The organism is Paenibacillus sp. 2TAF8 (assembly GCF_052114825.1).
Taxonomy (GTDB): Bacteria; Bacillota; Bacilli; order Paenibacillales; family Paenibacillaceae; genus Paenibacillus.
This window is the reverse complement of record NZ_JBFRFN010000006.1, coordinates 115,344-173,014: the sequence shown is the minus strand read 5'-3', so window position 1 is coordinate 173,014 and position 57,671 is coordinate 115,344. Positions and strand designations below refer to the sequence as shown.

Genomic DNA, 57,671 nt, shown 5'->3' with positions numbered 1-57,671 from the left:
GATACAGGACGGCCAGGCTATATCCTGAACGAATTAACATCGGCTTGCGCCCATATTTATCTGCCAGCGATCCCCAGAAGGGTGATACAAGAGCGCTTGCAAGAAAGGTAATGCCAAAAGAAAGTCCTGACCAGAATTCCAGATGATTGTGCACGCCCAGATCGCTGCTTAGAAATAAGGGCAAAAATGGAATTGAAATTGAATATGCCGTACTGCAAAAAAAGACACCGGTCCACAATATGATCAGATTACGCTTCCAAGAGAAGTTCATATCCCCGCACGTCCTTTCCGTAAATGACGCCGGGACTGCCGTGTTTGGAGCGGACGGAACAGACCCGTACGTCCCCCTGATGCGGAAGCATTTTCCTTATTTTACACCTATGCTCTCTTGAAGACCATCCCCAGTTCACCAGATTAACACGGCTTGCATTGCCATTCTGCACCCGGAAACGGTATGATAGTTGAAGAAATAACCAAACTATATTTCATGAAATTCGTTATAACAGCGAACCAAGGAGGAACATAATTCATGTTTTCACGATGGAAAAAAACAACCGCAGTCTCGCTTGTCTTTGCGATGCTGTTAATCGTTGTGAGCGGGTGCGTACGACCTGCAAGCAATGCTGCACAACCCTCGGTTCCGGCTCCGCCGGAGGGGCCAAACCCAGTAGCAACAATTGAGATGCAGGACGGGCAGAAGATCGTTATTGAACTGTATCCAGAGATTGCCCCCAATACAGTGTATAATTTCATCTCACTGGCGAACAAAGGCTTTTATGACGGCCTGATCTTCCATCGGGTTATTCCGGGCTTTATGATTCAAGGCGGTGATCCGAACGGCAATGGTTCAGGCGGACCAGGCTATGCGATCAAAGGCGAATTCACCTCTAACGGTCATAAAAACCATCTGAAGCATACTCGTGGGATACTCTCCATGGCACGCAAATCCGACAATCTCGATTCTGCCGGTTCTCAATTTTTCATCATGCTGGCTGACGCTGATTATTTGGATAACTCTTATGCGACTTTTGGTAAAGTTACCGAAGGAATGGACGTGGTTGACGGAATTGCAGCACAACAAATCGGCGAAGGAGACAAGCCGGTTACGGACCAAGTCATGAAAAAAGTAACCGTTGATACACACGGACTGGAATATCCAGAACCTGTGAAGATTACGGAGGAGAAGAAGTAATCTCTCTTATAAGAATAAACAAAAGCTCTGTTCTGTGCATCTGGCGCAGAGCAGAGCTTATTTAATGATAACGTTTACATGAATAACTGAATCAAACCTCTTTTTCGGCCACGGACAACACCTCAATGCATCCATCCCAATAAATGTAGCCACCCGATAACCGCAATCCATAGTGGGAAACTAAAGGCCATCCCCCATGCAAGCCCTTTCAACAAACTACGGTTTGCCTCCATGAACAACGACTCCTTTCTCCAGGGAATAGTCGTAGTATCGGTACCATTATATGGTTTTATACTTGTCTTCATTCGCCGTGATATGCCCTTTTTCCTGCATCTGCCCTTCAACTTCATGGAATGCGCACGATGAACCTGATATACTATGACTACTATAATGATGTGGACTATGATTTATGTTGTGAAAGGAGATTTTCCAAGTGGCTAAATCCAAAAGACATACTCCAGCTCCCAAGGCCCAGAATCAGGACAAACCGACCACACTCAAAGATCTGCTCAGCAGCGATGTGCTCGAAAAACTGAAGGCGCAGGCCGATGAAGCCAAAGCTGCTGAAGCGCAGCGCAAGGAACAGGAGCGTTTACAGGCAGAGGAAGCTCGCAAAGCTGAGCAGAAGCGCCGGGACAATGATTTTGAATACCTGCTGAATAACAGCTCAATGGACTGGAAGAAACATAAGTAATAAACCGAACAGGGCCTTGTGGGGCCCTGTTTTTTAATATAAACACATATGATTCACCTCCCCCATGTCGGGTATTTAGAAGTAGAGTGTTCAAGAATAATTCTACACATGGAGGGATTAATCATGGCTGAACAACGCTTGAAAGGCAAAGTAGCCATCGTGACCGGAGGCGGCTCAGGTATCGGTAAAGCTTCTGCAATTCGATTCGCCGAGCAAGGAGCCAAAGTATATATGCTGGATCGTACACCCGAGAACGCTGAGGAAACGAAACAGATCATCGAACAAGCTGGCGGCGAAGCATATGTGATTGAATGTGATATTTCAAAACCGGATCATGTACAGAAAGCGATAAATAAGGCGGCAGACGAAGCAGGCAAGCTAGATATCGTTTTTGCTAATGCAGGAATTAATGGCGCCATGGCTCCAATTGAAACGATGAAAATCGAAGATTGGGATCAAACGATGGAGATTAACATGCGTGGCACGTTTGCAACCGTGAAATATGCCATCCCTCATCTGAAAGAGCGCGGCGGCAGCATTATTATCACCAGCTCGATTAACGGCAACCGGGTATTCTCCGGGATCGGATTTTCTGCATACGCTTCCAGTAAAGCCGGTCAAACCGCTTTTACCAAAATGGCCGCACTGGAGCTGGCTCGTTACAAAATTCGTGTTAACGCCGTATGTCCGGGAGCGATTGATACGAACATTGACGACAATACGTATCCATCGGATGATCTGAAAGATGTTCAGATTCCCGTGGAGTTCCCCGAAGGACATGAGCATCCACTCAAGGGTGAACCAGGAACATCGGAACAAGTCGCCAGTCTGGTTCTGTTCCTTGCTTCAGATGAAGCCTCTCATGTGACGGGCACACGAATCTACGTGGATGGCGCGGAATCCCTTCTGCGTGGATGAACTTATTTACACCTCCACTCCGATGACAGAATAACCTTCTAATCGCTGTTATCCCCATACTTTTTTGATTCCCTTTTCCAAAGGGGAAAATCCGGTGATAAAGGCGAACGCTTCGCTTTCTCTGGTTTTTTCTGTCCTCTCCGTTCAAGTGTAAATGAATCTTTCATCTGTATTTTAGTATAAAAATATAACAAACCCGCAAATTTTCTGGATGATCAGAATGTTTTGCGGGTTATCTTAATTAAAACTCAGATTCAGGAAAGTTAGTTTTTGGAATACATCTGCGGCTGCTTTTCCTTTTTGCCACTGATACGTTTCAGCCACTCCGGAATAGCAAAGAGCAGCAGGTATAACAAGGAAAACAACAACAGAGCCAGAACCTCTTCTCCAAGAATGTAGATCGGGTAAGGTCCAAGCATATCTAACACAGAAGGTGTGTTCGGTTTATGTCTCAGGAACATATAATTAGCCCCAAGAAGCACATCAACAACATACACCACAAGCGCAGCAATATTCACGAATATCATGGAGCCTGCAACAGATCGCCATCCCGGACGAAGTTGTTCCACCCATGTCATATAAAGAAGAGCAATAACAATCATCGCATGTGCAACAAAGAATTGAATGAAGCGGAAATGAGCAAAAGCATAACCGAGATTTGGCGTAACAATCGCCATCAGAGCACCAGCAATACCTGAGAAAAGTAAAGCAGAATATAACCATCTTTTACGTATCAGTAATAACAGAGCCGATAATAATAACGACAGACTGCACAGCTCCAGCGGTAGCGATGTCTGCAGACTCCAAATTCCTCCATACACATACCAGAATTGTAGTACAATCTCACAACCGATCATGAATCCTGCCAGCCCGATGCGCACTCGCCGGCTTGAACGTTCAGACATTAAACGAAGCCTATGCCGAAAAAGAAATAAGAGGATAACAAGTACAACAATGATGATCATCGATACGATATGTGAAGTCGAGAATGCCGAAAAAGGCTCTGCATCATACGGGTCAAGCCAAGGCGGGTAGGCCATACCTTTCTTCTCTCCTTTTGTTCAGGTTAACAGTGGTGAATTTATACAACGCGAATGGTAACTTTTTTCATTTTGCCACCGAAACCAGTAACTGTCCAGCTTCATTCAGATAAGTATTGTATTTTAAATATCTTTATGTTAAGATAAAACCAAGAACAAAACGAACAAAAAGTTAGTAACTTTAATTATCGCATTTCATATGTGATTATGATTGATCTGAGTTTATTCTTATTAACCTTTGCGTTCTCATACATTCAGGAAAATTTCATAAAACTTCAACTTTACCTTTAGGAGGAATACATTATGCTAATCAAAGGACTCCACCACGTATCCGCACTTACCGCACATGCCGATCAGAACTACCGGTTCTATACAGACATCATGGGCCTGCGTTTGATCAAAAAAACAGTCAATCAGGATGACGTCTCAGTCTATCACCTGTTCTATGGAGATGAGAAAGGAAATCCCGGTACAGAGCTTACCTTCTTCGAAATTCCGATGGCTGGACGTACACGTGAAGGGGTGAACAGCATCTCCGCTACTTCACTTCGTGTACCAAGTGATGCTGCTCTTGCCTATTGGGCTCAGCGATTCGACGAATATGAAGTCCCTCACGGAGAGATTATGCAACGTGGAGGCCGTGCCACACTGGCATTCACAGACTTCGAAGGCATGCGGCTGATTCTCGTATCCGATGAACATAACTTTGGTGTTGCCGGGGGTAAACCTTGGGATCGAAGCCCTGTCCCAGCCGAGTATGGGATCATTGGACTCGGCCCAATTCATCTGACTGTGCAGGATGCCTCACTCACCACCCCTGTTCTCACAGAGCTGCTTGGATTTAGAGCAAAAGGAAGCTATCCTGCGTTTACTCCAGGTCAGCCTGATGTGCTTGTGTTCGAATCTGGCGAAGGTGGCAGCGGTTCGGAAGTTCACTTGGAGGAGCGTAATGACTTGGAGCTGGAACGTCCTGGACGCGGCAGTGTTCACCATGTGGCATTTCGTGTAGACAATGAGGAAGAATTGCGACAATGGGTTGACCGTGTGCATCAGTTCCAATTCCCAAGCTCCGGTTTTGTAGACCGTTTCTACTTCCGTTCCCTGTACTTCCGTGAAGCTAACGGTATTTTGTTTGAGCTTGCTACAGACGGCCCAGGATTTGATACAGATGAGGACTTTGCAACTCTCGGAGAATCGCTCGCACTGCCACCGTTCCTGGAAGGGCGCCGTGCTCAGATTGAAGCAAACCTGAAACCACTGGATACTATAATCCGCTGATGTCCATAGCAGCCAGGTAAGCCAATTTTCAATAAATCAAAAATAAAACGATGATCACCGCGCAGCTCTAATTCAGAGAATGCCTGGTGAATCATCGTTTTTTATTAGCCAGCATACTTAGTCTGTCTTACTTAGTCAGATACGATGTAGTAAGTGGTACAAACAAGGCTGAACCTGGATCTTCGGATACAATCTCGACATACACAGCATCTGTACCTTTCACATCCACATCAAGACTCATCATACCGCTTTCCGGAGTGATGTTGAACTTTTTGAGTGTCGCGAGATCCTGATCGTAGATATGAATCTCCTGATTTCCCTTCAGCGCGGCAAGTTCCAAGTGCAGAGAAGAATATTTTTTTCCCGTGTTGATCTGAATATCTTTTCCCTGCTTCGTAGGGTCATTATGAAGATACACATCTTTGTAATCTTTGCCTTTGTACGTGGTATCCTTAGGGTCTTTGGTGTGCCAAGCGGTAGATCCCAGTACGGACGTTCCAAGTACACTCAGCGTTACTTTGGTGTTTGTTACTGGCGCGGACCCATTTGATCCTCCACCGATGAGGACGGATGAAGTTGCACCGTCATAATTGATCTCTGTTCCAAGCAAAGTACCTACCGCTCGAACCGGCAGATATGTGGTTCCGTTATATGTGATCGGCAATACCGTCTTGCCATTCGCATCCTTGGCTGTCACTGTCTCACCATTTAATTTCAGGGTGATTTTGCTGTTGAGATACGCTTTGATTTGCTCCAAACCTGTCGCTGCGAGTGCACCTGTACCAATACCGAGTGTCAATGTGCCTACCATCAAACCAAGTACGACTTTTTTCTTCATCAAATTCCCTCCCAGACGTTTAAATGAGTTGTCCTTTATACATTTAAACGACTAAAGCGTGAATGTCAATTGTTTTCAGCATTTTTCCTTAACTTTTTTTATTTCCAGACAGCACAAAATAAGGCTGTAGTCACTCCTTTTTTTTCAGCCCCATTCGATGGTCACGCTTGCCATAGCATATCCGATATTTTATTAGGTATTTACATCTAAGACCTCGTGCTGCAGCACAAGGACACCCTTTTGCTCAATCAAATGATTCGTAGTACTCTTCTTCGTATACTTCCGTATTATATTTCAAGTCGTTCGCTCTCCACTCTCCATTCTCATACACATAGGAAAACGTCAAATCACCGGCATACACCCCTTCGCCATATGCCCCAGATGTAGAAACAACAAGCTTTCCATTCTCCACGCTATGATAAGTCACACGGCCAAATTGTAACTTATCATTGTAGAGGCTATCACCGGCCCCCTTCTCCACATGGGAGGACTCGGCTGGAACCCCATCCACGGTAATATCTATGTTGATCTGGTCAGAGCCTATAGTCACTCTGGACTCCACATGTTCATTCACAATCTCATCCAAAGCCTGCATCTTCATTACTTCCAGTGAAACCGGATCAAGAATATGTGCCTGACCCAGATAAATTCCGGTACCGTGTCCCTCTGAATACAACACCACAATCTCTTTTTTACCGTCGCCGTTCAAATCCAGTTCATGCACTTCAGGTTTGTACGATCCACCCTCTGCTCTCCAATCACTAAATTCACGTTTCTTGCCGTTCGCCTCAACCACAAGGCCATTATATATATATCCAGAGCCTTCGATGCTCACTGGATATACTCGAACATCTTTATTCTCCGGTGCCACCGAAACATCATCTGCTTGAAATTGCGTCATTTCTTTGTTGCTGCTCACTGCATCATTCATTCGATCGATATGGGAAGCCTCGGCCGCTACGGCCTGGCTGGATGATTCATCTATATTAAGCTGTTGTTGCGACTCATTTGTCGTTTTGGCAGTTGAAGTTACTGAAAGTGTAGCCACCGCCAAAATAATCATCAGCAGGATACCTGTCCAAGTTTTCAATATACTGGGCTCCTTCTTCTGTTGTGATAATCCTATTATATCTTCATTTATCGCCTGCGCGTTGCAATTTTGTTAATCTTTCTTAAAAAATCTTTACAAATCTTCAACCACACGAAAAAACGTTCGTCTTTTACCATAATAAGCTAGGATGTGTCTAAAAACATTGAAGAAAGCAGATTTTGCCGAACTTGCGTTCCAGATGCACTTCAGTAGGTTTCAAGACACGCCCTAATTTCCCGGAAAATAAAAAAACACTCCGGAGACAGCTCAAGGCTGCATCCGAAATGCTTTGGTTTTGTCCAGTAATCGATCCGTCAATTGTCTTAATTCTTCTGCCGAAGATGATATTTCTTCCATAATGGCTGTTTCTTCGTGCGCAGCATCCATAATGCGTTTGGCTTCATCCGAGAAGGAACCGGCTTTACCTTGGATCTTCTTCACATGACCATGCGTTTGCTCCACACGACCTGTCTGTTCAGCTATTTTGGCACCGATATCATGAGCACCTTTCATAAACACTTCAACCGTTCCTGTCAGTTCATGCAACGTATGATCTACAGAAATCGTCCGCTCCGACTCGTTCACAACCAGCCCATGTTGTTCATGACTGAGCTGTACCGTCTCTCCGATTCGTTGTTGCACACGGCTGATCAATTCATTAATGCGATGTACAGAATCCTTGCTCTCGTCTGCAAGCTTGCGGATCTGTTGGGCTACAACTGCAAATCCTGCACCCTCTTCTCCCGCACGAGCTGCTTCGATAGATGCATTCAAGGCGAGCAACCCTGTTTCTTCAGCAATATCTTTAACCGACTGTGTAATTACCTCAATATCAGAAGCTTCCTTCTCCAAGAGCAGCATAATATCACGGGAACGATTGTGAGACTCAGCCAGCTCGTCCATACCTTTCATCAACGATGAGAAGGTTTCTTTAGTATGACCAACTGATTTTTCCATCTGGCCGGACAGCTCTGTCATGCCCAAAGACTGATTTTGCATTTTCTGAAAATCATTCAACATCTCATCTGCAGTAATCAGAGAATGATGGGAAGTTACTTTCTGATCCTCTACACCAACTGCGATATGATCTACTGCTTCCGACATCATCTCAATCTGTTCGGCAGCTTGGGTGATCGCTTCACTAAGCGACTGTGCATTCTGAGAAGTTGTGCGTGTACTGTCCGCAATATCGTTCACAATACTTCTCAGATTAGAAACCATTACGTTAAAAGCATCATATAATACCGTAAGCTCATCTTGTGTACGACGCTTCGGAATCTCCGTGGTCAAATCGCCGGAAGATACCTGTTGTGCTGCACGAGACAGCTGAACAATTGGACGAGTCAGATAGCGGGAAGCTATCCAGCCGAGAATCCCGTTCCAGCACACTCCCATAAGCAGAATGATAGATATGTATAGCCAGTTTGGCATATTAAGTGAAACCCAGTCTTTAACAAAAAAAATAAAAAAGCCGCTAGTTCCGTACGTAATAATTGAAATCAGTATCAGACTTGCTACAGCTTTTGCCCCCAAAGTCCATTTCATGTTCGCACCCCGTAGTCCTTTTTTCCTATTTTACCAATCTTGTACCAAATATCATGTGACATATATCACTGAAAACGCTCTATTTACCTTTTGTATACAGCTCATGCATGACTTTCATACCATAAAGCTCATAATGAATAAGACAAGCTTAGGTACCCCTCCCTTGTTGCTATAATCATGATATGAAATTTTAAATTCTCCAATTTAAATTATTATCGGTTCCAAGGAAAGAATCATTTAGCTTGGCATCTATTTTGCTTAAATGATATACTGAGTGCGCTTCAGCAACGCTGGAGCAGAACTATTTTTATGATGCCACTGGAGGCGAACGAGATGTCTACTATGTCCACACGGACGGAGAAAGATTTTATCGGCGAAAAAGAAATCCCGGCTTATGCGTACTATGGAATTCAGACGGTTCGGGCTGTAGAGAACTTCCCGATTACCGGCGTTCCGGTTCAACGCGAACTGATCACAGCACTCGCAGCTGTCAAAAAAGCTGCAGCTATGGCGAACATGGAACTGAAAATGCTTCCGAACAAGATTGGTGAAGTCATCATCATGGCAGCAGATGAAATGATGAAAGGCCATCATCTCGATCACTTTATTGTAGACTCCATTCAGGGCGGTGCAGGCACCTCCATGAATATGAATATCAACGAAATTTTGGCCAACCGCGGACTTGAACTATTAACGAAAAACAAGGGGGACTACTTCCACTGTAACCCCAACAATCATGTGAACATGTCTCAGTCTACCAATGACGTTGTGCCAACAGCCCTGCGCATTGCGGCTTATCAGCTATCCGAGACCCTGTTAGGTACGATGAAAAAACTGCAGGAAGCTTTCCACAAAAAAGAAGTCGAGTTCAACGATGTTGTCAAAGTAGGACGTACCCACCTTCAGGATGCCGTGCCTATTCGCCTTGGACAAGAGTTCGGTGCTTATGCGCGCGTGATTGGACGGGACATCGAACGGCTTCAATACGCAAATAAACGCCTGCTCTCGATCAACATGGGGGCAACGGCTGTAGGCACAGGACTCAATGCCAAACCCGAATATATCATCAAAGTTACCGAGTATCTGTCAGAGGTGACTGGCCTGCCGTTGCAGACGGCAGATGATTTGGTTGACGCGACACAGAATACAGACGCGTATCTGGAACTCTCTGCTGCTCTAAAAGTATGCGCAGTTAGCCTGTCCAAAATCTGTAATGACATTCGTATGATGGCTTCAGGCCCACGTGCCGGATTTAATGAATTACTTCTGCCACCACGGCAACCGGGATCTTCCATTATGCCTGGTAAAGTCAATCCGGTCATGGCAGAGGTAATCAACCAGGTTTCCTTCCAGGTCATGGGGAATGACCATACGATTTGTATGGCTTGCGAAGCTGGACAATTCGAACTGAATGTGATGGGCCCAGTCATTGCATTCAACCTATTACAATCACTGAAGATCATGAATAACGGCATTGATGTCTTCACACGGTACGCTGTGGAAGAACTGGAAGCCAACCGTGAACGCTGCGAGTTAATTATGAAACAAAGCTTCAGTGTCGTAACTGCCCTTAACCCGCATCTTGGGTACAACGTAGCGGCTTCAATCGTAAAAGAAGCATTGAAAACCGGGATGACCCTGCAAGAAATTATTCTGGAGAGAGGTTTGCTGACACCGGAAGAATTAGAAGAAATCTTGCATCCAGAGCAGATGACCACGCCGGGGATTGCCGGAGAACATTTCTTGCGTAATATGGAGCGCATGTAAACACCATGAACTTATGAATCCCCCATGGGAACTGCTAGAAAAGAAGCCATGTTATCCGTTCTTTAACGGTTAACATGGCTTTTTGAGGTTTGACTTTGAAGAATAGACTTTAAATGTCTAGCCATTGTCCAGGCCTAACCTGATTTGACATACATGCGTTACATGTCAGGCCCAGCGTTTCCGTTCCAGAGACGGCAGAATTCGCAGCTCATCCCTGTATTTTGCAACCGTTCTTCGGGAAATAACAATTCCCTCTTCGGCAAGGATCGCAGCAAGTCGGCTGTCCGAGTATGGTCTGCTCATCTGCTCGGTGCGGATAACTTCCTTCAGCCGCCGTTTAACAGCCGATGCAGACGTCTGCTCTCCAGATACCATCGTAATGCCGGAGTCGAAAAAAACCTTAACCTCATACACCCCATATGGAGTTTGTATATATTTTCCGTTTACTGCCCGGCTAACTGTTGATTCATGCATTTGTATCTTCTCAGCAACAACAGCCATATTAAGCGGCATCAAGGCAGCGGGGCCTTCACTCAAAAATCGCTTCTGCTCATCCATAACAGCCATCAGCACACGAAGCAACGTCCTGCGTCGCTGCTGCAGGCTGCGCATAATAGCTCTCGCCTCTGCTGCCCGGTTCATCCAGACCTCCCCGGGGGATGATTCCCTGATCCAATTGTCGCAAGCATCATTCACGGATACGCGTGGATTGCCTGCAGCAAGCAGCTTGAGCACCATTTCCCCATGAACCAATTCCACAACTGCATCGGGAATAATATAATGTCGGCTTTCATTACACCCTATCGATCGGCAAGGTTTCGGATCGAGCCGAGTAATGTAATCATAGGCCGATTGTGCATCGCACGAAGTCATACCAAGCCTGCTTGCTGTCCGTCCAGGATGAAAAGGAACTAAGGCCTCGAGCCCTGCCTGCACGATCCGCTCCGCATGAGGAACCGCTGCTGGATCACGCTGGATCTGTAATAACAAGCATTCTTGTAAACTCCGTGCCCCGACACCTGGAGGTTCCAACGACTGCAGCAATTCAAGCCCTGCGTTCAGTTCGCTCACGGACACTCCGAGTTCAGCCTGTACTTCGGATAGTTCAACCCTTAAGTACCCTTCATCATTAACACATCCAGCTAAATAGACTGCCACCTTCTCGAGTCCATGCTGAACATTCATCAGGCGAATTTGCGAAGCAAGGATATGTTCCAGCGTAGGTGCTGACTCTTTGGCATGAAGCAAAGGATCATAGAACGATTGCGCTTGCTGGTTGTTTCTTCTTACAGGTTTGTAAGGATAAACGGGTTGCTCTTCCAGTTCAAGTAGCGGATTATCCGCTGCGGCATCCTGCAAATAACGAATCAGTTCCTGACCGGGCATGGTCAGCAAATGAAAAGACTGCTTCATCTCCGGCGTGATGGACAGCCGGAACCGTTGTTCCTGCACCAACTGAACACCTAACATCCGATGTCCTCCTTATGTCCTGATAGACACAATTGATTACTAAAACTATATCCATTGAACAGTGAGTGGTTTACACGAAACACATCCATGACAGAACAATTTGGAGAATAGACACCCCCAGATTTTTTCCTTCTTTTTCCAAAGGTGTTTGCAGGCATAATACCATATCGTTCAGCTCTTGTCAGCATGTCTATACAGAGATGCTGCCTCTTGCATCATTTAATATTTTTCAGATACCAGCTTCGCTTGTGTAAACAACAACAGATAATCCCTTCCACCTGCTTTGGAATCCGTACCCGACATATTAAATCCGCCAAACGGATGCGTACCTACCAACGCTCCCGTGCACTTACGGTTAAAATACAAATTACCCGCAAAATATTCACGTCTTGCCTGCTCCAGATGTGCTCTATTACGGGAGATCACGGCACCCGTCAGACCATAGTCTGTGTTATTGGCAATCTCCAACGCATCCTGGAATGAATCAGCTTTGATAAAAGCCAGCACCGGGCCAAAAATCTCCTCTTGCGAGATCCGGGCACGGGGTTCCACATCTGCAATAATAGTCGGTTCGATGAAATATCCCGCCGGGTCTCCGGTGCCCCCTCCATGAACCAAACGTCCTTCCCCTTTACCAATCTCGATATATTCGGTGATCTTTGCGTATGCCTTATCGTCAATGACAGGACCCATGTAGTTTCCCACTTCAAGCGGACTACCCATCGTTAGTTTTTGCGTCCGTTCAATCACCTTTTGTAATACTACATCATATACATCCTTATGAATAATGGCACGGGAGCACGCCGAACATTTTTGTCCCGAGAAACCAAAAGCCGAAGCCGTGATCGACTCGGCTGCCAGTTCCAGATCACTGTCACTGTCAACCACAATGGAATCCTTGCCGCCCATCTCGGCGATCACACGTTTGATCCACTTCTGTCCCGGAGCGATTCGCGCAGCACGTTCGTTAATCCGCAGTCCAACATCTCGGGAACCGGTAAAGCTGATAAAACGTGTCAGTGCATGATCGACAAGATAGTCGCCCACCTCACTGCCTGGCCCTGGCAAGAAGTTTACTACGCCGTCCGGCAGACCCACTTCTTCCAGCAACTCCACGAACTTGGCAGCAATGACTGGTGTCGTGCTGGCAGGTTTCAGCACCACCGTATTGCCCGAAACCAAAGCAGCTGAGGTCATGCCTGCCATAATCGCGAGCGGGAAATTCCACGGTGGAATCACCACCCCAACACCAAGCGGAATATACGTCAGTTCATTATCCTCACCAGCAATCCGTACAAGCGGCTGTGGCTCACTGAGACGCTGCATTTCCCTTGCATAAAACTCCATAAAATCTATTGCTTCCGCGGTATCGGCATCTGCTTCAGGCCAGGTTTTGCCCGCCTCATAGACCATCCATGCGGAGAATTCATGTTTGCGGCGACGCATGATCGCAGCCGCTTTGTAGAGATAACGGGCCCGCTCATTCGGGTCTGTATGTTTCCAAGTGTGGAACGTCTCCGCCGCCGTTTGGATAGCCTTCTCGGCCAGTTCCTGGTCGGCTTGATGGATCGTCCCAATCACCTGATCCTTCGCAGCCGGGTTGACAGAGGTTAACGTATGGCCACTGGTTATTTTTCTCCCGCCAATAATCATTGAATATTCCTGCCCCAATTCGGACTCAACCTTCCGAAGCGCTCTCTCAAAGGCTTCCCGATTCGCTTGCACCGAAAAAGCTGTAAATGGTTCGTTAACAAAAGGGATATTCATCAATGATTCCTCCTTCAGGATGTGGGTTCTACTCACTTTATAAGTCTCACAAAGATAATTTACACGAGCACTCCGATGACAGAATAACCTTCCATTCGCTGTTATCCCCAGATTTTTTGGATTCCCTTCTCCAAAGGGAAAAATCCGGTGATAAGCGTATGCTTCCGATGCAGCTTTCTTGCAGAAAGCTTTTAGGCGACCGCTTCGCTTTTCCAGGTTTTTTCTGTCCTCTCCGTTACTTGTGTAAAAAATTGTTCAACTTATATAGATCGCTGCTCCGACTCGTGCAGCACTTACGCCTCATTCAAATATATGAAGCAAGAAGCGTGCCAACTCCGGTTGAGGAATAATCTTTTTTTTTGAAAAATGAATCGTTCAAAGGATATATAAAAAAACAAAAAAATAATTAAGGCATTAACCGTTTGTAAAAGCTGGTTCTGGCACGGTTTTTGCTAAATATATGGATATACAATCACGAAAGATGAGGGAGGAATCACGATGAGTGTCGGAACGGAACTATACCGCAAAACGTTGTTAACCGTGGCTGGCAATAAAGCTGTAGAGAACCTGTCTCTCAAATACGGCAAAAAGCTGGCTGGCAAGTTCATAGCTGGCAATACGCTGGAAGAGACGCTGGAGGAAATTCGCGTTTTAAATAGCAAGGGCATTATGGCAACACTAGATCATCTGGGAGAGGGAATCACCCATCTGCGCGAGGCGGCACTGTACAGAGATGAATACGTGAGGCTGGTTGAAGGAATAGCACATAGCGGTGTGAACTCCAATGTTTCACTCAAGCCAACCCAAATGGGGCTGGCGCTTGACCCCGAAGAAGGTTATCAAAATATTCGTGCGGTAGCATCCCGGGCAAAGGAACATGAACTGTTCGTGCGCATCGATATGGAGGACAGTCCGTTTACACAGGCAACTCTGGATATCGTGCGAAGATTACACGCGGAAGGGCTGAATAATTCGGGTACTGTACTGCAGGCTTATCTGCATCGAACCGAAGAGGATACACGCGATATGATTCGGGAAGGCATTCGGCTGCGTCTTGTCAAAGGAGCTTACAAAGAACCTGCAACGGTCGCATATCAAAGTACAGCCGAGGTCATTCATCAATTCAAAACGATGATTCGTCATCATCTGGATCAAGGCGTTTATACGGCTGTGGCCTCCCATGATGATCATATCATTAACTGGACGAAACAATACGCCAAGGATCGGGATATCTCTCCGGAGGCTTTTGAATTCCAGATGTTATATGGTCTGCACATGAGTGAGCAAGAACGTCTTGCCCAAGAAGGTTATCGCATTCGCTGCTACGTGCCCTATGGCACAATGTGGTACCCCTACTATACTCGTCGCCTGGCAGAGAAACCCGCGAATCTCTGGATGGTTGTGAAAAATATGTTCCGCTAGAGCTAGAATACATGTAAAAAAGCTCTGGCCATGCCATGCATTAAGCCATTCATCCATGCAACCCAACCCTACCAAGCCATGCAACCCAGTCTATCTGGAGAGCATGGCTCTTTCCTTTTTTTGAGTCATATAAAAACCACAACCCTCACACCGTACTCCCATACAGAATGTATGTCTAAAAAATAAGAATCTACAAAATGTAATGTCAAAATTTTTAGACAAGATAACTTTAAATGTTCTCACACTTTGCTCCTGTTTCGTTACCTCACTCCTCTCTCACAGTTAGTTACACTTCAATTTATAAGTTGATCAATGTTATATAATTTAACACAGTACCCAAATGAAACTCCTATTAAAAGCTAAAATTTGCAGTAATATCAACAGTTTGTATCTAAATCATCCAATGAAATCGTATACATAAAAAATAAAAAAAATAATAAACCGCTTTCAAATATCATCCGAACAAAGCATGTCAAAAAATATATACACAACAACACGAGAGCGATATAATAGTACTAAATTCCAATCACTTTAATCTGTATGACGTAATCGAGGTGATCCTGTTGAGACATTTACTTCCCGCTCTGAAAGAACTAACACGAACAGATATGCAAATTTACGATGAATCCACTGTCCTGGAACATATCCTACCTTGTCCGCATCCGGATTCCGATGACACGGAAGCTCGTCCAGTATTTGTACGCTCTGCTACGGGAGACGCTTATCTCTATTGTTCGTCAATTGATCAACCAAACACGCTTGCTGAGCAAGGTCTGCCTTTCACATCTTCATCTTCATCGTCTTCTACATCAACAGAATCCAGCTCATGTACAGTTAATCGACCATTCTCTATCCCTGTCCCTATGATCTCGCCTTCCATGCAACTTGCACAGACCCTTCCGTTGTTCGCCAAGAGCCCTCTTCTCATAGTCAAAAACAATCGTGACGAATGGGCCGGTTATCTCTCGGCGGCTGATGTTATAAACGCCCTGTTACAAGCTCATCGGCTGATGGAAGCTTATTTGGAAACCACGCTGGAGACAGCGGGCTCTGCCTTGTCATTAATTAATGAGGAAGCGAAGGTGGCATACTGGACAACCGGTGCGGAGCATATTTTTTCTATCCGCAAAACCGATATCATCGGCCAGCCTGCCGCTAACTTTTTTCTGCCCGAACGACTTCAATCGCTCAAAACGTTATATACCGGTGAGACCGTCTACCGCAAACAGCATCAGCCCCGACCCGATCTGTTCGCTTTGATCAATGCCCGTCCTGTCAGGCTGGACGGCCGTATTGTCGGCGCTGTCGCTGCTGAGGTGGATATCTCTACCGAGATTCGTCTGCATCAGGAACTGCTGCATATGTCCTCCAAAATTCAGCATTTGGAAAAAGCTGTTGCCCGGCTTCGTCCCGAAAGCGATCCTTTTGCCCGCATCAAAGGCAGCAGTCTTATTATGAGGCAATGTCTGGAGACCATCCGCAAGATCAGCACAACCCCAGCTACGGTGCTCATTATGGGGGAAAGCGGCACGGGCAAAGAATTGTTCGCCAAAGCCATCCATGATCTGCGTGAACCGGAGACTGCTCCTTTTATTGCGATAAACTGCGGGGCTATTCCGGCTTCATTGTTCGAAAGTGAATTGTTTGGCTACGAGAAAGGGGCGTTCTCCGGGGCTGATCCCAAGGGAAAAAAAGGGAAAATTGAACTTGCAGAGGGAGGCACTCTTTTTCTGGATGAGATCGGCGAGATGCCTTCTGAGCTGCAAGTGAAATTACTTCGTGTTTTGCAGGAGCGGAGTTATTTCCAGGTCGGGGGCACCCGTACCAAACAAGCCAACTGTCGAATCATTGCCGCGACTAATCAGGATCTTCCAGCCATGATTAACCGCAATCAATTCCGGGAGGATCTCTATTATCGACTGAATGTCATCAATCTCATTATCCCGCCACTCCGACTGCGCAAAGAAGATATTTATGAGCTTACCCAGACCTTCCTGCAAGAGTTTTCATTGCTCTACAATCGTCATATTGAAATAATCCCGCCAGAGATATTCAAACGGTTATTCGAGTACGATTGGCCGGGTAATGTCCGCGAGTTGCGTAATGTGATTGAACGCCTGACCATTTTAACGATGGATGGTGAGGTTAAACTGGAATACTTGCCTGATTCGCTTACAACAGCGAAATTAAATGAACCATCTGAACCGGAGCATACAGCAAATAGCCTCACGTTTGCAGTTAAAGCCGGAGCAGATGATCCGAATGTGATGGAGACGCAGCAAGAAAGCCACACGCCTCCCCCTTTTGCAGCCGCTACGGAAGAAGTGACTGGCCAGAACGATATAAGTCACGAACAAAGTTCCGGCGCCTCTTATCAGCAACAGATGGATGCGTATGAAGCTCGGCTTTTACTTCAATATTTGAAGGCTGCAGGTGGGAACAAACGAACATTAGCAAAACAACTCGGCATCTCCAGAGCTACACTTTATAACCGCATGAAGCGGCTCGGTTTATAATAAACACCCCCGCGTTGATTACAGCTTTCTTGTAAAGTTGAGTCTCATGCAAATTGATGATCATGCAAAGCTAGAAAAAGCTAGAAGAAGAAGTTTAATCTCCCCATTGCCGTTGCGTAGCGAAAGGACACAGCGAATTGGAGGGAAATTAGGAGAAAACGCATCGAGGGCAGAATCATCATCAATCCAGCTCTTTGGCAACTCTAACGATCACCACAGACCTTATTTGTCCATTTTGACGAGGGTTAAAAATCTAACGATCATCAGCGACGCTATTTAGCTGGATTCCAGATAAAAAAGGGATAAACTGGACAAATGAAGCAAAATAGCGTCGCTACGGATCGTTAGAATCTCAACATGCCCATTTGGGGCGAAATAAGGTTTCTCCTGATCGTTAGGATTTTTTTTTGGGGGGCATCACCCTTGAATCAGTCGCACTAGAAAAACCCGCAGTTACGGTTATTTGCCATGTAACTGGGGGTTTGTTTTTGAACCTATAGATATACTGCTCTATTCGCTTTTACTGTTCTATTATATTTTGCTGCTCTATTCGATTTTGCTGTTCTATTAGATCTGATCAGCTTCCATACGATCACTTTCACACTTCACAATATTCTCGATAAGCGAATCAGTGCAGTTCTAATATGGCGATAAAAGGTGGCTCTGCTCATCGAACAGACCTGCGCAGCGGCAGTTGGATTGCCAGCGTGGGTCCAATAAGCCGCATGTAACAACTTCTGATCCTGGGGAGACACCCCATGTATTCTTCCTTCCAGCAGATCCAATACATATAATTGCAACTGAATGCCATCTTTGACCCCTGTAATCCTGCCAGCATACTCCTGTAACTCGCCTGGAGAGCGAAGGTGCCCAAGCATTTTGCGCACGTCCTGTTCAGACCAAATCTTGTTACCCGCTCCTGTTATCCCGGGTTGTATTGGATTAACTGAAAGGTCTGGATGCAGAAGCGACATTACCCATGCACCAAATTGTCCGCTGCGCAGATCCAGTTCCAGCACATCCGCCCGATCCTCATACCGATCACAAGCACGCGTGCACGTTCTCCGAATCTGAAAACCAATACTCCGCAGAAATAATTTCAGATGCGGGTTGGTTGCAACAAGAATCGCTCTCGCTCCATCTCCCAGTAGCGACAACCGATCCAGAACCATATCCCCGACAAGCTCCTCCCGTGTATATTCGGGTACATCATCTCTTGCCGCTGCCAGTAAAGCGAAGTGTGTATCACTTTCATCCGGGTCTTTCTGCAATTCTTCCGGTGCAAAACATTCTTTCATTTCATTCGGAAAATATTTCAGGAGCAAATCACTTGTCTCCCGGTGTACCAGCACTGTAATGAACATAGCAATCGTCTCGCCCTGTTTGTCCCGCTTCAAAACGATACCCTCAGGATATCGATGAGCCAGCTCATCCAAAAAGGGAGCATAGTTTGCAGCCTGCCAAGGCTCAACACTGTATTCACACCATTGCTCCAGTAGCTTGTGCAAGGACGGCAGATCTGCCAAATTCATCGGTTCAAGCGGCGAGAACAAAGAATCACGTGATACATCGGCATATTTGCGAAACTGGAGCATGGACTCCTGACAGAGTAGCAGCATTTTCCGAGCTATCTGCTGCCGCTCATGTGTACAGGCTTGTTCATGCAGCAGTTTCAGCAGTTCGGCAATCCGAATACGCATGGACTGCAATCGATTCGGCTCACGCTGCCGAAAATCCCTCATCAAATGCACTCGGGCCATATCGTGCAGAGCCAGGCCGTCCGGTGCAGAACGGATGAAGGACATCCGCCTCAGCGTATGGTATTCTTCCGTTTTAACGGTAATATCCAGCGCAGCGGACAACAGTTCCTGATTTGCTGTCTCCACCAAGGTTAAAACCTCTACCATTGGATGCAAACGGGGTGACGTAAGCTCAAGGAGTAGTCTGGCACTGATCATATGTGATAGCTCAGCCCATTCGGCATGAAGAAGATTGCGCCCCTGATCAGCCGCTTCCACGGCAAGGGCAAGTCCAAGCGGATGTCCATCCGTCATTCTCGTGATGATACCAGCCACATTCGGCTTCAGTGATCCAGCAGTTGCAATATACGTAGTAACCTCATCTACAGTAAAATGCTGCAACTGCAGCTGCACCAGATGCTTGTACAACCTGGGGTGCGTTCGCCATGCTGCTGAAAGCTCTGGACAAGAAGCAAGTATAATCAGTATCCCACTTAGATGAAGTTTCGCAATAAAAACTTCCATAAACCAGCTCTCAAGCAATACAAGTTCCTCGTAGTTATCTACTGCAATAACGAGCCGTTTCTCCCTGGGCATGCTTTTTAAAACCGAAAGCAGATGAGCACCGTGACTGTTTAACAGTCCAAGTTCCAACCCAAGTGTTGAAATAAAATAATCCATAAATACGGAAGGTGTTGTGCCACACGCCCGTCCGTCCATCCATATAGCCGTTGCTTCCCTCTCCCGAGCGATGGACAGCATTTCTGAAAGTAATGAAGACTTTCCGATGCCACCCATACCCGTAACTGAAAATATAGTCATAGGCGCTTCTTCATTTTCAAACCACTGCTCTAGTGTCATTAGTTCTCTAGCTCGACCAACGAAACGCTTTCCGTCCCTGACAACCTTCTGCTTTTGAGATCCACTACCGTTCCCCATATATATCCTCCGTACTAGATACTGGTACTTCTACTGTAGCTTACTTTTTTTATAAAAATGAGACTATATTGAGACGCGCAATCGCTTCCGAGATGTTAAAATCTTGATAAAAGCCAATTTATAGAAAAAGACAAACTGTGGACTCTTCTACATCTATCGAACCATACCGCTTATGGATATCACAAAACGAAACACTCCGCCAATCACTCTGAGCAAGCCTGTACACGATTTCCCAACTTAGCTTCATGCTTTCCTTTCGTACCCTACTTCAGCCCGATAATTCAGGAAAGGCGGATTTGTGTGAAAAAACATCTCGACATTTCTCATTTGAGCGGACAACTTGGCATCCATTCCAGTGAGCTTCAGGCATGGTTAAACTTTACCGGCTTAACTGTTGCTGATCCACAAAACAGACAGGATCGAAGGTCTGAGCGTATTACATTCCCATATCGCCTTTCAGTAACCACCTCACTATCTCAGGCTCCCTCTTCCCTTGCATCCGAACGTAATCGTGGCCGTTTCTTCAATACAGGATCTCGTCGCCGGTCTCGTGCCTTACGAGGTATAAGACGTATCAACAAGATGTAAGCGAGCAAGAAACACCTACTATTCAAGCACAGCCCCTATCTCAAAAACGTTACTGTCATGACGATTGTCCATCCCCGCCTTCAATCATGGCGTTAGCAAGCAATGCCATCTCCAGACACACCCGTTTTCCCTGTTGCATGTAATCTGGCCCCAGCAGTTCTTCCAGTTTCTCCAGTCGGTTATATAAGGTCTGCCGATGAACGAACAGCTGGGCAGCCGCATCTCTTTTGCACCCGAAATTCGCAAGATACGCCGCCAGCGTCTCTACCAATCGCAACTGATGGTTTCGATCATGCTCCATAAGCACCCCCAGATGATCCATCGCAAAAGATTGCAGGAAAGAAGGTGGCATCGCTTTTAACATTTGATATATACCCATACGATCGTAAAAGTGAACATGTTTCATCGATTTTACAGACCGTGCTACTTCAATCACCTGATATGCTTCTTGAAGGCTGTCCTTCAAGCGAGTTAGTTGATTTCGAAGTTTGCCGAATCCGGCATGAATTTCGACTTGTTTTAGATTCGAACTGGCAAATCGCTTGATATCCTGAGTGATGCTCTCTAACATTTGCATTAGTTGCTGCTGTGACGAAGCTCGTGTCTCTTCCTTTGCACAGCAGAGATAGATTTGATTATTTTTGAGCATGATGAGACTGGTCAGATGATTTTTCTTCAGAAGTGAACGGAGCAGAACCAGGATATCCTGATGATTCGCCTCCATTCGTTCCCGGCCCGTTCCTTTCATTCGATGCTCAATCTCCAATAGACCTCCCGCGAACCAGTATTGTCCCTTCACCAACAAACGAAGCCCCATACGTGTTCGCGCTTGCTCCTCCTGCTCAATGAGACCACTCATCAGATCCTGAATCAATTCATTCTGATTACGCACCATTTTCTCTTCAAGAAATTGGGAACGAAGGGTAAGCGCAGCCGCAGCTTTGGCTGTGTAATCGAGCAGCAGTTTAAGGTACTCCACAGTCGCTGACGGATGCACAATCATACCTATGGCTGAGAATACTTGGCCAAAACAGACCACCGGATAACAGAGCAGCGCAGTCTCCTCATCCATATGAAACCACAGCTCGGTATCGGAATCATTCAGATTTAGCTGTTCGACCTCCCGGCTGTACCAGCTGTAGATCGCCTGCTCCATTTCCGGAGCTAGCTCAGGTACAAAACTGCCCGCCTCCATAGACGAAATGTACACCACCGGTTTTGCCGAATAGGCGTATAGCAGTTCCAGCACCGCAGACATATCCGTACTCTGCAACGTCCGCAGCTGAAGCTCACGTGAATAGGTCTCCAAGCTCTTTAACAACTGGTGCTGGTGGTTAATAAGTAGAGAGTGGATATCTTGCGTGATCTCAACAAATCGCACGGGTTGCTCAAATACGATAAGTGGAAACTGATGCTGGTTCGCCAGTTCAATTAACGACTCGGGAATCGCATGAATGCTAGTTCCAAACTCGACACATAATCCAGCGGCCTCACGATTGATCAACTGCATCAGATACGCTTCACGTCCTTCTTCTGACTGAAGCCATAGACCCGTGGATAAAATAAGATCATTCGGGCTCACAAAAGGAGAAACATTGGTAATTTCCAGCACATGAACCCAGCCCACCTGACGATCCAACCCCTCTTGCCCTGCCGCAAGCCGCGCTTGGCTAAATACCGGACGTTGCAGAATATCTCTGACAGTAAACACACGGTCATTTCGCAAAGTTAATCCCTCTTAGTGTTATTTTTTCTTACATTATAATCCAAAGACATGTGTCCTGAACAGTCAATTTCGACGAATTGTTGAGTCTCGTTTCTGAAAAATAGACATCGTGTAAGGTGCAAAACGACTTATGGAGTCATAAACTTGTAGTATAAGCTAACAACCAATAAATGGACGAGGTGCATGGTGATGAGAATCGGAATTCCTAAAGAAATCAAAAACAATGAAAACCGTGTAGCGATAACTCCTGCCGGGGCGGCTGATTTCGTGACAGCCGGGCATCAAGTCTTTATCGAGCAAGGTGCCGGACTTGGCAGTGGATTTATGGATCAGGAATACGTTCAAGCTGGTGCCTTAATTGTTGAGGAGGCCGCACAGGTATGGCAGGATGCCGAGCTTATTCTTAAAGTAAAGGAACCTCTTGCCAGTGAATATCATTATTTTCGCCCTGGACTGATTTTGTTCACTTACCTGCACCTCGCCGCAGAGCCAGCTCTTGCTAAAGCACTGGTTGAAAAACGGGTGACCGCTATCGCATATGAAACATTGGAAGTCGGCGGCTCTCTCCCGTTGCTCACACCCATGAGTGAGGTGGCCGGGCGGATGGCTGCGCAGATCGGTGCGCAGCTTTTGGAGAAAACAGAAGGTGGCAAAGGCATTCTGTTATCCGGTGTGCCTGGCGTAAGCCGCGGCAAGGTTGTCATTATTGGCGGCGGTACGGTAGGTACAAATGCTGCCAAAATTGCACTTGGTTTGGGGGCCGATGTCACAATTCTGGATCTGAATCTGAATCGGCTGCGCCAGCTGGACGATATTTTTGGCAACCAGATCCAGACGCTGGTATCCAGCCCCTCCAATATTACGTCCGCTGTCGCTGCGGCGGACCTGTTGATCTGTGCGGTGCTGATCCCGGGCGCTAAGGCGCCAACGCTTGTCAGCGAGCAGGTCGTGAAGACCATGGCACCCGGGTCGGTCATTGTGGATGTGGCGATTGATCAGGGCGGGATCGTCGAGACCATTGATCATATCACCACTCACGATGAACCCACGTATGTGAAACATGGTGTCGTGCACTACGCGGTGGCGAACATGCCTGGCGCCGTTCCGCGCACGTCCACGGTGGCGCTGACCAATGCCACCATGCCTTATGCGCTGCAGCTGGCGAACCACGGAGCAGCTGCAGCGATTCGCGGCAGTTCGTCCATTCGTAGCGCAGTGAATGCGCTGAATGGACACATCACGTATGAGGCGGTTGCCCGTGATCTCGGGCACGCCTATGTTCCCGCAGGACAGGCGCTTGAAGATGCCGCCGCCGTCCAATAGATCTTCTGGCCGTTCCACCCGGGACCAACTGTGTCCATCCCGTGGAACGCATAGAAGCGCAGTGCACCAAGAAGGGTTTCTAGGGGCACTGCGCTTCTTTTTTTAAATTGCGAATCTGCTTGGCTCAAATGGGAACTAATGGCGCTAACCAGTCTATTTTATTTTCTGATTACAGCTACCGAATCGTTATGCATCAGTCTATTGTTTATGCTAAACCACTCGTTCACTGCATACCTCACGAAAGTTGCAATCCCGGCATGCCCGGTGCGAAGGCATCGGGGTGAAGTAGGACATGTCCTTGGGACGGTTGTAATACTCATCGGCCACGCAGGAACGCATCTCCTCGATGTAACGCCCTACGTTTTCCTCCACTTTGCGAATGTCCTCTTCGGTTGCAGTAAACTCTTTGTGTTTGCCAGTCAACAGATACTCCACTCGAATTTCAATCTGTTCCAGCGGAACCCGGTAGTGCTCTCTTACATAGGAAGCGTACAGAATTAACTGATCGGAAAAATCATCTTCTTTGCCCGTCTTCCAATCCACAATGACAATATTTCCGTTGCTGCGTCTGTATAATAAGTCCATTTTCACATACACCCGTGTATCATGCAGCAGCATCGTATCCCATTTCTCAATCTCCAGAATCGTTGTACTTGCACGGGACAAATCTTCCCACGTCAGCGTCTGATACAAGTTGCCTACGCAGACTCCTGCGCGTTCTTTGATGGTTGCGACCCGGTCGTTCAGTGTATCATCGCCATAATAAATTTCCGACAGCATCGTATGATTTTTCGGATTAAGTTGCCATTGCTCCGGATTCATCGACTCTTTGTATGCCTGGTTCAGCAGATCACGTATCGTCTTCTCCAAAAAAACTTCACGGGGCTTGGGCTTGCCTTCCTCCCTGCTCCTTACAGCCGACTCACACATTCGGTGTGCCAGATCCCCAAATACAAGATACAGATTGCTCAGCTGTTTCAGACGATACAGACGTACCTGCATCTCATCCGCCGATTCTGTTTTCCAGCCGTTGTGGGCACCATAATAATGATAATAATATTTGCGCAGGCACTCATCGAACATACTTGCCCGCGACTGCGAATAAGACCACTGCGGGTATTGTGCCATAAGATAATCTGCCTTTCTGTATACCAGATTCATTCATGCCAATGCTTCATTCCGAACTGTAGGGTGAGTTTGTAGGGACATATTGTAAGACTAGTCTTTAGAATATAACATCCGAACGTTGCTCTACATACCCGCCCTTGCATAATACTTAGCTGAGAGATCCTTTTATTGCTCACAGTATAAAGCCCTGACCGTCATGCCGCAACCCGGCTTCCGTTATTTTCTTGTGCGCGCAACCGTTTGAGGAACGATACGTATCGTTTATATAGTTACATCAGGATGAAGGGAAGTATCTCTCGTCTTTTATAAAAGGAGCGCATCCCAACCATTGCTAGGCGTTAGAATGCAGAGGTTATCTCGTGCGGAGGCAAGTGGTTATGACGCATACGCGGTAGAATGTTGAGGTGAGACTTTTCAGCAAACTTCTCTCTGGCGACGCTAACGATCACCACAGACCTTATTTGCCCATTTTGATGGAGTTTCAAAATGTAACGATCACCAGAGACGCTATTTAGCTGGATTTCAGTAGAAAAAGGGATAAAACGGACGAATGACGCAAAATAACCTCCCTGCGGATCGTTAGAATTTCAACATGGCTATTTTGGGCGAAATAAGGTTTCTCCTGATCGTTAGAATGTGCGGGTGTTGAAATGTATGGAGTATAGGGATAGTTAATGGAGTAACTTAAGATTAAGTAACTTGCTATCGTGGAGCGCACGGGCCTGCTGCATATTTTCTACTCAACGTCAATTCTTCCCTATCCATTCACCCAAAAGTTGAATTTGATCACGAACGGTATTAATCTATTACGTAAATTAAGCTTTCCTGTGATCCGCTAACAATTACAACCCAACTGCAATGCATATTTGCAGTACAATTTACAACCACGAATAGATAGAGCATGACAAAGCACCCTCAAAAGAACACTATCTTTTCAACTACAGAAAATATGTACAGGCATATCCAAAAGGAGGCGCCACCCATGAATCAGCCAGATTGGTTCCAAGCGGAAGCAGCATTGCAACAGATTCAAGTCATCGGAAGCGATCGGAATGAGCTGGTGAATATCATCGGCGAGACAGCAGGAGTAAACTGCATTGGAATTGGTACGGATGCAGCTGTATTTAGGTATGATCTGCTTCCGCAGTATGCCTTCAAAATGTACTCGGATCATGCTTTAGATAAACTAAATAATGAAAAACAGGTCTACGCCCAGCTTAAGGGTCTACCCTACTTCCCGACGTATTACGGCAGCGGCCGAAATATACTGGTCATCAGTTACGAACCCGGAGACACTTTACTCGAATGTTTGGAAAAGGGAATCCCCGTCCCCGAGCAGGTTATGCTCGATGTAGACGCAGCGCGAGAAGCGGTCCGTCGACTTGGACTGAATCCACGCGACATTCATCTAAAAAATGTACTCCTCCAGAATGGACGTGGTAAAGTTCTCGACGTATCGGAGTATATTCAGGAAGGAGACGATCATCGCTGGGAGCATCTCGTATGGGCCTACCACAATATCTATCCAAGCATTGAAGGCACGCCCATATCTCCCCGAATGCTGCAAACAATCAAATGGACGTATAATCAGTTCGACCAAGCCAACCTTAAAATGGAGAACCTCTCCAGGAAGGCCAATCGACTACTCTCCAAATTTTTGAAATAAATGTGCTAATGCAATTCTATTAATCCACGTGTGGTAAATGAATTCACTGTTTGCGGTTACACCAGGGCTTCTCCCTTCCTCAAACCACTTGAGTTTAGTCGATAATGGGCTAGATTAGAGTGGTTTTTGTACTTCCACATTGTTTACTTCACACTCCTTCTTTCACGTTTCTTCCTTCCTCTCCCCCTTTTCATCCTTCTGCCCACCTTCCAGCCATCTCTTTCCCTTCTCACCCTTCCTTCATTCCCCGTGCCTGCGAAGGCGTCATACCCTTATACTGCTTGAATAGTTTTGTGAAATAGTTCGCATTGTCGCAACCGACCTGGGCGGCAATTTCTGTAACTGTGAGGCTGCTGCCCTGAAGCAGGTGCTCCGCTTCACTCATCCTGCATCCGTTTACGTATTCTACAAGCGTGCGTCCGGTCAGCTTTTTGAACATTTTGCAGAAATGATATACATTCAGGCCTACTTGGCTTGCCGCTTCACCAACAGACAATTTCTCCTGCGGATCAGCCTCGATCCGAGCAATCAACTGCTTAAACCGCTCACGGTTAGGAAAATACCCGGCACCCGATCGATCCCGCAACTGATGCGGCATAAACGTCCGAGCCATCAGCGTAAACAACGCATGCAGTTTGGACTTCACTACAAGCTGATACGCCGGTAGCTGCATTGCCATCTCTTCCACAGCTTCATTTAATAAGGAATAATACCCGGCACAGGCTGCATTCTCTGCAGCAGGTTTGACCGGAAACCGCACACTGCCTTCCAGGTAGGGCGCGACATACTGCTCATGCACTGGATCGCTCGTAAAATCCTGAAACAAAGCGCGATTGACCACAACCGAGTCATAATGCACATCTCCCTCATCCAATGCGTATCCAACATGCAGGGCACCACCCGGAATGATAATGACCTCTCCAGCCTCAATTTCATAAGGTCTGCTATCAATGTGAAATACCGCTCTCCCCTTACGCATAATGATCCATTCAAAATGCTCATGCCAGTGCAGATATAAAATGCATTCCTCCGTTTTTTTCGCAGAACAGCGATTTTGGAACAACTGAAACGGATGGGATTTATGATCAATTCGCGTATCTTCGTGAAGCGCTTTCAAGTCTAGCATGGTTTTCTTCCCCCTCACCACAAAATCCGACTAATAAAGCACAAAATTGTTTAGAGCCTTCCCTTACATCCAAGGCTATAATGAGTGTGTCACGAAGTACTATAAGCCAATATTGGAGTGAATTACAACCATGAATCCATCCATTCGTATCGGAACCCTTGTAGGCGGCCATGATGCCGTTCGGGTCATTCCGCAAATTATGCAACACGGCTTCGAATCTTTTAACCTGACGTTCTGGCAAAGCACAGGCAACCTTGATTTGGCAGAAACCGCCAAACGTGTCCGCGACATCGTTGACGAACATGGCATCACCATTTCGGCTGTAAGTGTGTTTGGTAATCCACTCACCGGCACAGGGGATAACGCTGACACCTTGGCAAGCTGGGAGCGCGTCATTGACCACGCACAACTTTTTGGAGCAGATATCGTCTCCGGCTTTACCGGACGTTTGACCAATCAACCGATTGACGAATCGATTCCACGGTTCAAGGAAGTGTTCGGTGAACTGGCGCGACGGGCGGCAGACCGAGGTGTACGCATTGCTTTTGAAAATTGTGATATGGGTGGGACGTGGCAGACCGGCGACTGGAATATCGCTCACAACCCGACTGCCTGGGAAATGATGTTTAATGCCGTTCCTGATGAAAATGTCGGTCTGGAATGGGAACCTTGCCACCAGATGGTCAGCTTGATTGACCCGATTCCACAGCTTCGCAAATGGGCTTCCAAAGTGTTCCACGTTCATGGCAAAGACGCAACCATCGCCTGGGATATTGTTAAGGAACATGGCGTACACGGCCCACATGAATTTGTATGGCATCGCACCCCCGGCTTTGGGGACAGCAATTGGGCAGATATCATCACCATTTTGCGTCAGAACGGCTACCAGGGTACCATCGACATTGAAGGCTGGCATGATCCGGTGTATCGCGATGAACTTGAAATGACCGGGCAGGTCCATGCATTGAATTATTTAAAACATTGCCGCGGCGGCAGCTTTGTGCCCAATCCGATCTAAAGATGTCACGGCATGAAGACTGGGCTGGGTTACTCATGTGCCCAGAAACTCAAAAAGCACGTCACAATCACATGTACTACTAGCATGGAATACTAACTTATAACATGGATCAATAACATCTATGCATCTATATGAGGGAGTTGAGCACATGACCTACCCTTACCGGGTTATCATCGCAGGTTGCGGGGCAATGGCAAACACTTGGGCGGACTATGCCAAAGAGAGACCAGATACCGAAATCGTGGGACTCGTTGATCTCTACGAAGAAGCGGTGTCATCATTTGCCAAGCGCCACAATTTATCATGTCCAACCTTTACGAATATTCACGATGCCCTTGAAGCTGTCGATGCCAACATCGTATTTGATGTGACCATCCCTTCCAGCCATTATCATATTGCGATGACCGCGCTACAGGCAGGTTGTCACGTCTTTGGCGAGAAACCGCTCGCGGAATCATTCTCGGACTGCACGGATATTGTGCAAACCACCCGTAGTACAGGACGTATTCAGGCGGTGATGCAGAACCGCAGGTTCGACCCGCGTATCCGTGCCTATCGGCAGCTCATTTCCAGCGGAACGATTGGGCAGCCGGGATATGCAGGAGCAGACTTCTTTATCGGGGCGCACTTTGGTGGTTTCCGTGACCTCATGGACAGCCCGCTTTTGCTGGATATGGCGATACATACCTTTGATCAGGCGCGTTATATCCTTGGTGCAGATCCGGTGTCGGTGTACTGTCACGAATTCAATCCTCCAGGTTCCTGGTATAAGGGCAATGCAATGGCAATATGTATTTTCGAAATGTCCGATGGGTCTGTGTTCGATTACCGTGGGTCTTGGTGTACCGAGGGTGTACCTACATCCTGGGAAGCAAGCTGGCGTGTGACTGGGGAAAAAGGAACCGCCATCTGGAATGGTCATGACGACATCTATGCTGAAGTGGTAAACACACTCGCACTGGAATCCGATGGCAAGCCATCTTTCCTTCAGCGCGCTGAACGAATCGAAGCCGAACTGCCTGTAATGACCAAAACCGGACATCACGGCTGTCTTGAAGAGATGTTTGCAGCACTTGAGGAAGGACGATTGCCCGAAACGGATTGCAGTGACAACCAGTACAGCATGGCTATGGTGCTCGCCTCTCTTGAAAGCGCACGAACCGGACAGAAAGTACTGATTGCAGATTTATTGAAAACAACAGGGCCGTCATCTTGAGCAGGAGGATTAGGGTTAATTTTGTTAAAATAAAAATTTGTGATCGCTATAAAAGGAAGTGAGTCTTATTGGATAGTGAAAGTGAAATTATTATTTCTCCATTACATGCGGACTTAATAGTGGATATCCATACGACAAACGATTACTTTACGTTATTCGGTAAAATCATCCCCAGTTTACAATCTGGACAATGGACCTATGAAGAAGTCCTTTTTGATGAACCGAGAGAAATTCGATTCCCTGATGAACAACTGGATTGGAACGAATATATCAACCAGGAAGATAAAATGTTGTTTTTAGCGTATATAAATCAGGTATGTATAGGACAGATTAGAATCGTTAAGGATTGGAATCGCTTCTGTTATATTGAAAACATTGCGACGAAAAAAGAGTATAGAGGCAGTGGGGTCGGAAAGCTGCTCTTAAATAAAGCAGAAGCATGGGCAAAACAAAAAAATCTTATAGGCATGTCTCTCGAAGCACAAGATGATAATCTGGGTGCATGCCGATTCTATGTGAAACAAGGCTTCACACTAGGTGGAGCTGACACACTCAAGCAGTCCTATACTCCTAATATTGATACTACCTTATATTGGTATAAGTTATTCAATTAACAATGCCAGTAGCAGAATATGGAATACAGCCGTTCCAACATAGGAACGGCTGTTTTTATACCTACAAAATCCGCTTTTTCATCGCCTTGTACACCAGTTGCGCAAACAAACTGTTGGACCATGCAAACCATGGACGCGTATACGTGTCGGGATCATCAGCATGAAAGCCTTCGTGCATGTACCCCGTGCCCGCGTCGGTGTTCTCCAGCAAATCAATCATGGCCAGCATCTCTGCGTCATTGTCTGCTGTTAGTCCTTGCATGGACAGCGCCATATGCCAGATATACCCTGGAGGGGTGTGCGGGCTACCAATGCCCTGGGCTACTGTGCCCTCATAGTAGTACGGATTTTCTTTACTCAAAATAAAACGCCGTGTGTTCTGATACACCACATCATCCACGGAAACATACCCGATATACGGAATCGACATCAGTCCCGGTGTGCCCGCATCATCCATTAGACAAACGTTGCCAAACCCGTCCGTTTCATAGGCGTAAATCTGTCCATACACCGGATGACGATAGGTACCATAAAGGGCAATGCCATGCCGGATTTCCCCCTCCAGGCGTGCCATACGGCTCACTAGCTGTTCGTCACGGAACACCCATTTTGCTATTTCCCCCATCTGGCCCAGCGTCACTGCGGCGAACATATTCGATGGAATATTGTAGTGAAAATCACAGGCATCATCGCTTGGGCGAAAGCCTGACCAGATCATGCCCGTATAGTTTACTGGCATCCCCATCCCCTCATTGCGTAACGTATCGTGAGCCGGACAGTTGCGCCGCATGAAACGATACGGGGATTGCTCTACATGACGCTGTTCCGCCTCCCACAGGTGCACGATCTGCTCCATGACCTTTTTAAAACGTTCATCAAAGATGTCTGTAAGCTCTGTCTCACGCCAGTATGTATAGGCCAGCTTCATAGAGAAACACAGGGAATCCAGCTCAAACTTCCGCTCCCAGACCCAAGGCGACATCTCTGTCTCATCATTCGCGTCCCAGTGCCAGCCGTTAGCTGTTTCGTTAAATGCATTCGCATAGATGTCCACTTCCGCATAAAAGGTATGCCGTTTGACCAGACCTCCGATAATACGCTGCAGCTGCACGTCATGCTTCGCCAGCGGAACATAATGGATCACTTGCTCCACCGAATCCCGCAGCCACATCGCGGGAATATCTCCCGTAATGACAAAAGTTGTACCATCATCCAACAGCTTGGTAGTCGTTTCGAGTGTGTTCGGAAAACAATTACGAAACTGCGACAGCAGCTTCGGTCTATGCTGCAATCGCTCATCGGCCTCATGCAAAATATCACGAACGGCTTGGGGCAATTCTAACTCAGGCATCGGAATTTTCGGTAATCTGAACTGTTCCATGGGAGTCCTCTCCGTTTCTATGTAAACTATTATTCAACCAAAATAGACTAATATATAATTCCCAATAGGTTTATTGTTATTTTCGTTATCATATTTTATAATAACGTTATTATTCTGTAAGTGTACCTGTTCCATGAAAGCACGTCAATTCACAAATAATCAGTTTCCTAGTCAATCATATACGCATAAAATATAAGTCATTCAATTTTCGTCCATCCCGATTCATCCATTTCATCCATCTGTCCATAAAAGGAGTAATCATATGTCTCGAAAAGTATCGATCCAAACGCTGGCTGACCAGCTCGGTTTGTCCAAATATGCTGTATCCCGTGCACTCAGCGGCAAAACCGGGGTCAGTGAGTCCACACGTACTCGTGTTCTGGAACTTGCCCGCGCGCTCGGGTATCGTCAGAGTACGCCTGGCTCGGCGAAACAAACTGCCACTACCACTCAGCCAGCCGCATCTGAATCTCCCTTCGCCCTCATCTGTATGAATCAGCTTAACCGCGGTGAGCCTCACTACTGGCAGCGTGTCCTGTCAGGTATCATCTCGGGTTGTACCGAACAAGGCTGGCATCACGTTATTGTGTCGCCTTCACTGGACTTACCGGGCAAGGAGATTACACCTGAGAATGCGATCGCACCTCATCTGGACTGGACACGCTGTGCCGGAATTATCGTCATGGGCGCTTTCCCGCATACCGTGTTGCAGACGCTGGTGCAAACAGGACGCCCGATTATTCTAGTCGATCATCAGGAGCCTTTGCTGAACTGTGATACGATCAGCCATGATAATCTGGAAGCTGGCATTACAGCGGCCAGATATCTCATGTCGAGGCAGTGCAGACGCATCGGCCTGATTACCGATGACGGACGTGCCGCCAGCTTCGCACAGCGTAAGATTGGAATTGAGCTGGCTTTAAACCATTTTCATGCCGAGGAAAGAAAAGAAATAAGTTTTCAAGCTTGGAATGTAGCCTATGAAAACGGGGATTGGGTGAACAAGCTCTCTGCCACAATTATGCAACTGCCTGCCGACGAACGCCCCGATGCGTGGATTGGCGCAAATGACGATATCGCCTTACAGTGGATGCAAAAGCTTGGGCAGATGAGCGTCTTGGTACCACAGGATTGCCTGGTCATCGGAATTGACAATGTTTACACCGCTGCCACCTCATCTCCCCCACTGACAACGATTCATTTGTGCAAAGAGGAACTTGGACAACGAGCCGCCCAGGCTTTGAAGCGTCGAATCGAACGCCCAGGTACACCGAAAGAAACGGTCATGTTGTCCACCACATTGATTCCAAGGGATTCGGCATAATTTATACGGATAGGATAAGGATAAGTCCAGATCACAATGGATCAGCAGCACTCCAGATTCATTACGTTCTGCTATGCTCCTCTTAGATCCAGATCTCAAAAGCAAAAGAGCCCTGCATCGAAATATGCAGAGCTCTTCCCTGGATGATCATGTTTGAACTTATGCCAATGGCACTCACAACTCGTTCATGACGATTTTACCCTCCGTGTCCCAGCAGTTCTTGAACGATCCTGCCGCCCTTTGCTTAGTGCCCGTTATTGATCCCAAGGCATACTTGAATCACTCGTAAGTTTTACTTTCCAGTCTACATCCCCAAAATCACGATGCACCACGGTTCGTTTTAACGTCAATTTCGTCCCCTTATCCTTGTTAAAACCATGAACAATCAGCTTTAGCTCATTAACAACGTACTCTTCCTTATTATTGGGTTTGTCTCGATTACCCATCACTTCGACAGGATACTCTCTTCCTTTAGGATCGATTGCAACCCACTGATCACCATGAAATTCATTTTTAAAAACACCGCCTCCTTCCAGAACCAGGGAAGCTTTCTTCTCCACGCCTGTATGAGCAGATTGCTGCCCAAACTGATAACTGTAGTCCATTACATCTATCAAATCCCCAAGGTGATTAAACGAGGCAAATAAACGATACGGATTATCCTTTCTGCTCAGATCAACTTCCATCGTCTGCTCCTCTTTCACACGTATCGTGTAACCATCCAGGACAAAGCGAATATTATCTGAATTCAATGTTACCAGAGACGGGTCCCATGTCTCCGATATCTTAAGTGGCCCTCCTGCACTCACTTGACTTAAATCTCGATAACGGAATTTGGCCTGACGCGCATTCGGTCTGCCCCCGTTAAAAATGCGGTACTCTCCCGTGTCCATAACTTCAATATGATACAGAATGTCCATGTCCTTAGCCCAATTTTCTGCTGCTTTAGCGCGAAGCTCGTCGTTCAGATTCACTTCCAGATCAAGCCGGGTTCCATTTGGTGTCTGCACCAATTGTGTCATAGCCAGTTCCAGCCCCTCCGGTGTTGTATAGGACGCATTCATCGGGGTTTCTTTGGACATCACTTTGGCTTGGGTCATATCCAGTTTGAACTGGAAGCCCCAGTTCACGGATACCTTTTTGTCCGTATAGGTTTGGGTATTCACATCATAGCCATAGCCATCTCCTACATTTAAATGTCCGAATTCTCCGCGAACAATGATTTCATCAGGGATATCTTGGTGCAACTGAAACACCAGCTTATTAAAAGAGCCACTCCCTTGCCTTGTATCAAACGCAAGCTCAGCAACATCTTTTCCGTTTTTATCCGTGATGTGGATATCCTCTGCTTTTGAGCCGAGCAGATACATCGCTGTCCCGTCAGGTGCCGTTTGTTGCAGCACAAGTATAAGTTGAGAACCGTCTACAAGCACATCTTCAATCTTGAGTTTGTAACCCTGATCATTAATATCAATGTTCGGGTTCACCACAAGTCCAAGCGGTTGAAGCCGTTTGTAGTCGTCTGCCAAATCGGCATCTCTCAGAACCTCCGGGACAGGAATATTAGGTAAAGGGGGAATATTTACGGCGTTTACAGGCGGCTGAACGGGCCTTTCCTTTGTCCGATCCCAAGCAGTCCAAGCCCCTCCTGCAATCAGTATCGCAGCCGCTGCGGCGATCCCCGTTCGATAAATCCATTTGCTCTTATGCGACTTCTTTTTTTCCCACGGCGCCTGCACATGAGGGTCCTCCATGGACACATGATCCAGCTTCCGCATCACTTGTAATGTAAAATCTGCATCCGGTCCCTCGCGAAACAGCTCCTCTCCCCACTTGCGATCCTGCTTCTTCTCCTGCTCACTTGAAATGGGCTTCATAGGTCGATAAACCTCCTTTGCGTTCCATCTGCTTTCTCAGCATTTTCTTCCCTCGATAAAGTGCATTACGCACTTGTGCGTCACTCATATCTGTAATCGTGGCGATCTCCTCATAGGTCAGCTCATTGGTGTACTTCAAGAGCAGTACAAGCCGGTACGTTTCCGGCAATTGTTCGAGATGACGATGGATTTCCCTCTTCATTTCCTTGTGCAGCAATTGTTTCTCAGGTGTGTCTTCACTGACAGATTCAATCTCCTGATCGGCGGTCATCATCGGTTTCCTTTTCCGCATATGATCCCTCATGATGTTCACCGCAATGGTATACACCCAAGCCGAGAAACTGCTGCCCTCTCTTCGGGTTGGCATATATCGATAGATCCGAATAAATGTATCCTGTGCTAGATCCTGCGCATCCGGGTGACTTGCGCCCATTCCGCGCAGGATGCCGTAGACTTTATTTTTATATCGATCCACGAGCACGCTGAACAGCTGTTTATCCCCATCCATAATGCGCTGAATCAGTTCCTCCTCTGGTATCAGATGTGTCATGTAATCCCCCTTCTCTACAGCGTCCATGCATGGTTCTGTACTATATAGACGGCAGTCCTCCCTGAAACTTCTCACTTTATCGTCAAAAAAAGAATCCACCCTCTCCGGCCATTGCCGAACGGGTGAACTCGAATCTACGAAGTATAACGTGAAGCACGCCGATTTTTCCTATTCTCCACCGTTCTTACCAGCCACGAAATCCGCAAGCTGGGCATAGATTGCTACAATTTCGTCCATCGACATGCGTACAAGTCCACTGGACGAAGGCGCAACGAACTCCTGAATTTCTTTCACGATCGGGTCATCTTGGAATCCCCACTCTACTTTGGATCGTTTGCTGTACTGGGTGTACACACCTTTGCCAACAAAACAAGCAATATCCGGCCTGAATGTCTCCAGCTTTTTCCGCAAAATCTCGCGCCCTTCCGCATACTCTTCCTTCGTAATATCCTCAATGCCTTTCGTTGGACGGGCTACGATATTCGTAAAACCATATCCCAGCTTCAGTAGCTCAGCATCCTCTGTTGCATCATATAAACGCGGGGTTAGTCCGGAACGCTCCAGAATGCGCCAGAAGCGATTGCCTTTATACGCATAATGATGACCAGTCTCTCCCGAGGTAATGCTGGGATTGAAGCCAATAAACAAAATCGATAAGCCGGTATCCAGATGATCCGGGATCATAGGGCAGCACCTCCTGAACTTTTTTGACCAAATCTCCTTGCAGCTGTGTATAAAATGATATAATGATCGAAGTGTTTTCCGTAAAGAACTGAAATTTTCATGAAAAAGGAAGCTGAACCAATGATTGCAGACATCATGTTAGAAGTCGTCCTGCCCGTCTTTCTCCTGATTGCTGTCGGGTCCTGGATGCAAAAGGTGTTCAAGCTGGACTTGTACACCCTCGCCAAAATCAATTTCTATTGTATTACCCCCGCAGCCGTCTTTATGAGCATGTATCACTCGAATATGTCCGGTGAGCTACTTGGTACGGTTACGCTTTTTTACGCGATCTATGTACTCATTCTCTATATTATAGGCTCTGTGGTATCCCGCTCGTTCCGTATGAACAAAGGCATGAAAGCCGCCTTCAACAATAGTATCATGCTGGATAACGCAGGCAACTACGGTCTGCCGATTAACGCACTGGTATTCCGGGGTGACCCGCTCGCCTCATCCATTCAGGCACTGGTCATGTCCTTGCAGTCTTTGCTCACCTTCACCTATGGTGTTCTGTCCATCCAAGGTGCGAAGCTCAAGGGGAACTATCGTGCAGTCATTATCGGTTTTCTGAAAATGCCTGTACCGTATGCGCTCTTGCTAGGGATTTTGTTTCAAGCGTGGAAGCTGCCTTTACCTACCTTTCTGTCCATGCCACTCACCTATGCACAGCAAAGTATGGTTGCCGTTGCACTGCTGACTCTCGGGGCACAAATCGTGAAATATCCGATTCGATTATATCGTCTTGATGTGTATATTAGCACATTTTTGCGCCTGTTGATTGGTCCGGCAATCGGCATCAGCATCGTGCTGCTACTCGGGCTGGAAGGCATAGCGGCTCAGGCACTCATTATCGCTTCAGGCATGCCTACCGGGGTCAACTCTTCCATTCTCGCCGAGGAATATGACAACGAACCTGATTTTGCTGCGCAGACGGTACTAATCTCCACTCTACTTAACATTATTACGATTACAGCACTAATTTCGTACGCCAAAACGTTCTAAATAGTTAACGTATGCTCACATCCCTATTTAGGGGTTGTGGGCTTTTCGCATTTAGCTTCATTCGTCCCGGTTATAGACATAAAGTCTTAAGGTTATCCCTTCTCTAATCCAACCTAGAACCTTTTCGCGCGTCAAAAGGGTATTATCCGTTGCGAAACTACGTTTCGGCCCTTAAAATTATTGGGTAATACATTCTGGAAGTTTTATTAAGTTCATTATCTACATTTTTTCTACATATCTTCATTATCATTTCCACGAGGTGAATGTTGTGACAAGAATTGTTGTCCCCCCTGAGAAACTTCAGGAGATTTCCAACCAGTTTGCCCAAGCTTCGGAACAAAGCCGAAACATGATCAGTAATTTAAGCAGACAAATTAGTTCATTACAGAGTCAGTGGTCCGGAATCACGCAAGAGCGTTTCTTTCAGAACTTTCAAGTGGCACACCGGCAAATGGCGAACTTCTCCACTTCGGTATCTTCCATTGGCACAGAGCTGAATACGATTGCCACTCGTTTTACACAGACAGATCAGTCTCAAGGACAAGGTGTGCAAACAAATGGAGGCCAATCCAGCTCAGGCAAAAATGTGAAAACAACGCTATCAGATCTGTATGATCAAGGAAGCAAGTCTTGGGATAAAATCAGTCAGATTCACGGTAACCTAGGACTATTTGGTACGGCTTTGTACTCTAGCTTAGCTACCTCCATGGTGCTCTCCAAATCGGTTCATTTTAAGGTGGATCCTCGTAACCCTTCCCGTGCCAAAATTCATAATGCTCCGTGGGTAAAAGGAAAGGGAGATTCTTTCCTAAGTAATATGGCACGTAAATTGGACAGACAATTCCGCAATCCTGGCTTGATTATGAAAGGACTAAAGGGATTTGATACACTTGCAGGCAAATTAAAAATTGGTGATATCGGGCTCGGATTCAGTAAAGCCAACAGTTTTGGTCAATGGACCCGTAATGTGATCGCTGGCGTAAATAAAGGCCAATATGGGATGAAAATTTCCAAAATCCCCAAAATGATTAGCAAAAAGCTGTTCCCAATTAACGTTGGGCTGAATGTGTGGGATGAAGGTGTCAAAACGGTTTCCAAATTTAAAGAGGGTACTCTGACCAAAACAGATCTTGCCGTCTCCACATCAAATGTTGTGATTAAGTCTGTCTCTGCCGGAGCCGGAGCAATCGTTGGCGGAACCTTCGGTGGTGCTCTTTTGGGTCCCCCTGGTGCAGCTATAGGTTCTTATATAGGTGGTAGTATAGGAGCGTGGGCAGGTAATCATATAGCAGGTGCAGCGGAAAAAGGGATACGCTGGCTTACCAGTCGTTTCAAATAACGTTAAGGATAGGATATACATCATCTGTAGAAAGTGAGTTGTTTGAATATTCATGGAGTCGATTAAATTCAGTCGTTCAGTCGTTCTATTTAGGGCTATCGGCACTCTGATTATTATGATTCTAGGAAGTATCATGATTTTAGATTTAAAAAACTTTCGATTTGGTTGGTTTAGCCCAATCTTCTACGTTTTTATTTTTGCTACTTCAATTTGGTATTTGTTCCCTGCCTTTTATAGATTGACCTTTCATCTTTTTTCGAGTACAACTCTGATCTCATTTGATCAGTATCGCGTGACTGCTAAAAACGGCAAATCCCTTCTCTGGTCTGATATTAAGCAAATTGAAGCTGTTGGAGATACCCTCAATAACTTTGGCCAACCTGTACCAAGGCTATACCGTTTTAATCTTTTAGATCAATCTCATGTCGACATGTCTACTTATCACCTACTAACGAATGAACAATATCAAGAGGGTGCAAAAAAACTACGCACGGCTTGGTCTCAGAATAAACACCGTAAGGTTGGGGAGGAACTATGGAGTCCATAACCTATACTAGAAAAACAGCATTTTACAAATCTTTCGTCTGTTTTATATTAATTTTGATTGCTTTGGGACAAATCACGAATTCTACTAAACAATGGTACATCCATCCCTTGGAAAACCATTACTAGAATTGAACTCAAACAGCCATTCTTGCGTAAATGGGTACAACATTCACCTCCTTTTTACCGGCTTCATTTACACCATAATAAGTTTGAAGATATAAATACATTTCATATGCTCACAGAGAAAGAACTAATCTCTTGTTTGGGGATGCTACGTAAGTACTGGCACCAATATAAAGACAACTAATGTACTTCACCTGTAATGATCATCTAAACGAAAGAAGGAGATTCCACTCATGACTAAACCTCTAGTTACCTTGTCCATTGAGGAATTCGGATTTGCACTTGCTACTCTTGGTGCAGAAGACATTGCCGCCGGGCTTCTAAAACCGATGTATGGTGAGTTATCTGAACAGAACTGGGAGCTTGTTCTGAGAGCCGCTTCTCACAGTCTGTTATCCAAAGGGCTCATCATACGAATGGAAGAAACGGAGATTGAAATCGAGCCAGAGTTTCTGAAGATGCTGATGCATTTTGCCGAGAGCCGCAGCATGATTCGTGCCTATTCGAACAGCCTTGGACAAGAAAAGGTATTAACCATCCACCAAGGTACAGATAACAACGATACATACTTATATCACTTGGCTGTGGATCAGCGCGTGCACCTGTTCACCTGGACAGAACCGAGGGAATGGGAGGAAGAGCTATTCCGTTTTTATTCAGGGCAACAGGAGCCATTCATTAAGCAACCTACTCAATTTGTAGTAACGGAAGAACAATGGAATGTGCTGACAGACGAGGATAAGATCATTTCATTAGAAACATTCATGAGTAATTGGGAGTTCCCCTCAGAATCGCATGAGTTACTATCACGTTGGCATGAATCCTTTGAAACGTCCGGACAGCAACTAGATAACCTAAGTATTATTCGTTATACCAGTGACCAATCAGAAATACCGTTACCAGATCAAGCACTGCTCATGCTTCATACCGAGCAAGGCTTCTGGAGCATTTCCAATGATAACTCTGACAGCGAAAACGATGCCAGCATCGAGATTACCCAGCATTCCGCAGCATCCTTTCGTAAACAATTACAGGCCTGGATCGGAAACTTCGCTACTCCTGTCTCTACTCCTTAAATGTGTATCTAATACAAAGAAGTCCAGCGCAGCGATGAGTCGTTGCACTTGGACTTCTTCTATGTTACGCCTGTTCAGTTGTTGCCGGATGTTACCCCAATGATCTAATAAGCCTTCTTCCTAGAAGGCCTACGATGGACTATGATTCAACCGTGGTTCGCTCTGGGAACTTGCCGCCTTCTCTGAACAAACATCGTACCAGCCACTGAGCTGCCTTATTGAAAAAAAAGCTGGGACTGACTCCATCCACTTGAACAGGCTCCAATTCTTTCACACTTTCTTTGATCTTGTTCATCTCAATGAGTCCCATCTTCCGCTCATTCGGTCCGAATCGATAAATAACCTTTTCATCGTCCTCCGTCTGTTTCACCAGCAAAATCAATGACGCCATACAGGTTACCCCCTCGTTACGTAGTGAGATTCCAATGCTATTCACTCCTCTTATAATTATTACCTAGAATAGAAAGATTAGATATAGGGCTTTGGTTTATTAGGCTGATTCAATAATCCCATCTTTCTTACAAAAAAAAGAGGCCCTTAGGCCTCCATTTTCATCATACCAAGCAACTAGTTTGATTCCAAACTACTAAAAAATCGCTCAACAAAAACATCACCATATATTTTCTTCATATGTGCGGTGTTAAAAATATATTGTTCCATCCCCTCAAGCTTGCGCAGACTGCGTACCAGTACTTTCCGATCATCATTAGATAGATCAGGGTCATCATCAATCTTTGTCAAAGCATTTTTGACACGTGCGGATACCTGTTCAACATACCGATGGTTTTTGGATTTTGGCGGAATACATTGTGTCAGGTCACAGCCCACAAAACGAACACCGTCAAGGATGCAGTTTTCTAAATTGACGATTAGCTTTTGTTTACCATTCCCCTCAAACGTAATATCCACTAACTTGCCACTAAAGGAACAATTGACGATATTGGCAGCTTGTAAAATCCGATCATTGAATCTACATTTAACAAAGGTACAGTCGATAAACGTAGCATTCTCCAATGTCATGCCTCTCATATCGCAGGAGGAGAATTCGCAATTGGTGAAAACTGCTTCACCTTTGGCAATGCCAACAGAGCGCAAGTCCGAGCAAATAAATGTACACTGATCAATGGTACTACCGGCAAAAAATCTCGTATTCGTAAGATCACAGGTATCAAATACAAGCTGATGCAGAGTGCAGTTCCAGAATATAGGTGAACCAACATTCGAGTTGGTTACGGTCGTTCCGCTTATCTTTTCATTTTCATACCTGAAAATATCAAAAAATAATTCGTTGTCCACTGACATACCTGACTCAAGTCTTCTCATCCCGATCACCCTATCATTTCTTCCAGTTTCGATCAAAAAATTCCCTGCTCTTAACTCGTTATTATACCATAAAGCTGTATAGATATTGAGATAAGTACGGCAATGAGAACATGCCATGTCTGATACCGAAAAAAGTCGCTGAAATAACAACTTCAATGGGATCTCACGATAACAAACAACTATCATATCGAAATTTTGTTGTTATACGAATTTATTTGTATTTTTTTATCACATTATGTCTTGGATCAATGAGCCATGTAAACCGTTCCTTATTCATATATACTTCCCGAGCATTCACAATAGACGGAATCACATCCTCCCCTTTATAGAATACTCTTGCCCCGACTTTCTGAATCGGTACATGATATGAAATGCGCAAGGCTCTCATCAACACCGGCTCCAGTAACATGGCATAATAACTGATCTGGTTCTTCTCCGCATAATGTACAATCGCGGATAATAAATCGGTGACATATCGCCCCCGAAAGGTCGACAATATGGCCAGTTTATCAATCTCTGCAATGTTCCCCATTTCTGCCTGGATCAAAGGATGTTCCAGAAATGGCCCGATTTGGTTCATCAGGCTTTCTTCCGTGTATGGTTTGATTTCAATTGAACCTACATAGTAACCTTCCTCCGTAATCACGACATATCTTTCTAGAAATTCCTCTGAGAACTCGAACTCAAACCCCTTTTCGTTCCAGACCGTTGTCCATATCCCGTTGAACATCGCAAACTCCAATTCATTTTCTACACGTTTAAACATGTTCTTCTCTTCCTTTCTGAGTCTTTATTTGGAAAACTCACCATTACTATCGGTTTATACCGTTAAAATTGAACAACAAAAAAGGAATGTAACAAGGAAGAAAAATCATCCCATTACATTCCTTTTTAAGTTCGTTTAAAAACCAGGATACTGCTTTTGAAAATCTGAATTGACCGACAAATTAATTTCGCTTCGTCCGACTAACCGTATAGTCCATAGAACTATAAACGCGGATCAACGCGCTCCGATTCGAGAGATAAAGCGGCGAGCACACATTCATGAATCCGCTCTATGGATTCTCCTCGCACAAAGCGTTCAATCCCTTCCATGCCCAAAGCACTTTCAAGCAGCGCATGTCTCTCCTTTTTCGACGTTTTACGTTTGCGAAGACGGGACACGTGCTCAGGAGCCAGATAATCCATGCCGTAGATGATATGCAAGTATGCACGTCCTCTCACTTTGAGCGCAGGCTGAATCATGTTGTTACCGTTCCAACTGCGGAACGTCTCGGGTTTGATGACGATGCCCTCATGACCCTCAGCCGTCATATCTTCCCACCAGCGAATAATCTCTTCCTCATCAGCCTCATCCGTAATAATACGGTATTCTGTCTCCATCATTAACTCCGAGATTCGAGCCAACTCACGATTTTGTTCCATGTGCCACTCATGTGTATGCTCCCAGAACGTTCCCGTGCTGTGAGCAAGCGTGTGAAACGGTGCAATGCGAATGTCGCCAATGTCCTGCACATCCCAGCAATAATACTGGAACACTTCCCGGAATGTCTGGGCATTCGCCAGTTTATTCTCGCTTTCCTGTAACCAGTCCGCAACATCACGACCGATGTTCATAGCCTTACGAATGTGTCCAGCCACAATGCTGCGATCCATCAGTGCCGCTTCCGCAACATGGGCATATTGAGAAGCGATAAGCTCTCGTGCTTTCAGGTTCCAAGGGACGATTTCTGCGTCCAGCAAGACAAATTCGGTGGAATACCGTTCGAAATATCCGCCCGCAGTCAATTCCGCATGTAACTTGGCAAGCACCCTTTGTTCTGTCTCAGGATCAAAAAAGGATCGGCCTGTACGAGTCACAATACTGCCCAGCATCGGTCTGCCCACACGCTGAGATGCAGCCTGTTCGTCCCGGAAGAGAAGCAGAATTGCTCGGCTGCCCATATGCTTTTTCTCTGCTACCATACGGGTGACACCTTGTGAACGATAGTAGCGGAATGCATCCCTCGGATGCTCCATAAAACCTTCTACAGAGCATTCACCTGGCGGCGGACTCATCGTTGGCGGGATATAAACCAATTCCTCCAGCGGCACGGTATAATGAGACACGGTATCCAGTGCCGTCTGCACCACTTCTCCCTGTACAGCGACATTCAACCGCGACCCCGTCTGAACGGTAAAACCGTCCTTGAACTTGCGAATATTCGGCGGTGCAAACCGCTGCTTTTCCCAGCGCTTCAGCGGACTGTCTGGATCTTGGGCGTAGTCCTGCTTCGCTGGAACACTAACCATTTCCCGTTCCGGCATTCTCCACGCCGTGAGCATACCGCCAAATACAACACCCTGATCGATATTCACCGTATCATTCACAATCGTAGGATACGGCCTCGGGTCATGCCCCCAGACAATACATTCGCCAGAAACATGATCTACATACCAGTCTTTACGTATCGGCCTGCCTTTCTCATCCGTTCCTTCTACATCACCATAACGGCAGTAATCCTGGATGCGCTTCGACGTTTTACCGATAAAGTGATCCCGTATCCCGGCATGGGCGACAACAACTTGCCTTACCCCATTCCGCGTAAACACCAGATGAGCAGGTGCATCCAGCAGAAAATGCTTCAATGATTCCCGTACCCTTTGGGCCTCGTCACTGCCTCGCTCCTGTTCGAGCTGAAGTAATTCAGCCTCTACAAGCTCATCCCCATGATTTAAGGTGACATCGCGTCCATCCAAATAACGTGCAATTTTCCAACCATGGTTACTGTCTACCATATAAGCAAGACCAGCGGCACACTGTTGTTGCCAGAAAAGCAAACATTTCAACGATTCCGGCCCGCGGCTGCTCACATCTCCGACAGAAACAAGCCTCCGACCCTCAGGATGTCGCATCAAGCCATCTCCTTGCTCATCCACGTATCCGAGACGTTGGATAACTTCCATCATTTCATCATAACACCCGTGGATATCACCAATGATGTCAATACCTGTGCCCATGTCTACCATCAGCGGATTAACTGTACGTACAAAGGTCACTGGGTAAGGGTGCTTCAGCACGTAACTGGCATCGAATCCTTCATCCCGGATCGCACGCAGCGTACGCTTGAATTGCTGTAGCTGCTGTTTTACCCGCTGACGTCCGCGCGGATGCTTGCGCTGATCATCACGTTCGAGCAGCACGGCCTCCGGCACATCCAGTACCATAGCGATGATAGGCACATGGGCTTTACGTGCCAGTTCGATTAACCGTCCGCGATCCTCGGGATACAGATGAGTCGCATCCACCCAGGTCAGCTTGTTCAGACGACAACGAGTGGCGAGCATCGCTTCCATCGCTTCAAATGCCTTGGCCGATACTTGCTGATACTCCGCATACAGCACATCCGCTTCACTGCGAGGCCGATGCTTCCATTCCACATACTCATCGTCACCGACCAGCATGCGAAACTGATCTGACGAGACTACTTCAGTAGCACGAATGACATCCTCTGCCACAAGCTTTGCGAGCAAGGTGCTTTTCCCACTGTTCGATGGGCCAATCAGCACAACCATTCCTGCATAAGGCAATCGAATCTCTCGCTGTCCATCCTGCTGTCTGTCTGGATTGGGCTGCTTGTCTTGCCGATCCCGTCTATCCTCCGCATGGCTTGCGGATTGTCGTTGCACTCCGTCTATTCTGTGATGTGAGCGCTTGCGATCATTCGCACCCGTTTGGCTTTCTTTTCTCATACATGCCCCTCCTTTCCCTGTGTGAATACTACCAGCTGTGTCGGCTGTCCATAACCTTCCTTGTCCTCACCGATGCCCCTGATCTCGTAAGCATAATTGCCTTTCTCTGCCCACCCCGCACATCGGACATTGAACTCCTGACGTGTCCATTCGAAACGGTGATCATGGTGACGGAATTGCTCTTGCTCCATTGCATATACTTCGTTATATTCCTTATTCGGTGTAGTAACTAACAGCACTTTAGGCTGATACTCTTTCAGAATCGTATCCATAATGCCATCCAGACGATATTCCTCAATATGTTCAACCACTTCACACAAGATCATGACATCCTGATGCTGTAACTGTTCGTCAAAATAAAACAAGGAACCGAGCATCGGCTCCGGCATAGCCTGAACTCCTGCCCGATCCTGCATTTTGGCGAAACGTTCCATCGCCCGCAGACGTGATTGCCCGGAAGGCTCAACGGCAAGGATCGATTCTACTCCCGGGATATAGGCAAGATGGGCAGACAACTTCCCCTCACCTGCACCCATGTCTACAATACGGCGTTTTTCAGGCAACGAAGCCACGATGTCCGTGATCGCTCGGTAACGTAAATCATTTAATCGCACAGGTGTTTCGGATGAATCTACAGTTACATCTTCAGTTGTCGCCTGACCTGTGTTTTTATTCGGATTATGATCCTCATGCGTACGTATTACCGACTCCGATTTCGATTTTAATGTTTCCTTCTGATCACCTTGTGCTTCCTCGCTCTGCTGTGCCAGTCGCAAAGGTTGATCATTCAATGTTCCATGCAGACGTTCATACGTCCGAATCAGTTCGGCAAAATGAAGCGTGCGCCTAACGATAAGTCCCTTAAGCGGATGGGTATTTAACCAGCCCTCACCATAACGGTTGATTTTATCAATCTCATCCTCACTGATGAAATAATGCTTGTAGTTATCCAGCACCGGAATGAGTAGAAATAGCTGACGTAAAGCCTGTTGTATCGTTTGCTTACCTCGCAGGGTAATATGACGAACCGTGCTTCTATTTTTCAGGTCAAACGAATACGCCGACTCTCCCCGCTCCACAGTAATGTCATATTCTAAACAGGAGAACAGTTCCTCCACCACACGGTCAGGCAGATCAGAGGCCACTGGGCCAAACTTTAGCTCCAGTTCAAAGGCATGATCCACCCACTGCACATAATCTTCCTTCGGTTTTCCATTCAGAGCCGTGCCCAACGCATTCCGTATGTAAGAGCAGAATAGGCTGCTGGTCACAAACTCTCGGTCATTGATGTATTGTGTGATATCATATCCATCCGGTGTGCCTCTAACGAGATCGACCGGATCAGGCTCGGCATGAATCAACACCTCCGTCTCTTGCTCACTCGCTTTGGTGTAAACCATCCGTACACGCACGCCTTTATCTGTCCGGTCATACACATTATTCGGATTTTTGGCGAGCAGATGGGATATAACCCCTGCACCAGCTCCGCTTGCTTTTATAATCAGATGCATCCTTTCTCCTCCTCTCATTGATCGATATCCTTTGATAAAGGGTATCCCGTTGCTTCGTTCATTGCCAGACTTCCTGCACAGCTGCTTGAAAAATCCGGTTTAACGCCTCAATTTCCACAGTTACATGTCCTTCGATCCCGACAGCAACCTGCTCCACATGAGCAATCTGATCCGTAATGTATGCTTGTATAGCCGGAAGCTTCGGCTCCATATCCAGTTCGTCTCCGGCTTTTTTCCGGCGCAGCAGATCATGAATCTCTGTATACAGGGGTGTGCCCGCTGGCACCAAGGTTTCAACGAGTTCGTCAAAAGCCATCGGCGGCATAGTTTCATAACGTTCAATCCAGCCACAGGCCAGCAGCGGACGCAACACATAAAAATACTTTTTGATCTTCACCTGCTGGCCCTGCAAGTAATCACGGAAGTTTCCCTTAGCCATGTTCAGGTAATGGTACATGCAAGATTTCGGTGAAAACGTCAGCGGCGACAGACTCCGAATCTGCTCGGCGATGCTATATTGCTCATCATATTGAATCGGGGACTGTAACCACTCCAAAAGCGGGGGATTGGACTTGCGGAACAGCTTCAATGCTTTGCGTATATCCCACCCGTTAATATCCAATTGGTCGCTGATCGGACGTTCAATAACATCACGTTGATCTTCAATCGACAGATACCACTCTAAAGGTCTGACATAAATAAAACGCACATCGTAATCACTGTCCTGCGAAGGAAATCCCCACGCCCGGCTGCCTGACTCACAGGCATAGATAATGCGAACTTGTTCCTCCTGCTCAATCTGCGCAAGCTGCCTGGCGATAATATCTCTCATCGCCTGATCTACATTGCTCATCCCTGTTCTCCTCCTTCTCTGCCTTCATTTAGAATTGGATTTTCCGTACACGCTCGGCAATCGTCTCATACCCTGTTGCTGTCTCTGCAATATATGTCAGTACGGATTCACTCCAGCCGTAGATATAAAAGGTTTGACCATCCCGCGGCGGTACCATCGCTTGCCGGTAAGGAGTGATATCTACAATGAACGCCTGTAGTCGCGGATTCATTGCCCGTCGATAACGTTCTAACTCGGCATAAAATGGACTGCCTTCATTTTGCTGTTCATCCGTAATCATAATGATGCGATCCACCATCTCTTTGGACTCCCGTAGCTCTCGTACAGGTCTTCCTGTATCGGTTCCGCCTTGTGCACGAATTCGATCTGCCTGAGCAAGAATACCCTCATCCAGCTTGGGATGCGCATCTTCGACTTGTTGATCGAACAACCAGAACAAGGCGTTGCCCTGCGTTTGTTTGTATAGAGCCAGTGCGAGCACGGAACCGATACGTAAGTAGTCTCCCTGCATAGAGCCCGAGCGATCGAGGAAAATTGCTGTTCTCCCTGATAGCGGTGGCAGATTGTGCACGGATAGCTCAACGGCCTGCTGCAACGCTTCCCGCAGTTCTGCCTGCTCAACCATCTCATAAGCTTTGACGAAGCGAAAAGGCAATATCCGCGATTGACGCAGTGCCTCGGCATCCGTCAGACGACGTGTGACGTAAGCGATATTTTTCTTTTTGGCAAAAACACCGGCACGATCCATCGCATTTAAATGACGCAGGAGCGCAAACATCGGCATCTGGAGCATCAAAGCTTCCCAAATCTGACGCGTTGGCTGAAGGATCGAGGTCACTACCGAATACGGCAGTTTCCCTTTCTCAATCTGGTGGAGCTGACTGGCGGGGTTACGTGTCGTTTTCAGTTTCTCCAGTGCCTGTAGTTGTGGGAGGTCTACCAGACTGGTCTCATGCCCCCGCAAATAACGGAATAAGGCTTGTTGCCTCTCATCCTTCGGCTTGGGATGTGCAGTGACGATCATATCGCCCAGACTGTACCCACGCCCTCGTCCATTATATTTGATCGCCCAGTACTCGCTGATTTCGTTCAGAAACCGATTGACTTGACGCTTCACTGCACGTCCTCCCTCTCCCCGTCCGCTTCCTCTGAGGATCGTCAGAAAATCGGCCAGATCCGCTGGTGTCTTCACCACATGAGAGAAAACCTGTGCGAACTGTTCCGGATTAATCTTAGATAATACCGCGAGCCCATACAAAGGCTGTAGCCGCATGAATCCTTCATTCCGAGCATACACCAAAGCCTTCGCCATGAAACTTGCATCCAGTTCAGCCATCTCCTGATGAGTGGTCCCCGCTTCTTGCATCAGCTGTTGTTCATCTGCATAAAACGTATTGTTCATCGTATTGGTCGTCAGCATCTGAATATATTGTTCCTCGACCAATCGCTCATAAGCTGCATAGCCATCATGATTATGTACTATAGATTGAGGTGTATTAAATAATGATTTGGCTCTACTCATCACACATAACCTCCTTACGAGTAAGATGCTGTGCATCTATGTGAAACATTAGAATTATCTTCATAAACGCTTTGGGTAAAAGGTTCTGGATCTAACGTAATCGGTCAACATTTTTTGTTCCTATAGAAGGTTTCCGAGGAAAAAGGGGGAAGGTTTTACCTGCTCTACCGCTGAGCTACACCGCCATAAGCGGCGGCGATTGGATTCGAACCAACGTCCTGGTCGATTAACAGTCGAAGTAACCCTCCTAGGCGCCTCGGAATTCAGATCCGCCGAGCTTTTTCAAAGCCCCGCTTCACATCCTTATTATGCAATGAAACCTTCAACCACGAACATGGTGAAAGTATGGCGACTTGGCGTGAATTAGAGTGAGTTGCAGTAACTTGAAGTGAAATGAATTGCAGTAACTTGGTCTGAATCGACGTGGCTTTGAACGAATTCGAGCAACTTTGCCATGTAAGAAGACGTTTATCTTGATACAATGAAAAATATATAGTCCAATCGGGAGTGAGTCAGATGGCTAAAGAAAGCTTTGACAAAGAAATTCAGTTCCTGCGTATGCTGTCTCTGACCAGCGGCGCATATAACCGTCAGCAGTATGCCGAGCGGCTTGGCATCTCTGTACATACCTTTGATAAAACACAGCGGAAGCTGCGAGATATTCGTCAGAGTCTGGCTGACCAGCGAACAGACAGTGAGGTCGGTTCAGAGATCAACGAACTTGTTCGTTTCCAGTACGGCGATTCGGCCGAGCCGCTCCTGCTCTTCCTTTTTCGCGCCAAATCCATGAAAGAAACCGAAGTGGAGCGCTTGTCTGTCATTTTACATACCCTACAAGACACCTCGCTTACCGCGATGGAATTGCTCGATGCCTGCTGCGCCGACCTGCCGGAGGAACTCGCGCTACCAGATGAGAAAACGATCCGTTCGGATCTGAAGTATTTGGAGGAAGTGGGTGTCGTTCGTAAAGAGCCGGGCGGACGTCCTTATCGTTATTCGTTACAGCAGGATGTGCTGACGCAGCTTACACCAGAAGAGCAACTGGAGTTATACGACTTTGTTGACATGATGGCGAACACACAGGTTCCATCGGTGCAGGGATATTTATTGCGCGATAGTATGAAAAAAGTAATTAAAGCAAGTTATCCGCAAGAAGAAGCGACGGAGCCATATATTTATAAGTATCATTATTATTCACGCATCCTGGACGAAGCGCATCTGTATACCTTGCTTGGGGCCATTCGGCAACGCAAACGTGTGCAGTTTCAGTACTTTTCGCCGAAGAAACCTTCCAGCTACAGCTCACAAAATACAAATCCAAAATTCGAACGGGAAGCTGGCGGAAACTCCAATCGCATCATTCCGATTGAAGTGGTATATGATCACCAGTATGGCCGCTGGTATGTGATCGGGTATCAGAGCCGGCGAAGATTCGTGAAGTTTCGAATGGAGGGCATCACCCAACTGGAAGAGCTTCATCCCATCGAAGAAGAGCATATGATTGCTCTGAAAACAGAGTGGGCCGACATTAGCCGATACAGCTGGCTTGTCGATACAGGCCGCACCGTGACGGTGCAAGCACGCTTTTTCCACCCGGAAGATGGTCAACGCAACTTTATTCTGGATCGCGTCCGGCTGCAAGGACAGTGGGGAACCATTACACCCGAAACGGATCATAGCTTTTTGTATGAAATTCAGGTAAACGGAACAACGGAGATCAAACCTTGGCTACGCAGTTTTGGCTCAAGCTGTGAGATTCTGGCTCCGCGTAAGCTGCGTGAGGAAATGATTGAAGAATGGAAGGAGATTGCGGCGTATTATGAACCTGTTCGAGAAGATGTTCAACTACCAGATCATGACAAGAATGAATGAAACCGGACTGTTTACCTGGACTTCACAGGAACGAGCCTGGCTCCGTATGATGATGGAACATCCGGCTGCACAAGAAGCGCTAAGCCCGCCAACGTTGACCAAACTAAACCATATGCTGGATGGGGAAAAGCACTTGAATCTGCAAGATTACCTGACAGAAAAAGCCAAAAGTGAGGAGAACAGTGTCTCTCATCCCCTACTGAGGCCGTTACGGCAGATGATTCTGAACGGTGAGGGGTTTCAAATGACCGGTCGCATCCGTAGCGGACGCACGAGCCAGGAGCAGTTCGGGTTCCCTTATAAGCTGGAATATTCCATGGTCAAAAAGGAATGGTATGTGCTCTGGTACGCCCCGCACTTTGCCAGATTAATGTCCACCAAGCTGCATAGCATCACCAAGCTGGAGGCCAGATCCATTCAACCGGAGGCAGCATCGCGATACAAAGCAAGCATCGCCCTGATCACGGAGAAACGTAAAACGACGATCACCATCGAGGTGTTGCCTGAGTTTAATGCGGAGTTGTCCCGAATACTGTATGCCTTCTCTTGCTTTGAAAGAGAGGTAGAATATAACGAAGCTAATCATGTGTACCGGATTCTGCTGACGGTTCCACGAAATGAGATTGATTATGTGTTGTCCAAAATGCGTTTTCTCGGCAAACGTGTTCGCATCATCGATCATCCGGCTCTACAGGAGCGAATGTCCGAGACTGCCGCAAAGGTGCTGGCACGCTACGCGCAGTCTGAGTCTAAGCAACTGGACCATGAACGAGCTGCACAAGGCGATTAGCATAGAAAGTCGCTTTAGGAACTATCGCTACTGCTCGATCTCATCTTCTCTGATGGTGTGCCCGATACACAGGCAAAAGGACGAAATGCTGCCAGGATGCGTCTGACCTGTTCCGTTACTCCTATGGACTGGAACAGATCAACGGTCCTCATTTTCGTCCTCGTGGATTAATGTAATGTTGTAAATTAAACGCCCACACATCCCGCTCTAGGTACTACTGCTGCTGCTGGCTGCATTCCGTCTTTTGTTAATTGCGTGTACGCCCATGACCACAGCAACCAACTCATAGGTGTCTAGATACTCTGACTGATTATCCAGCACAAACGCCCCTGAACTAAACCACCCGCTTGTTCGGCGGAAGCTTACTACAACACGGCCCGATTCATCGGTCACATCATATTCCTGCGAAAACGCTGGAGCAGATACATCATAGATGCCACGTGAGCCCGCATCGTACTCATACTTTTTGCTAAAAAAGCTGAATCTTGCTCTTAGTACCCCCAGATGTGTGCCATCTGCTGCGGTCACGTCCCAGCGATTGGTCAACATGCGGAATTTGCCGCTGCAGACCAAGCCTTTTTCATCCGATACATCGAGTGATGATCCAAATACACTTTTCAAATCCAGGTGTCCTGCTTGTTCCTGATCGGCATTCATAATTTCGGTATATCCGGCGTTGAAAAAGTTATCTCTGAAGTACAATTGCATATCTCTCTCCCCTTCCCGTTTTTATCCTTTCTAAAGATGCTCATCATGTGAATCCATCTTTAATTACTCTATAAGCAATCATTATACATAAATTTACGTATTCAAACTGGAGTAGGATACATATATCCGGGCATTTCTACCAAAAAGAAAAACGAGCAGCTCTGCCACCCGTTATATCCATCCTGTATTCATTTGCTAACGTAGGGGTCAGACTTCCACTTTTTTAGTGTTCATGTATATGATTCCCCATACGAGTAGCGCAGCAAGGGCCATTTCAAACACCGTAGTTCCCCACCGTCCATCGGCCCATATGACACCATTGGCTGTAAATGAGATGCCCGTACTCTCTTCAGTGAACTGAAACAGATCATTCGGACTGAACTTTCCTGAAAAAATAAAATTTTCCAACCAGCTAAGCAGGTTAATCAGAACAATGAACGTTACAATCCCGATCCATGGGCCTGTTTTCCAGCGGAACGTTCCCGCTACACTGATGGAGAAAAAAATCATGATCGTCATAAACAAAACAATCCAGCCTGTAAATAACAATGTACTCATGACTTCTGCAACACTTATATTCGGTACATCAAAAAACACGAACAAACTCAGCTTCAGTTTCAGTGTGGCATACAGACACACGTGGACAAAACCAATCAGCAGCAAGCCCAGTCCGCAAAGTACACCAAAAATGATAGGCGATAACATATGAGATAGTCCCGTGACCGGGATCAGACGACGATTGTAGGAGCGGATGTTGGCAGTGTAGGTTTTTATCGTCTTCACATAGATGGCTACACCTGCTCCGACATATGCCATGATACCAAGCAAATTTGCAGTGACACCAGAGGACACAAATATTGTCAGTGCCAGTTGAACAATAATCAAGATGACTAGCCCTGCCAGTAGGGTGTTCCAGCTTCTTCTAAAATCATACTTCAACAATGTCATCATTCTGCATAGACCTCCTTAAACATCTCATCCACACTTTTTCCATGTTTCAGTCGGATTGTCTCGACTTCCTCATGCATAAACACCTTGCCTTCACGAATAAAGACCACTTCATCAAAAATGCGTTCAATATCATTCACCAGATGTGTGGAAATGATCAGGCTGCTGTCTTCATCGTAAAATTTAACAATCGCATCCAAAATTTTGCCTCTGGCTACCGGGTCAACGCCGCCGATCGGCTCATCCAGCAAATATAACCGAGCCTTGCGAGACAGTGCCAGTGTTAACTGCAGCCGTTCATTCATACCTTTAGATAGATGACTGACACGCTCATCCTCGGCAAGATTCATAAACTCCAGCATCTCCCGTGCCTTTTCTTCATCAAAATCAGCATAAAAATCGCGGTAGTACGCGATCGCATCCCGCACTTTCATCCACTTCTCGGTTAACGGACGATCCGGCATGAATGAAACCAGTGATTTTGTCTCCAGACCGATTGGCTTGCCAGTAACCTGAATGCTACCACTAGCAGGATGCAGCAAACCCGCGACCAGTTTCATCAGTGTGCTCTTTCCACTTCCATTGCTGCCCAGCAGACCTACGATTCGGCCAGGAGCAATATTGAGCGTGACATTATTTAGTGCCTGCTTCCTGCCATATACCTTATTGACCTGATTGAGTTCAAGAATGTTACTCATGTGCCTTCTCCCCTTTCCCCTGACCACCTTCTGCCAAAGCGTCCGTCACGATGGACACAATATCCTGCTCTTCAATTCCGAGTTCTTGCATCCCGGTCAGGAAACGGTCCAGCAATTCGCCAGCCATTTCTTTTTTGATCATCATGATCTTCCTCTCCTCACTTGTCACATATCTACCTAAACCCCGTTTCGTTTCAACCACTTCTTCACGCTCAAGCTCCTGGAACGTTCGCTGTACTGTATTGGGATTAATCTGCAATTCAGCAGCCAATTCACGAACCGAAGGAATTTTATCCCCTGCCTTGAGCGTTCCGGTTACAATCTGTCGTTTGATGTATTGCATGATCTGCAGATAGATCGGTAAATTGTTATCAAATTCGATAGGCACGATGCTCTCGCTCCTTTCTGTATTCGCGTGTTAGTTACATAGTACACTAGTGATTTGGTGTTGTAAAGCATATTTTAAGTTGTCATTTGAACGCAATAAAAAAACAGGTCTCAAAGACCTGCTCCTCTAGGCTTTATATGCTATTCAACAAAGACTGATTCTGGCTCAGGCAGCAGCTTTCTTCTCTACCTCACCGTTTCAATTCTTCACTCCTTCACGACTTCCTGAGGTTCAGAACATGTATCCTGTTGTCCTTACCATGCTGCCAGTGATTTATCATCATAAAATACAGTTGGTCGATCGGCAAAGTAATACTGCTTTGAGCTATACTTATAGTCGCATCAACCATATTGCTGTTCGCCGTCATCAGCTTGCGTTTCATTCCGTTATGGCGCTCCAGAAATGCCTTCTCGTCCTGCAGTTTAACACCAATCATTTTTTGCCCCATCAGCTCATACATAATAATATGTTCAATATCCTTCCAGGCTACTGCCCCGCCTGAGGTATACGAGGAAGAGTCTACAAACCCATGTTCATTGATGACAAAGGAAGGTTCCTTCCGAATCATTTTGAACAGACTGTAGCAGAAACATATGCCAAAAAAGAGGATAGATAACAAGCCAATAACACTGGATATGATGGAAGTACCTGCGCTTGAAGACCGGTCAAACATCAGAAAAAAGCCGGCACTCATAAAAAGCGCTGCCCCTGCCGTAAGCCAAGCCATTCGTTTCCTGCTCGGATATTCCACATGCTGATCATAAGATGTGCTCAAATGTAAACTTCCTCCTTTTTGCGATTGAACCATACGCAAATCTAAACAGGAATTGCATTCTACATTAAACCATTCGGGCTATTCCTAAACATTTCCTACCGTTCATTTATGCCCCTATGAAAAAACTTAATGTAATTGCACTCGGCAGGTTATTGTCCTGCACTTGTCTTTCCGTTAATATAAATGGAAAGCATAGGAAATTACAGAATCTAAATGATAGCGGGAGGATAATGATGAACGGACAACGCGGCATGACATCGGAAGATTTGCTTCAGATTACATGGGTTAATGATCCCGTTCCGTCTCCCCAAGGCGGACATCTGGTTTACGTTAGTCGGCAAACGAACGAAAAACACGACGGTTATCGCTCACACCTGAGACTACTGCATCTGAACAGCCGGAAGGACAGGCCCTTCACTTCTGGAGAGAATGATCATTCGCCAGCTTGGTCGCCGGATGGGGCACAGCTTGCTTTTTTACGCGAAGTTGATGGAAAATCTCAGGTATGGCTGATCGCTTCGGATGGCGGAGAAGCTCAGCAGATCAGTCATCTGAAGCATGGCGTGAGTTCCTTCTTATGGGCACCCGATGGTGGGACATTGCTTGTAAAGTCTTCTGTGGACATCGATGAAACACCAGATACCGCTTCTGTACAATCTATCAAAGAAAGCAACAAGGAAAGCTCACTTCCTCAGGAAGTGATCGTAGACCGGATTCGGATGAAATCGGATAGTGGCGGATTATGGAATGGCAGACGCTCTCATCTCTTTGTTATTGCGCCGATTAGCGCAGAGGCTATACCTGTAACAACAGGACACTATGATATTGGGGATTATGCTTGGTCACCCGATGGAAAACGCATCGCCTGGATTACCGAAATGCCCGAAAAGGGTGTAGATCATAGCGACTTTACGTTAACTAATCATGTGTATACTTCCAGTCCTGACGGTTCAGATATACAGCAATTAACCCCAGAAGGGTATACCTTTTATCGGCTTAGTTATGCACCTGACGCGCAATCACTGGCCCTTCTCGCCAGTGACCACTCTTATGGCAATGCAACTCTTGCAAAGTTGTATACGCTTCCGATATCGGGTGGATCACTTGAATGCCTGAGTGCAGATTTAGATGTACAGATGAGCCACAGCCTTGTTGGTGATATGCGGTCCCATCTGGTGACAACAGGCCCCATATATTCGCAGGACGGATCTGCCATTCTGTGTCTTGCAACGATACATGGCAGCGTGCGTATAGCCAGATTTACATTAGACGGAAATCACGCCGATTATATTTTGCCTGATGAGTGTGAGATCTATCAGTTTGTGGAGCTGGCACAGGGCCAGATCGTGGCGGCTGTTGCCAACACACAAAATCCTGGAGACTTGTATCTGTTTGAGCAACCGGGGAACCCCAAAATCGAATCTGTACGGCTTACCCGAAGTAACCCGCAACTGGAGCAGGACATTTGGCTGAGTACACCGGAAACCTTCTGGTTTGAATCCTCAGATGGGCTGGAGCTGCAAGGGTGGATCATGAAACCTCATGGCATCGTTGAAGGTGTCAAAGTTCCGACTATTCTTGAAATTCATGGTGGCCCACATATGATGTATGGCTTCACTTTTATGCATGAGTTCCAGCTCCTTGTCGCTCAGGGTTATGCTGTGATGTATATCAATCCACGCGGAGGGCTGGGATATGGGCAGCAATTCGTCAATGCCTGTCGTGAAGATTACGGCGGAGGGGATTACCGAGATCTTATGGAGTCTGTGGATTATGCTTTGTCCAAGTATGCCTTCATCGATCCATCCAGACTGGGCGTAACCGGCGGCAGTTATGGTGGTTTCATGACCAATTGGATCGTCGGACATACAAACCGCTTCAAAGCCGCTGTCACTCAGCGCTCCATCTGCAACTGGCTGTCATTCTACGGGGTAAGTGATATTGGTTATTTCTTTACGGAAGATCAGATTGGCGGTAATGCTTGGGATGA

Annotated in this window: 48 protein-coding genes and 1 tRNA gene (2 of these 49 cut by a window edge); 20 read left to right on the top strand and 29 right to left on the bottom strand. The window is 46.5% G+C overall.

Going from position 1 to position 57,671, the window contains the following annotated elements:
- On the bottom strand, positions 1–271 hold the beginning of the coding sequence (locus AB4Z30_RS10910; protein WP_441926120.1) for an MFS transporter. It extends 941 nt beyond the left edge of the window; 271 of the gene's 1,212 nt are visible here — the first part of the coding sequence; it begins with the start codon at positions 269–271; its stop codon lies off the left edge, out of view.
- Positions 272–529: 258 nt separating this feature from the next.
- Between AB4Z30_RS10910 and AB4Z30_RS10905 the strand changes: the two genes are divergently transcribed.
- The 3 genes from AB4Z30_RS10905 (at position 530) to AB4Z30_RS10895 (ending at position 2,804) form a co-directional block, all read left to right on the top strand.
- Entirely contained in the window at positions 530–1,192 is a 663-nt protein-coding gene (locus tag AB4Z30_RS10905; RefSeq protein WP_441926118.1) for a peptidylprolyl isomerase, read from the top strand.
- 433 nt (positions 1,193–1,625) lie between these two features.
- Entirely contained in the window at positions 1,626–1,886 is a 261-nt protein-coding gene (locus AB4Z30_RS10900) for a YqkE family protein (RefSeq protein ID WP_441926116.1), read from the top strand.
- A gap of 123 nt (positions 1,887–2,009) precedes the next feature.
- The gene (locus tag AB4Z30_RS10895; RefSeq protein ID WP_441926114.1) at positions 2,010–2,804 is read left to right on the top strand and encodes an SDR family oxidoreductase; all 795 of its coding nucleotides are present in this window, start codon (positions 2,010–2,012) and stop codon (positions 2,802–2,804) included.
- A gap of 263 nt (positions 2,805–3,067) precedes the next feature.
- Here the strand turns inward: AB4Z30_RS10895 and AB4Z30_RS10890 are convergent, their stop codons facing one another.
- Positions 3,068–3,844: a YwaF family protein gene (locus AB4Z30_RS10890; protein ID WP_441926112.1), complete on the bottom strand. Its 777-nt coding sequence runs from the start codon at positions 3,842–3,844 to the stop codon at positions 3,068–3,070.
- A gap of 303 nt (positions 3,845–4,147) precedes the next feature.
- Between AB4Z30_RS10890 and AB4Z30_RS10885 the strand changes: the two genes are divergently transcribed.
- Positions 4,148–5,122 (top strand): ring-cleaving dioxygenase, encoded by a 975-nt coding sequence (locus tag AB4Z30_RS10885; RefSeq protein ID WP_441926110.1) that lies wholly within the window; start codon positions 4,148–4,150, stop codon positions 5,120–5,122.
- 127 nt (positions 5,123–5,249) lie between these two features.
- On the opposite strand, the gene AB4Z30_RS10880 is transcribed toward AB4Z30_RS10885, so the two are convergent.
- From AB4Z30_RS10880 to AB4Z30_RS10870, 3 genes are all read right to left on the bottom strand, one after another.
- A complete protein-coding gene (locus tag AB4Z30_RS10880) occupies positions 5,250–5,960 on the bottom strand; it encodes a stalk domain-containing protein (protein WP_441926108.1) in 711 nt (236 codons plus the stop codon).
- A gap of 244 nt (positions 5,961–6,204) precedes the next feature.
- Entirely contained in the window at positions 6,205–7,050 is an 846-nt protein-coding gene (locus AB4Z30_RS10875; RefSeq protein WP_441926106.1) for a hypothetical protein, read from the bottom strand.
- Between the two features lie 267 nt (positions 7,051–7,317).
- Complete coding sequence (locus AB4Z30_RS10870) at positions 7,318–8,595, bottom strand: methyl-accepting chemotaxis protein (RefSeq protein WP_441926104.1); 1,278 nt, start codon at positions 8,593–8,595, stop codon at positions 7,318–7,320.
- Between the two features lie 333 nt (positions 8,596–8,928).
- On the opposite strand from AB4Z30_RS10870, the gene AB4Z30_RS10865 reads away from it, so the two are divergent.
- Positions 8,929–10,362, top strand: coding sequence for an aspartate ammonia-lyase (locus AB4Z30_RS10865; protein WP_441926102.1), 1,434 nt, complete (start codon positions 8,929–8,931; stop codon positions 10,360–10,362).
- Between the two features lie 165 nt (positions 10,363–10,527).
- On the opposite strand, the gene rpoN is transcribed toward AB4Z30_RS10865, so the two are convergent.
- A complete protein-coding gene (rpoN, locus tag AB4Z30_RS10860) occupies positions 10,528–11,832 on the bottom strand; it encodes an RNA polymerase factor sigma-54 (protein WP_441926100.1) in 1,305 nt (434 codons plus the stop codon).
- A gap of 219 nt (positions 11,833–12,051) precedes the next feature.
- Positions 12,052–13,599 carry an L-glutamate gamma-semialdehyde dehydrogenase gene (gene pruA, locus AB4Z30_RS10855; RefSeq protein WP_441926098.1) on the bottom strand — a complete coding sequence of 516 codons (1,548 nt, stop codon included), beginning with the start codon at positions 13,597–13,599 and terminating at the stop codon, positions 12,052–12,054.
- Positions 13,600–14,097: 498 nt separating this feature from the next.
- On the opposite strand from pruA, the gene AB4Z30_RS10850 reads away from it, so the two are divergent.
- Together AB4Z30_RS10850 and AB4Z30_RS10845 are read left to right on the top strand one after the other, a co-directional pair.
- Entirely contained in the window at positions 14,098–15,021 is a 924-nt protein-coding gene (locus AB4Z30_RS10850; RefSeq protein ID WP_441926096.1) for a proline dehydrogenase family protein, read from the top strand.
- 563 nt (positions 15,022–15,584) lie between these two features.
- Positions 15,585–17,537 (top strand): sigma-54 interaction domain-containing protein, encoded by a 1,953-nt coding sequence (locus AB4Z30_RS10845; protein WP_441926094.1) that lies wholly within the window; start codon positions 15,585–15,587, stop codon positions 17,535–17,537.
- 605 nt (positions 17,538–18,142) lie between these two features.
- Here the strand turns inward: AB4Z30_RS10845 and AB4Z30_RS10840 are convergent.
- Positions 18,143–20,215 (bottom strand): nSTAND1 domain-containing NTPase, encoded by a 2,073-nt coding sequence (locus tag AB4Z30_RS10840; RefSeq protein WP_441926092.1) that lies wholly within the window; start codon positions 20,213–20,215, stop codon positions 18,143–18,145.
- 643 nt (positions 20,216–20,858) lie between these two features.
- Positions 20,859–22,529, bottom strand: coding sequence for a PucR family transcriptional regulator (locus AB4Z30_RS10835; protein WP_441926090.1), 1,671 nt, complete (start codon positions 22,527–22,529; stop codon positions 20,859–20,861).
- 189 nt (positions 22,530–22,718) lie between these two features.
- Between AB4Z30_RS10835 and ald the strand changes: the two genes are divergently transcribed.
- Entirely contained in the window at positions 22,719–23,852 is a 1,134-nt protein-coding gene (gene ald / locus AB4Z30_RS10830; protein ID WP_441926088.1) for an alanine dehydrogenase, read from the top strand.
- 210 nt (positions 23,853–24,062) lie between these two features.
- Here ald and AB4Z30_RS10825 read toward each other — a convergent pair whose 3' ends face one another.
- The gene (locus AB4Z30_RS10825; RefSeq protein ID WP_441926086.1) at positions 24,063–24,980 is read right to left on the bottom strand and encodes a RecB family exonuclease; all 918 of its coding nucleotides are present in this window, start codon (positions 24,978–24,980) and stop codon (positions 24,063–24,065) included.
- A gap of 982 nt (positions 24,981–25,962) precedes the next feature.
- Here AB4Z30_RS10825 and AB4Z30_RS10820 point away from each other — a divergent pair.
- Positions 25,963–26,646 (top strand): serine/threonine protein kinase, encoded by a 684-nt coding sequence (locus AB4Z30_RS10820; RefSeq protein ID WP_441926084.1) that lies wholly within the window; start codon positions 25,963–25,965, stop codon positions 26,644–26,646.
- Between the two features lie 229 nt (positions 26,647–26,875).
- Here the strand turns inward: AB4Z30_RS10820 and AB4Z30_RS10815 are convergent, their stop codons facing one another.
- Positions 26,876–27,772 (bottom strand): AraC family transcriptional regulator, encoded by an 897-nt coding sequence (locus tag AB4Z30_RS10815; RefSeq protein WP_441926082.1) that lies wholly within the window; start codon positions 27,770–27,772, stop codon positions 26,876–26,878.
- Positions 27,773–27,902: 130 nt separating this feature from the next.
- Here AB4Z30_RS10815 and AB4Z30_RS10810 point away from each other — a divergent pair, with 130 nt between their 5' ends.
- From AB4Z30_RS10810 to AB4Z30_RS10800, 3 genes are all read left to right on the top strand, one after another.
- Positions 27,903–28,790, top strand: coding sequence for a sugar phosphate isomerase/epimerase family protein (locus AB4Z30_RS10810; protein WP_441926080.1), 888 nt, complete (start codon positions 27,903–27,905; stop codon positions 28,788–28,790).
- Between the two features lie 148 nt (positions 28,791–28,938).
- Complete coding sequence (locus AB4Z30_RS10805; protein ID WP_441926078.1) at positions 28,939–30,006, top strand: Gfo/Idh/MocA family protein; 1,068 nt, start codon at positions 28,939–28,941, stop codon at positions 30,004–30,006.
- 68 nt (positions 30,007–30,074) lie between these two features.
- Positions 30,075–30,620, top strand: coding sequence for a GNAT family N-acetyltransferase (locus AB4Z30_RS10800; protein ID WP_441926076.1), 546 nt, complete (start codon positions 30,075–30,077; stop codon positions 30,618–30,620).
- A gap of 61 nt (positions 30,621–30,681) precedes the next feature.
- On the opposite strand, the gene AB4Z30_RS10795 is transcribed toward AB4Z30_RS10800, so the two are convergent.
- Entirely contained in the window at positions 30,682–32,001 is a 1,320-nt protein-coding gene (locus tag AB4Z30_RS10795; protein ID WP_441926074.1) for a glycoside hydrolase family 125 protein, read from the bottom strand.
- A 262-nt stretch (positions 32,002–32,263) separates the two neighbouring features.
- Between AB4Z30_RS10795 and AB4Z30_RS10790 the strand changes: the two genes are divergently transcribed.
- Positions 32,264–33,325, top strand: coding sequence for a LacI family DNA-binding transcriptional regulator (locus AB4Z30_RS10790; protein WP_441926072.1), 1,062 nt, complete (start codon positions 32,264–32,266; stop codon positions 33,323–33,325).
- A gap of 254 nt (positions 33,326–33,579) precedes the next feature.
- Here the strand turns inward: AB4Z30_RS10790 and AB4Z30_RS10785 are convergent, their stop codons facing one another.
- The 3 genes from AB4Z30_RS10785 to AB4Z30_RS10775 form a co-directional block, all read right to left on the bottom strand.
- On the bottom strand, positions 33,580–35,202 hold the full coding sequence (locus tag AB4Z30_RS10785; protein ID WP_441926070.1) for a hypothetical protein: 1,623 nt from the start codon (positions 35,200–35,202) through the stop codon (positions 33,580–33,582).
- Positions 35,183–35,752: an RNA polymerase sigma factor gene (locus AB4Z30_RS10780; RefSeq protein ID WP_441926068.1), complete on the bottom strand. Its 570-nt coding sequence runs from the start codon at positions 35,750–35,752 to the stop codon at positions 35,183–35,185. The genes AB4Z30_RS10785 and AB4Z30_RS10780 overlap by 20 nt, the downstream gene beginning before the upstream one ends.
- A 168-nt stretch (positions 35,753–35,920) precedes the next feature.
- Complete coding sequence (locus AB4Z30_RS10775; RefSeq protein ID WP_441926066.1) at positions 35,921–36,436, bottom strand: mismatch-specific DNA-glycosylase; 516 nt, start codon at positions 36,434–36,436, stop codon at positions 35,921–35,923.
- A gap of 120 nt (positions 36,437–36,556) precedes the next feature.
- Here AB4Z30_RS10775 and AB4Z30_RS10770 point away from each other — a divergent pair, with 120 nt between their 5' ends.
- From AB4Z30_RS10770 to AB4Z30_RS10755, 4 genes are all read left to right on the top strand, one after another.
- Positions 36,557–37,477 (top strand): AEC family transporter, encoded by a 921-nt coding sequence (locus AB4Z30_RS10770; protein ID WP_090917808.1) that lies wholly within the window; start codon positions 36,557–36,559, stop codon positions 37,475–37,477.
- A gap of 268 nt (positions 37,478–37,745) precedes the next feature.
- Positions 37,746–38,816 carry a WXG100 family type VII secretion target gene (locus AB4Z30_RS10765; RefSeq protein WP_441926063.1) on the top strand — a complete coding sequence of 357 codons (1,071 nt, stop codon included), beginning with the start codon at positions 37,746–37,748 and terminating at the stop codon, positions 38,814–38,816.
- A 133-nt stretch (positions 38,817–38,949) separates the two neighbouring features.
- A complete protein-coding gene (locus tag AB4Z30_RS10760) occupies positions 38,950–39,363 on the top strand; it encodes a hypothetical protein (RefSeq protein ID WP_441926061.1) in 414 nt (137 codons plus the stop codon).
- 355 nt (positions 39,364–39,718) lie between these two features.
- The gene (locus AB4Z30_RS10755; RefSeq protein ID WP_441926059.1) at positions 39,719–40,561 is read left to right on the top strand and encodes a hypothetical protein; all 843 of its coding nucleotides are present in this window, start codon (positions 39,719–39,721) and stop codon (positions 40,559–40,561) included.
- Between the two features lie 139 nt (positions 40,562–40,700).
- Here AB4Z30_RS10755 and AB4Z30_RS10750 read toward each other — a convergent pair whose 3' ends face one another.
- The 8 genes from AB4Z30_RS10750 to AB4Z30_RS10715 form a co-directional block, all read right to left on the bottom strand.
- Positions 40,701–40,952: a hypothetical protein gene (locus AB4Z30_RS10750; protein WP_441926057.1), complete on the bottom strand. Its 252-nt coding sequence runs from the start codon at positions 40,950–40,952 to the stop codon at positions 40,701–40,703.
- Positions 40,953–41,128: 176 nt separating this feature from the next.
- Entirely contained in the window at positions 41,129–41,920 is a 792-nt protein-coding gene (locus tag AB4Z30_RS10745) for a pentapeptide repeat-containing protein (protein ID WP_441926055.1), read from the bottom strand.
- 175 nt (positions 41,921–42,095) lie between these two features.
- On the bottom strand, positions 42,096–42,650 hold the full coding sequence (locus AB4Z30_RS10740) for a GNAT family N-acetyltransferase (RefSeq protein ID WP_441926053.1): 555 nt from the start codon (positions 42,648–42,650) through the stop codon (positions 42,096–42,098).
- 221 nt (positions 42,651–42,871) lie between these two features.
- The gene (locus AB4Z30_RS10735) at positions 42,872–45,616 is read right to left on the bottom strand and encodes a polynucleotide kinase-phosphatase (protein ID WP_441926051.1); all 2,745 of its coding nucleotides are present in this window, start codon (positions 45,614–45,616) and stop codon (positions 42,872–42,874) included.
- Positions 45,613–47,127, bottom strand: coding sequence for a methyltransferase domain-containing protein (locus tag AB4Z30_RS10730; RefSeq protein WP_441926049.1), 1,515 nt, complete (start codon positions 47,125–47,127; stop codon positions 45,613–45,615). Before AB4Z30_RS10730 ends, AB4Z30_RS10735 begins: the two co-directional genes overlap by 4 nt.
- Positions 47,128–47,185: 58 nt before the next feature.
- Positions 47,186–47,980, bottom strand: a complete 795-nt coding sequence (locus AB4Z30_RS10725) for a nucleotidyltransferase domain-containing protein (RefSeq protein WP_441926047.1) — start codon at positions 47,978–47,980, stop codon at positions 47,186–47,188.
- A 28-nt stretch (positions 47,981–48,008) separates the two neighbouring features.
- Entirely contained in the window at positions 48,009–49,502 is a 1,494-nt protein-coding gene (locus tag AB4Z30_RS10720) for a TROVE domain-containing protein (RefSeq protein ID WP_441926045.1), read from the bottom strand.
- 190 nt (positions 49,503–49,692) lie between these two features.
- Positions 49,693–49,776 (bottom strand) — tRNA-Asn (locus AB4Z30_RS10715).
- A 242-nt stretch (positions 49,777–50,018) separates the two neighbouring features.
- Here AB4Z30_RS10715 and AB4Z30_RS10710 point away from each other — a divergent pair.
- Complete coding sequence (locus tag AB4Z30_RS10710; protein ID WP_441926043.1) at positions 50,019–51,374, top strand: helix-turn-helix transcriptional regulator; 1,356 nt, start codon at positions 50,019–50,021, stop codon at positions 51,372–51,374.
- Complete coding sequence (locus AB4Z30_RS10705; RefSeq protein WP_441926041.1) at positions 51,322–52,164, top strand: WYL domain-containing protein; 843 nt, start codon at positions 51,322–51,324, stop codon at positions 52,162–52,164. Before AB4Z30_RS10710 ends, AB4Z30_RS10705 begins: the two co-directional genes overlap by 53 nt.
- Positions 52,165–52,178: 14 nt before the next feature.
- Here the strand turns inward: AB4Z30_RS10705 and AB4Z30_RS10700 are convergent, their stop codons facing one another.
- The 6 genes from AB4Z30_RS10700 to AB4Z30_RS10675 all read right to left on the bottom strand — a co-directional run bounded on the left by AB4Z30_RS10700 (position 52,179) and on the right by AB4Z30_RS10675 (position 55,681).
- The gene (locus AB4Z30_RS10700) at positions 52,179–52,316 is read right to left on the bottom strand and encodes a hypothetical protein (protein WP_441926039.1); all 138 of its coding nucleotides are present in this window, start codon (positions 52,314–52,316) and stop codon (positions 52,179–52,181) included.
- A gap of 55 nt (positions 52,317–52,371) precedes the next feature.
- Positions 52,372–52,872 carry a hypothetical protein gene (locus tag AB4Z30_RS10695; RefSeq protein ID WP_441926037.1) on the bottom strand — a complete coding sequence of 167 codons (501 nt, stop codon included), beginning with the start codon at positions 52,870–52,872 and terminating at the stop codon, positions 52,372–52,374.
- Positions 52,873–53,079: 207 nt separating this feature from the next.
- Entirely contained in the window at positions 53,080–53,823 is a 744-nt protein-coding gene (locus tag AB4Z30_RS10690) for a hypothetical protein (protein ID WP_441926035.1), read from the bottom strand.
- Positions 53,820–54,518, bottom strand: coding sequence for an ABC transporter ATP-binding protein (locus tag AB4Z30_RS10685; RefSeq protein WP_441926033.1), 699 nt, complete (start codon positions 54,516–54,518; stop codon positions 53,820–53,822). The genes AB4Z30_RS10690 and AB4Z30_RS10685 overlap by 4 nt, the downstream gene beginning before the upstream one ends.
- Complete coding sequence (locus tag AB4Z30_RS10680) at positions 54,511–54,906, bottom strand: GntR family transcriptional regulator (RefSeq protein WP_441926031.1); 396 nt, start codon at positions 54,904–54,906, stop codon at positions 54,511–54,513. The genes AB4Z30_RS10685 and AB4Z30_RS10680 overlap by 8 nt, the downstream gene beginning before the upstream one ends.
- A gap of 214 nt (positions 54,907–55,120) precedes the next feature.
- Positions 55,121–55,681, bottom strand: coding sequence for an STM3941 family protein (locus AB4Z30_RS10675; protein WP_441926029.1), 561 nt, complete (start codon positions 55,679–55,681; stop codon positions 55,121–55,123).
- Between the two features lie 233 nt (positions 55,682–55,914).
- On the opposite strand from AB4Z30_RS10675, the gene AB4Z30_RS10670 reads away from it, so the two are divergent.
- Positions 55,915–57,671 carry the 5' portion of a S9 family peptidase gene (locus AB4Z30_RS10670; RefSeq protein WP_441926027.1) on the top strand. It continues 262 nt past the right edge of the window, so only the first 1,757 of its 2,019 coding nucleotides appear in the window; the start codon lies at positions 55,915–55,917; the stop codon falls past the right edge of the window.

Coding starts and splice junctions, on each gene's coding strand:
- AB4Z30_RS10905 (WP_441926118.1), top strand. CDS start 530: ATGTTTTCACGATGGAAAAAAACAACCGCAGTCTCGCTTGTCTTTGCG.
- AB4Z30_RS10895 (WP_441926114.1), top strand. CDS start 2,010: ATGGCTGAACAACGCTTGAAAGGCAAAGTAGCCATCGTGACCGGAGGC.
- AB4Z30_RS10890 (WP_441926112.1), bottom strand. CDS start 3,844: ATGGCCTACCCGCCTTGGCTTGACCCGTATGATGCAGAGCCTTTTTCG.
- AB4Z30_RS10885 (WP_441926110.1), top strand. CDS start 4,148: ATGCTAATCAAAGGACTCCACCACGTATCCGCACTTACCGCACATGCC.
- AB4Z30_RS10880 (WP_441926108.1), bottom strand. CDS start 5,960: ATGAAGAAAAAAGTCGTACTTGGTTTGATGGTAGGCACATTGACACTC.
- AB4Z30_RS10870 (WP_441926104.1), bottom strand. CDS start 8,595: ATGAAATGGACTTTGGGGGCAAAAGCTGTAGCAAGTCTGATACTGATT.
- AB4Z30_RS10865 (WP_441926102.1), top strand. CDS start 8,929: ATGTCTACTATGTCCACACGGACGGAGAAAGATTTTATCGGCGAAAAA.
- rpoN (WP_441926100.1), bottom strand. CDS start 11,832: ATGTTAGGTGTTCAGTTGGTGCAGGAACAACGGTTCCGGCTGTCCATC.
- pruA (WP_441926098.1), bottom strand. CDS start 13,599: ATGAATATCCCTTTTGTTAACGAACCATTTACAGCTTTTTCGGTGCAA.
- AB4Z30_RS10850 (WP_441926096.1), top strand. CDS start 14,098: ATGAGTGTCGGAACGGAACTATACCGCAAAACGTTGTTAACCGTGGCT.
- AB4Z30_RS10840 (WP_441926092.1), bottom strand. CDS start 20,215: ATGGGGAACGGTAGTGGATCTCAAAAGCAGAAGGTTGTCAGGGACGGA.
- ald (WP_441926088.1), top strand. CDS start 22,719: ATGAGAATCGGAATTCCTAAAGAAATCAAAAACAATGAAAACCGTGTA.
- AB4Z30_RS10825 (WP_441926086.1), bottom strand. CDS start 24,980: ATGGCACAATACCCGCAGTGGTCTTATTCGCAGTCGCGGGCAAGTATG.
- AB4Z30_RS10820 (WP_441926084.1), top strand. CDS start 25,963: ATGAATCAGCCAGATTGGTTCCAAGCGGAAGCAGCATTGCAACAGATT.
- AB4Z30_RS10815 (WP_441926082.1), bottom strand. CDS start 27,772: ATGCTAGACTTGAAAGCGCTTCACGAAGATACGCGAATTGATCATAAA.
- AB4Z30_RS10810 (WP_441926080.1), top strand. CDS start 27,903: ATGAATCCATCCATTCGTATCGGAACCCTTGTAGGCGGCCATGATGCC.
- AB4Z30_RS10805 (WP_441926078.1), top strand. CDS start 28,939: ATGACCTACCCTTACCGGGTTATCATCGCAGGTTGCGGGGCAATGGCA.
- AB4Z30_RS10795 (WP_441926074.1), bottom strand. CDS start 32,001: ATGGAACAGTTCAGATTACCGAAAATTCCGATGCCTGAGTTAGAATTG.
- AB4Z30_RS10790 (WP_441926072.1), top strand. CDS start 32,264: ATGTCTCGAAAAGTATCGATCCAAACGCTGGCTGACCAGCTCGGTTTG.
- AB4Z30_RS10785 (WP_441926070.1), bottom strand. CDS start 35,202: ATGAAGCCCATTTCAAGTGAGCAGGAGAAGAAGCAGGATCGCAAGTGG.
- AB4Z30_RS10780 (WP_441926068.1), bottom strand. CDS start 35,752: ATGACACATCTGATACCAGAGGAGGAACTGATTCAGCGCATTATGGAT.
- AB4Z30_RS10775 (WP_441926066.1), bottom strand. CDS start 36,436: ATGATCCCGGATCATCTGGATACCGGCTTATCGATTTTGTTTATTGGC.
- AB4Z30_RS10770 (WP_090917808.1), top strand. CDS start 36,557: ATGATTGCAGACATCATGTTAGAAGTCGTCCTGCCCGTCTTTCTCCTG.
- AB4Z30_RS10760 (WP_441926061.1), top strand. CDS start 38,950: ATGATTTTAGATTTAAAAAACTTTCGATTTGGTTGGTTTAGCCCAATC.
- AB4Z30_RS10755 (WP_441926059.1), top strand. CDS start 39,719: ATGACTAAACCTCTAGTTACCTTGTCCATTGAGGAATTCGGATTTGCA.
- AB4Z30_RS10750 (WP_441926057.1), bottom strand. CDS start 40,952: ATGGCGTCATTGATTTTGCTGGTGAAACAGACGGAGGACGATGAAAAG.
- AB4Z30_RS10740 (WP_441926053.1), bottom strand. CDS start 42,650: ATGTTTAAACGTGTAGAAAATGAATTGGAGTTTGCGATGTTCAACGGG.
- AB4Z30_RS10735 (WP_441926051.1), bottom strand. CDS start 45,616: ATGAGAAAAGAAAGCCAAACGGGTGCGAATGATCGCAAGCGCTCACAT.
- AB4Z30_RS10730 (WP_441926049.1), bottom strand. CDS start 47,127: ATGCATCTGATTATAAAAGCAAGCGGAGCTGGTGCAGGGGTTATATCC.
- AB4Z30_RS10725 (WP_441926047.1), bottom strand. CDS start 47,980: ATGAGCAATGTAGATCAGGCGATGAGAGATATTATCGCCAGGCAGCTT.
- AB4Z30_RS10720 (WP_441926045.1), bottom strand. CDS start 49,502: ATGAGTAGAGCCAAATCATTATTTAATACACCTCAATCTATAGTACAT.
- AB4Z30_RS10710 (WP_441926043.1), top strand. CDS start 50,019: ATGGCTAAAGAAAGCTTTGACAAAGAAATTCAGTTCCTGCGTATGCTG.
- AB4Z30_RS10705 (WP_441926041.1), top strand. CDS start 51,322: ATGAACCTGTTCGAGAAGATGTTCAACTACCAGATCATGACAAGAATG.
- AB4Z30_RS10700 (WP_441926039.1), bottom strand. CDS start 52,316: ATGAGGACCGTTGATCTGTTCCAGTCCATAGGAGTAACGGAACAGGTC.
- AB4Z30_RS10695 (WP_441926037.1), bottom strand. CDS start 52,872: ATGCAATTGTACTTCAGAGATAACTTTTTCAACGCCGGATATACCGAA.
- AB4Z30_RS10690 (WP_441926035.1), bottom strand. CDS start 53,823: ATGATGACATTGTTGAAGTATGATTTTAGAAGAAGCTGGAACACCCTA.
- AB4Z30_RS10685 (WP_441926033.1), bottom strand. CDS start 54,518: ATGAGTAACATTCTTGAACTCAATCAGGTCAATAAGGTATATGGCAGG.